This is a genomic window from Leptolyngbya sp. CCY15150 (genome assembly GCF_016888135.1).
In the GTDB taxonomy this organism is placed as follows: domain Bacteria; phylum Cyanobacteriota; class Cyanobacteriia; order RECH01; family RECH01; genus RECH01.
The window spans coordinates 169,862-227,532 of the sequence record NZ_JACSWB010000217.1 but is presented as its reverse complement, the minus strand read 5'-3'; the positions used below and the strand labels follow the sequence as shown (position 1 = coordinate 227,532).

Genomic DNA, 57,671 nt, shown 5'->3' with positions numbered 1-57,671 from the left:
ATGAATTTGTTGAATGGTTAGGTCAGGGCGAGGGACGGGCGACTGGGGATCTGCTTCATAGATGCGGTACAGCTCCTCCGACCAGGTCACCACTTGGGTCGTGAGATCAAATTCCCAGCTACCTAGGCGGGCAATGCGCTGGGACTCGTTGAATGCCGATGTTGTTTCGTCCACGTGCCCTTTCAAAGCCTTGACATAGGTTGAGCGTAGTTAGTTTTCAGATTACAGCGCCTGCACCATCTGATAAGGGGGTGGCTGGAGTGATACAAGTTTTTGCACTTGGGTGGGTTGGGGGGTAGGTGACCAGCGGTAGAATAAGGTTTGATCAGTTTCGTCTAACGCTAGCACAGGCCGCACCACCCTGCGAGACACCCAAGCGTCTAAGGCGATCACACCTCTCTCTACAAACATAGCGCCCAACGTTCACTCATCCTCATCCCCTTCTAGATTTTTTCATAGGTTTTCTGGTTTTAAGCCTGTTTTCTTTGCAATCCGGCTGAGCATTTTTGCTCCAATTTCATCACTATCTCGAAAGGCAAACACATAGTCCTCATATCCCTCTCGTTCCAAGATTTTATGGGAGCCTGTTTGACGTTTTACTTGCCAACCAATCTTTTCTAATGCAGCTAGAACTTTTCTGGCTTTGGTCGATGCCCACTGACTCATCCAACCTCTCTCTATGCAGCGGTAAACGTTAGGCTGGTTAAGCCCAACATCATCTCACCATGCTCTAGCTTGTCAGCAATCACCCGCAAAGCAAGCGCCTGGACATGGGCGATCGCCTGTTGCTGATTTTCGCTATAGACTAAAACACCAGGGATTTCTAACACTTCTGCAATCCAGCGTCCATCGTTTTCTTGTTCTGTTTCAATGGTGAACTGATTGGTGAACTGATTTGAGAACTGAGCTTGTATCATATTGCCTCCTGCTACGGTTTTCTCCTTAAATATATTGGTTCTGAGCTATATTTGAAGCCCAAAATAGATGCGCTCTACTCATGCCTAATCGTTTGGCAAGCCTAGATCGGGTAGGCTGTTGACGATCTTGACGGTTTCGAGGCTGACGGTGATCACCTTTTTGATGAGGCGGACGATGTATTGCTCATCATCGAGGTTGTTGGGGTCGTTGGTGATGCCGCTGCGTTTGTCGGTTTTGATGCGGTATTGGTCAATCACCCAATCGAGGGCTGAGCGGTTGCCCAGGCGATATTCAAACGCTTCTGGGGGGATGCCTGTGAGGGTGAGGAAGTCGTTGTATTTGAGTTGGGTTTTGTCTTTGCTGAGGCGCATTTTCTCGACGCGCCAGTCGATCGGCAGATCTTTGTTTTCCTCATGTTTGAGGCGATATTCGGGCTGATCTTCGTAGTGAACGTGGATTTCGGCTAGGCGCTTGCCAGCGATGGCAAAGGGGCGAAAGTCTGGAGCAAAGGGAATGCGGGGTAGCTCTCGTTTGAGGTTGGCAGCGTAGCGGGTGCGATAGTGGGGATGATGGAGAACGGCGTAGGTGTAGTGGAAGATGTCCCACTTGGTAATGCTGTGATCTTGATAGTGGGTTTGAAATTGCTCCAATGCCCAATCGGTGATGTTGTCTCTACGGTTACTGCCGTCTTCATCATAAGTATAAAAGGGGAAACATTGAGTTTGGCGACCACCGTAATGTAATCCAGGAATACAGTTTGTTAACTGGGATGAAAATGGAATTTGAGCTTCATTGACCACACAAATAACTTGATTTTCATTTTCAGTAGAAACTGTTGGAAATATTTTTGGTAGCTGTCCTCTTCTATGATTTAGAACTGAGTCAAAGTAAAGATACTGTTGGCTAAAAGGTCTGTATAACGATGTTCGTATTCTTTGGTTGTCAAACTCAGTAGACACTCCAGCTTTCAATAGTTCTTTTAATCGGCTGCTCCATTTAATTTTCTGATCGTCATAAAGAACAAATGCATCAATATTCTTTCCTCTATCGCTCCTAGACAACCATTGATAGACCTGAGCATTATACGTTTCTATGAACAGTTTTATATTTTTTGTTAACTCATCAATCTGAAAGTTGTATACCCAATTATCTCTATTTGTATTTACGCCTAAACTATAGTTCACAAAAATTGTGTCGGGTTCGCCAACCCCTGTTTTTGTTTCTTTATTACCTACTGGGATAAAGGAATCATAGTCTTCTTTTAGATCTTTTGTAAGCCAAGTGTGTTTACCGTCTGGCTTTATAAGTTCCCAATCAATTCTTGAAGCCACTCGCTGTTGTTCAATCCAGGAAAACTTTCCCTTTCGAGTTGCACGAAAATCAACCTCTGAATAATATATTTCGCATTCTTCTAAATTTCTTTTCTTGACAAAAAGATTGACTGACACACCAACCATTGCAGCAAGACCGAAAACAGTATGTTCTTCACCTAAAGGTATTCCATCTCGCATTGAATCCTTCCGTATATCACCGTGAAGATTCAATATGTAAATTTTTGAAAAATCATCTTCCAGATTTTTTCTGACTCCATCAAAGGAAATCTGATCTAAAAATCCATTATTGGTCACAAAAGCAATGATTCCTTCAGAATCTAGCCTGTCCGCAGCCCATCTTAATGCCCTTACATAAGGATCATTAAGTTTGTGTGTACTAGATGCCTTTGAGTCATGAGAATATGTATCTGAAATGCGTTGGTCAAGAACTTTATACTTTCGATTTTTATTGTTGTCATTCTCATTTAATTGATTAGAGTTATAGGGTGGATTGCCAATGATAATAAAAATTTCGGTTTCCTTCTGTTTCTCAACTCTTTCTGTATTTTTTTGGGTAAAAAGTGAAAGTTGCTGTTGCTTAGCCTCAGCCAATTCAAAAGTGTCTACCAAACAAATCCCTTCAAAAGCTTGATAGTTGCCAGTTTGTTCAAAATATTCATGCTCAATATTCATAGAAGCAATGTAGTAAGGCAATAGCATCACCTCATTACAATGCAACTCATGTTCATACTTGTGAGGCAATGCAGATTTCTGAATTTCGGCAATTTCTCGCATCACCCGAATGATGAAATTTCCCGTTCCCACAAATGGATCGAGAATGTGAACCCCTTCATCCACCAGAGACTTGCCAAACTCCCGTTGCAAGATGTCTTCTACACTTTTCACCATGAAACTAACGATTGGTTGGGGTGTGTAGACAATGCCATGGGTATCAGCAACCTTCACCGAAAAACCCTGAAAGAATTTTTCATAGACGGTATTAAGAAAATCCTGTTTCTGAGCAAAATCATCAATGGTCGCTGCTGTTTCTTCGATCGCCCCATAGAAGCGATCCAAGCTACTTAAAAAGTGAGTACGGCTAAATGATTTGGAGGTGAGAGCATTGATCACCTTTTCAATTTCTACCGCAATGATATTGCGTTGGGCAAAGTCTGGATTATTGAAAACACTGCGAAAAATCCGCTCGGTTAGTAAATGCTGAATCAGCATTTCTTCAACCGCCGATTCAGAAAGATTAGGGTTAATCGACTGCCGACAAAGTTCTAAAAAAGTTACAAAAGCATCAATGAATTTTTTGTTAGTTTTTCTTTGCTTTTGGATGAGTTCTAGCAGCGCTGTAGCGTGGTCTTTGACGCGATCGCCAAATTCCGTAGCCGCCTTTTCCCACTGGTCGATCGCAGGTGGGCGATACTCCAAAAACACCCGCACCACATCCACCAACTCTTGATCATTGGTGAGATCCGCCTCCATCACCAGCCTTCCATCCTGGTAGAGAATAGCGCGATCGGGCTGTTGAAAGATGATGTTGTCTTTGGGGTAGCCAACCTGAAATTTTTTCTGAACTTCCTTTTTCAGATCGTCCTTACTGTCCTTTGCTTCCCAGTAGGCTCTCGCCAAATTGAAGCTATCCACCAATGCACCATCTACCCGTAAGGGCTGTTTCTTGGGGCGCTTAATGGCGTATTGGGGTATCAACGTCCATCCAAACTGTCGGCCACAAGACACCAGTAGATCCTGAAATGCCGTTTGCACTGCTGTTTCATGCGTAACCCCTAGTCTGCGATAGTCCTCTAGAGCCTGATAGTAGGCTTTCACGGGTTTGTGAGTAGGCTTGAGGCTGAGCGTAGACATGGCGCTATCTATCAACAGTTTTAGGACGTTATCTCCAAGTATGGCGAATGTGACACCAAAAAACCCGTCTTTTACGGATCATTTAGCCTTCTAACCCAGAGGAATGTAACCCCAGTAACGGTTTATCATTTCTCTGAGAAGGGGAAAAAAGGGCGATCGCCTGCCACCATGGTCTGCTAAATGCCCCGGTACGCCTCTAGCACCATGGGGGGGCTTCGTTCTCTCGGGGGGCATAGCGTAGGCGTGGAGATGGGGCGTAATCACAGCGGCAAACCAGCGATCACCCTAGGTGCTTACAGGATGTGATGGGTTCATCTAGCTCAGCCCCGCGACATAAAAAAGAGGGCGCACTAGCACCCCCCTCTCGTTCATTCAAGGGCTGAGCCCACTGCAACTTAGCGTTTCTTGATGTCTTTAGCCATATTGCGGAACATGTCCATGCTGCTATCCAACTTACGCTGCCCAGTCGCCTCGTTGGTGTTGAAGGACGGAGTAGGCGTATTAGGCGTAGATGACATGGACTGAGTTGAGCCAGAGGCCGTGGAATCCCGCTTCACCGGTTGAGGGGTTGTAGATTTGGTGAAGTCCATGGTTTCCATGGCGGATACGGCTTTGGTGTACTCGCCAACCACTTTCCCCTTGGGGAAGGTTTTCTTAACCGACTTGGCGGTTCTCATATAGTCGATGTTGCCGTAGGTTTTGGCTTCATCGGGATCTAGAAAATAGGCCGTAGATTCTTTGGGAGTGTTCTTATCAGGCTGGGTGGAGGAGGAATCGTCTTGCTTCTTCTTCGACCCAAAAATGCCGCGAATAAATCCTGTCATGGTTGCCTATGCCGTCTCATAATGCGCTTGTACCTTAAATTCTATTAAAAAAATGTAAATAAATCTGAAATCAACGTGACAAAGCTGCTGATTTTCCGCCATGGGTTGCAAATTCGTGCAGGCATCTCTGCGATCGCCCAATCACTCAAGGCTGATCTATCCGCTGCAGCAGTTGCCGCACCACCGCTGCATCCTGAGCCAGGGGGGCCGCATCGAGATAGGTTTGGAGATCGCGGCTGGCATCGGCCCATTGGCCCAGTTGGTAATAGAGCAGGCCGCGATCGCGGGTTTCCTGCAGGGCATCTGGGCAGAGCATGATGATCCGCTCAATATCCGCTAAGGCTTTCAGCCATTCGTTGTGGTGGAGATGGATATATTTCAGGTTGGTTAGCAGGCGGGCCAGAAAACGATGGGCATCAATGGCATCCGTGTAGGCAGCTTGCCACGGCACAGGGCGGCCATAGATGTGATCGAGGCGAGCTTGGCAGTCTTGCTGAAATAAAATCTCTCCGCCATGGAAGGGATCCACAAAAACCTCCATCTCGTTCACCATAGGGCGGATGAGGAAATGCCCCGGTAGACCAATGCCCACCATGGGAAACTCTAGCCGCTGGGCCAATTCTAGGTACACCAAGGACAGGGTGATGGGAATGCCGGTGCGGCGATCGAGCACCTGGTTGAGGTAGCTATTTTTAGGATCGTAGTAATCTTTTGTATTGCCGGTATAGCCCAAATCATCGTAGAGATATTGGTTGATGGTTTGAATCAGGCGTAGGGGATAGGGCTCCAGGGGCAGGCGATCGCTAATGGCCAGGGCCATGGCATCGAGTTGCTCTAGGTAGACCTCGACGGCAAGATGGGGATACTCTTCTTGGGCAATGTACAACGCTGCCTTGGCGATATTCATCTGCGCTGGCGGTTGCTGCACTTCATCCCAAAAGAGCTGTCGGGCTTTTAGGTTCGAAATCATACACCCCCCAGTTGATTGAGCAGCCAGGCTAAGCGAACCTGGGCAATATCTAGACTATCGAGAATCTTCGAGTTGGGGGGCAGGTCATTGAGTCCACTGTCTTGATCCGGCACACCTCCCAAACGGGTCACGGTGCTGCGCAGGCGATCGGAAAGCAGGATCGAGAGGGCCCGGTAGAAATGGGAGGCAAACGCCACATCTTGAGATAGCTTGGCGGTGAGCATCAGGCGCGGGATTGCCCAAACCGATGCATCTTCTAGGGCCTGGACGGTAGCGGAGGGAGGACGATCTTCAACAAATGACATTTCGCCCACCAACTCTCCCACCGAGAGATGGGCCACTTCTCGGTTGCCCAAGGCTTGGACGCAAACGGCAAAGGTGCCGGTCAAGATCAAATATAAAGCGTCAATAGACTCACCTTCTTGGATCAGCATTTGTCCGGCCGTGAGGTGGCGGTGTTGTCCGCTGGTGAGCAGCCATTCAAAGTCGCGATCGCTGAGTTCTGCCAGAATATAGAGTGATTTTTTCATAACCGTGGTTTGAATAATGGACTATAGGTGAATGGCCAAACCCATCGCATCCCCAGAGCGATCGCCATGGATTAGGGCAGCGTTGCTGGGGGATGGTTGATGGTAGCTGATTTCGTTCAAAAATGTCCTCGTCCGATCATCCTAAAAGGGCGATCTACAAGGGCGATCGCTCTGGTTTGCTCCCATTGGAGGACGGCGGTAGATGGTAGTCTTGCCCCGAGCCGTACTGCCAAGCGTCGAGTAGGCGGCTGAGGTAGTAGCGCTGGGGGTTGGGCAAGGTTTTAATCTGAGATTGCCACAGGGCTCCGATCTGGAAGAGCGCAGCGTAGAGCCCCAGATTGAGGTAGTGTCTTGTCCAAGCCAGCAGGGCCAGGATGCCCACTTGGGGGACGACGTTGATCACGGTGCCTGGATGGAATAGGCCGGTGCGCACCAGGGTTTGCAGCAGGGCCGGAAACTGCACTACGTCTTGCAAAAAGGGCTTAAGGACAGGATCGCCCAACTGGGACATTTCTTGGAAGACGGCGGCCAGGAGTTCATTGATCTGCTGGGGGGCGATCGCTTGCTGAACGCCGACGCTCATGGCTTTTTGGAACAGCCAGGTGACGCTGAGATTGGGCTGGTAGGGCTGCAGGCGCGCTAGGGCCGCTTGGCTGAGCAGGTCGGCATCGAGGGCGCTATGGATGCCCTGGGTGAGGCGATCGAGATGGCGAATCATGTTGCCAAAGCCGCCAAAACTTAGGGGTGACTGACTGCCGCTGCTGTCGCCAATGGGCAGAATTCGATCCCAGGGCGATCGTAGGGGACTGTGGCGATAGCAAGGAAAAAAGCCAAAGAGGGCGCGTTTCCAGGTGAGGCTATCTAGCTCAACGCCTTGATAATCCGGCAAGAGGCGTAAATAGTCGTCAAATAGGCTTTCTAAGCTAGGGCGATCGGGGTGCAGATCCACATAAGTGAAGAGATAGGTGGTGCGGCCATCCTTGGCAGGAAACGCTTCCCAAAAATACTGGCACTGGTGCTGAATCGGCGTGAAGGAGACAAAGAGGTCGCCGGTGGCATTTTCCGGGTAGCCACTGGCACAGGTGCCGACGACTAAACAAGCGGCGTCGGGTGGCGCACCTTGGCGGGCCTGTAGGGCAATGGGCGAAAAATGCCCCATGGCATCCAGCACTAAGCGGGTGGTGAAGGTCTGAACGTGATCGCCTTGGCGGGTCGCGATCGCCACCCCGTTGCTGTGAACCGTGAGAGACTCCACCGCCGTCTGCTCCAGCACCTGCCCGCCCGCCTCTAGAAATCGCTGTTTCAGGCAGTCCAGCAGGATCACCGGATCCACACCGCTGTTAAGGACACCATCGACCCAAACGCCTGGGCCATCGCCAAACTGAATGCGTGCCGGGCCATAGTCCGTGGCGATCGCAGCCTCTAATTCCGCCGCCGACAGCAGCCCCACCTGCACCAAGGCCGCCAGTTCGTGGCGCGAAATATTCCACTCCTGCTCCCGGCCCTTGAGCACACCGCGCTCCAGCACCGCCACCCGCCAACCCCGCTGGGCCAAGGCGCAGCCGATCATAATCCCCAGCGTGCCGCCACAAACAGCCACGTCCCAGTCGGGCGACGCAAGGCTGGTATCATCTTGATGGACGACCGTCGGGCTGGGAATGTGGCCCTGTTTGTAGTCCTGCCAGCGGGCATCTAGGCGACGCAGACCGCTGAGGCTATCACCGGGGAGTTGGGAGAGAATCTGTTCAGTGTGGGTCATAGGGGCAGGATGGCATGGAGTCGCTATCTTGATCCTAGCGCTCTCCTTCGGAAATCCTGCAGATCCCTACGAATCCCTAGAGAGTGTCCTCTCCGGCATAGGGCATCCGAGTCGGGGGCACAATCATGTGGCTAGCCATGAAAAACTCCACCAAGAGGGAGCCAAAGCGGATCACATCGCCATCATGGAGATCGTAGCGATCGCCTGCTCCTAGGCGCTGTCCGTTGATCCAGGTACCGTTGCTGCTGCCCACATCGGCAAGGTAAAACTGACCGGAATGGTGACCAATCACCGCATGGTGCCGCGAAATGGACAGGTGTAAAATCGGCAGGGCACAGCTAGAATGACGACCGACTAACCAACTAGAGGCGATCGCCGTTGCCCAGGCCTCGCCCACCCGCTCGGCAGACGCGACCAGATTGGTGACTAAAAAATTGGTGCGTCCTGTGGCGATCGCCTGAATATAGTTGGAGGTTACCTGGCAGCGTTCCCGCACCTTGAGGACGGGCTGCATAACCGTTTTCACTTTATCCAAGTTATAGCCGCAGTCGGCAATTAACGAACAAGAGACCGACGGTGGACATTCCACAACGCTAAAGGGCCAGTCGGTAGATGAACTAGGCCAGGAAGGCTGCACGTCTAAGTTTGACATCGTTCGTACTGAGTTCTCTCTGAAAGTCGTTAGATTAACTCTGCTCTGAGAAAGAACGGATGAACGCCGCTGGCGATCGCCCTAGGTCTCTCAGAATCGCACCCTCGCTTAACTGCCTGCGCTGTGGAGTTAGGCTTCCTATCCTGCTCCACCCTGCACCCTTCCGAACGAAATGCCCTGCGGGAAGGCTTACGCTTCCACACCCTAGTGTTACGGTATGTCTGGTACGGTACGTCGGCGATCTTCTGGCTGTTGGGCGATCGCCCATTGGCCATGACCAATCACGAAGTACGAATGAACGTGCGTGCATTTACGAATGAACGGAGCGCGATCGCATCGATATCGCACCTGTAGATTCCGCAATTAAAAGCTACTGAGTCTCATTCTTTAAAGCGTATGGCCCTTAAATTCATGAAAACTTCATAAAATCAATAATTTTTAGTGAAAAATTAATCCTCTCGGAAGACGCCGGGGCGATCGTGAGCTAAGCCGCTGCTTGGAAGGGCGAACTAGGCTGGGGTTGGGATAAAAACTTCGGTGGGACGTCAAGTTTTCGGAGACAATGATAGACGGTGAAAAATCGGTCGGCCCAAGACCGAGCCGCCAAACACTGGCTTCCACTCCACTCCTATCGTTTTGACTGATGCCGATGAAATCTTATCTCGCTGCTGCTGTGCAGATGAACAGTCTGCCTGATATTGAAAAAAACCTGGTTCAGGCAGAAGACCTGATCGATCTGGCGGTACGTCAGGGAGCGCAATTGATTGGACTTCCTGAAAACTTCTCCTTTATGGGCGATGAAGCCGACAAGCTGGCCCAAGCTGAGGCGATCGCCACCCAAAGCGAAAAGTTTTTGCGCACCATGGCCCAGCGCTATCAGGTGACCCTGCTCGGGGGTGGGTTTCCAGTGCCGACAAGCGACGGGAAAGTCTACAACACGGCGCTGCTGATGGGCCCCGAGGGCCAGGAACTGGCTCGCTACCAAAAAGTACATCTCTTTGATGTGAATCTGCCGGATGGCAATACCTACCATGAGTCGAGCACGGTGACGGCCGGCACCCAGCTACCGGGGGTCTACGCGTCGCCAGACCTCGGTAACCTAGGGCTGTCGGTGTGCTATGACGTGCGCTTTCCAGAGCTCTATCGCCATCTCTCAAAGCTGGGGGCAGAGGTCTTGTTTATTCCAGCAGCCTTCACCGCCTACACCGGCAAAGATCACTGGCAGATTTTGCTGCAGGCCCGGGCGATCGAAAATACCTGCTACGTGATTGCGCCGGCCCAAACCGGCAAGCACTATGCCATGCGCCAAACCCATGGCCACGCCAGCATTATTGATCCCTGGGGTATGGTCTTGGCCAATGCGGGCCATAAACCCGGCGTGGCGATCGCTGCCATTGAACCCAGTCGCCTTGGCCAGGTGCGGCGGCAAATGCCTTCTCTAGAACACCGAGTCTTTGCCTAGCCCATTCGCCGAGTCCATTTGCCGAGTCCATTTACCTAGTCCATTAATAGTGTTTGCTTAGCTAGTCCATCAGGATAATCAATGGGGACATTGGGGCGATCGCGGCTATAGTCTTGGCCACACCTACGTTTGAATAATGGGCTAGGTCTGGGACGCGATCGCCCGGCATTGGAAACTCATGACGTCGGGTGATCCTCTCTTGTAAAGAACCTTGTAGAGTAAACAGAATGAGTTGTGGAACCCATGGTTAACCTTATGACTTGGCTACCCTTGCCCATCGCGGCGTTTTTGAATCCCAGTATGCTTGTTCCTCCCCTATTAGCCACCAGCGAAGCGGCTGAGGCGGGAGGATTCATTTTGGCGGGTGTGCTGGTCAGCCTCATTTCGGTGTATTTAGCGGCCAAGATCGGCGGCGAAATTTGTGCCCGCATCAACCTGCCGCCCGTGTTAGGCGAGTTAGTCGGGGGGGTTGTCGTTGGGGTTTCTGCTCTGAATCTCTTGGTGTCACCGGAAACGGCTGGGACTGCCGATCACTCGCTGATCATCCGGTTTTTGGAAACGACGGCTGGACTCTCGCCAGAGCTAGCACCAACGGTCTTTGAAGCAGAGAGCGAAGTGATCTCCGTTCTGTCAGAACTGGGCGTGATCATCTTGCTGTTTGAAATTGGTCTTGAATCAGATCTAAAAGAACTGATCCGCGTGGGGCCCCAGGCAGCGATCGTTGCTGTTGTTGGGGTGGCTGTGCCGTTTGCTGCCGGTACCGCCGGCTTGATTGCTTTCTTCGGTGTGCCAACTGTGCCGGCTATTTTTGCTGGGGCTGCCCTAACGGCGACCAGTATCGGTATCACGGCCAAGGTTTTGGCCGAGCTCCAGCAGTTGAAAACGAAGGAAGGCCAAATCATCATTGGGGCAGCCGTGCTCGACGATGTCCTGGGCATTATTGTGCTGGCCGTGGTAGCAAGTTTGGCTAAAACCGGAGAAATCCAGATCTCGAACGTGATTTTCCTGATTGTGGGAGCGGCATCATTTCTCATTGGCTCCATCCTGCTTGGACGCTTGCTCAGCCCTATTTTTGTTTCCTTGGTCAACCAACTTCAGACCCGAGGACAGCTCATTCTCACCTCTCTCGTGTTTGCCTTTACCTTGTCCTACATTGCCTCAGCGATTCAACTAGAGGCGATCCTTGGGGCCTTTGCCGCCGGCTTAATTTTGGCGGAGACTGAGAAACGCCACGAGCTAGAAGAACAGGTGCTGCCCATTGCAGACATGCTCGTTCCAGTCTTTTTTGTGACGGTGGGAGCCAGTACCGACCTCAGCGTTTTAAATCCCACGGTGCCCAGCAATCGCGAAGGGTTGATTATTGCGGCTTTCCTGATTGTGGTGGCGATTATCGGAAAGGTAGTCACAGGATTTACCGTCTTTGGGCAGCCGGGTATCAATCGTTTAGCGATCGGGGTCGGGATGGTGCCACGGGGCGAAGTGGGTCTGGTATTTGCCGGTGTGGGCTCTGCCAGTGGCGTGCTGTCAGAATCCCTGGAGGCTGCCATCATTGTGATGGTGATCTTAACGACCTTTGTGGCACCGCCGCTGTTGCGAGTTGTATTTCAGCAAGGTTCAGGCTCATCCCAAGATCTGCAACCCTCTGCCGCAGCCGTGGCTGGAGCGGATGGAGCTACGCTGAATGCCCAACCTGAGCAGGCCTTAGAGGATTCCGAGAACAAATCTTAGCGTTAGATGGGGAACCCTCGTTGGTGTTTCCTGGTCTAGTCCTAACTTGTGATCAGGTTTGATTTCCTTGTGTTCCTTCCCTGGTTGATAGGGATTGGCACGTTCCGTTGTTGTCTGACGGCGGCGCTAAACTTGCATTCACCGGATTACCCAGAGCATGACTGTTGTTGGCCTGAGGTGATGATAGGGCGATCGCCTCTATCACCATCAAGTAGCGTCATTTTTCAAGCATTTCGCCTACACTAAGCTACTCAGTCTTGTTCTGAGACGATCGATACAGGAGAACTGCGACGGTTGTCCCCCCGGTGGGACATAGCGTCTAACTGTTTAGGAGGCTCATGTGAACGTTCATTGGCTACTCTCTGGCATGATCGGAGCGATGGGAGCGATCTTGATTGCCCTGCCGGCCGATGCTGGGCAAATCCAATCTTGGTCCTACGATAGCCGTGCCAATCGCCTTGTTTTTTCCACCTCGTCTGGCGTCCAACCCCGTGCTCAACTCATTTTCAACCCCACCCGGTTAGTGATTGATCTGCCCGGTACCACGTTGGGATCGGCGGCCAGTAGCCGGATGATTGGCACCGAGGTAGCGGAGGTGCGGCTCGGACAGTTTAATAGCCAAACGGCCCGGATTGTCATTGAGCTGAGCCCTGGCTATGTGATCGATCCCCAGCAGGTGGTTGTTCAGGGAGAAACGCCAACCCAGTGGATCGTGCAGTTACCAACGCCGGAACGCGGAGCAACGCCGACAGCGATCGCTCCCTCACCCACCTCATCCCCCCCATCTACGGCAACGAGTCTGCCGGCTGGGGCCGCCACTCGCCTAGAGAATGTGCGCGTCACGCCCGATGGCTTTTTCATTCGCACCACCGGCGATACCGCTGCTGTAGACGTGGATCCATCGGAGCAGGAGATCACGGTAGACCTCACGAACACCGTTTTATCCTCCCAAGTGATGGCTAGCTTGCCCGTGAACCGCTATGGCGTCAGCCAGCTTTCCTTTAGCCAGCTTGATACCTCACCACCCACGGCTCGGATCACGATGAGCTTGAGCCAGGAGGACATGGAGTGGCGGGCTAGCTCCAGCAGCGGTGGCGTGGTGCTGTTGCCTGTGGATGGAGCCCTGGCCCGAGAGTTGGATCAGCTCCCCTCTGACCTCAGTGAGGTGCCGGCGCAGGCATCTCCTAGCTCAGGCTCCTTGTCTACGATTCAGGCGATCGCCCTCCAGGATGGTGAAACCCAACTGTTGATCCGCGCCGATGGCCCCATCCAACCGACCAGCCAATGGGATGCCGCTAGTGGCAGCTATCAGATTACCGTCGCCGGGGCGCAGTTGGCAGAACGACTTTCTGGCCCCCAACTGAGCGCCACGAGCCCCCTAGTGCGGGTGCGGGTGCGACAGGCCACGGCGGATACGGTGGTCATCCAAGTGGAGCCGGCACCAGGCACCCAACTCGGCGATCTGAATCAACTCAGCTCCCAGCTAGCGGCTCTGTCCATCAACCGTTCTGATCAAGCCATTGCGGTGCCGCCGCCCAATACGTCGGGCAGTTCAGGGACAGCCTTTGGGGTGCAGAATCCAGAGGGGCGCGTGGTGGTGGTCATCGATCCGGGGCACGGCGGCCGGGATCCGGGCGCGGTGGGTCGTGGTGGCATCCAGGAAAAAGACATCGTGCTGTCGATTTCCAACCAAGTTGCTAGTCTGCTAGAACAACAGGGCATTATGGTGGTGATGACCCGCCAGGATGATCGTGAGGTGGATTTGCAGCCCCGAGTCTCCATGGCAGAGCAGGCCAATGCTGATTTGTTTGTGAGTATCCATGCCAACGCCATCAGCCTCAGCCGTCCTGAGGTGAATGGTGCGGAGACCTACTACTATTCCGATTCAGGGTTGCGGCTAGCTCGGGTGATTCACGACAGTATGCTGGGAACAGGTGTGAACGATCGCGGCATTCGCCAAGCGCGGTTCTATGTTCTTGTGAATACATCAATGCCTGCCGTTCTCCTAGAAACTGGGTTCGTGACCGGTGAAGAGGATGCACGACTGTTGGCCGACCCAGCCTTTCGCACCCGCATGGCTGAAGCGATCGCCAACGGCATCGCCCAGTATGTCCGCCAAAATTTCTAAAAATTTCTAATAGAGCGATCGCTCTACTAGGATGCTTGTTCGCTCGGGGATGGGTTCTCCACCCCAATAGCTCCCACGCTTGTTGACCGTCCTGTTTTCATCCCTTGATAGTTCACAGTTCCTATGCCTAATCTTTCAGCCTTGGATTTGCCGCTGCCCGGTGTTCAGCCTGCCCGCATTGGAGTGTTTGATAGCGGTGTGGGCGGTCTCACCGTTTTGCGTGAACTCTATCGCCAGTTACCCCAGGAATCGATCCTCTACTTTGGCGACACGGCCCGCCTGCCCTACGGCGAGCGATCGCCCGCTGATATTCTGCAGTTTGTGCGCGAAATTGTGGCCTGGATGATGCAGCAGCAGGTCAAAGCTATCCTCATGGCCTGCAACACCAGCTCTGCCCTGGCTTTGGAAAGCATTCAGTCAGAATTTCCGGTGCCAATTTTAGGGTTGATCTTGCCCGGTGCGCGGGCGGCCGTCCAGCAGGGGCGGCGGATTGGCGTGATTTCTACCCCAGCAACGGCCAAGAGCCACGCCTACCAGCAGGCTATTCAGGAAATTGACCCTAGCGCTCAGGTTTGGGAAGTGGGCTGTCCGGAGTTTGTGCCGCTGATTGAGCAAAATCAAATTCACAGCCCGCAGATGCGACGGGTGGCGGAAGCCTACCTACAGCCCCTGATCGACCGGCAAATTGACACCTTGATCTACGGCTGCACCCACTACCCCCACCTGGCCCCGGTGCTGAAGTCTATTTTGCCGAAAACGGTGCAGTGCATCGATCCAGCGGCTCATGTGGTGATGGCGGCGGTTCAAGAACTGGAACTTCTCGGGCTGCGATCGCCCCAGCTTGCCATGCCCACCCGCTTCTGCGTCAGCGGTTCACCCCAGCAGTTTGCCCAAATCTCTAGCCAGTGGCTGGGCTTTACACCCCAAGTGGAGGCGATTTCCCTCCATGAACTGTCGGCCTGCGTGGGAGCCCAGGCCGATTTGGCCTAGGACGTTGTTTGCCAGGATTCTAGTGGCCAGGATCTAAGCCCGAAGCGATCGCCAGAAAGTAGCGATCGCTTCTGCAAGACCCCATGCACTCAGGAATTCTCACGAGTTGTTACATAAGTTTACTAATCTTCGTGATCCTCAAATGGATCGCTAAGCTCCCGAGACGGTGGCCCAAATGAGGTGTAGATTGCCCAGCCTGTCACGGCCACCATTGCCGCGCAGATCGTAATTCCAAGCACCATGGCAGGTTCTAGTTGCATAACTTAAAATCAAATCCACAAATATACGTGCGTCCTTCCCATATAATATTACAGATAATTAAACCGCTTAGAATTTCACGACGGGTTACTCATGGCACAACGGACTTGGTTAGGAGACTTGATCAGACCCCTTAACGCTGAATACGGTAAGGTTGCTCCCGGTTGGGGAACGACTCCGCTCATGGCCGTGTTTATTTTGCTATTCTTCGTCTTTTTGCTCATCATTCTGCAAATCTACAACTCCTCCATCATTTTGGATGGGCTAGATGTGGACTGGAGCACCTTAGGCAAATAGTTGATTGGTTCACACATACCTTCAAATTGGGATTCATTTGTGGTTTGCAAATGGGTTCTCTACCCCGGTCTCACCGGGGATTTTTATGGGCATGCACCTAGGTATGTCCCCCAGGCATGAATCGGGTATGAACCATGTATGGACGCAGAGGCTCTAGGGGCGATCGCTCATCCTAGTTCCCATTGTTGTGCAAAAAAATGTCCCAGACTAGGAGCATTTTGCGCTAGGGTGAATAACAAGCTAGCTTGCGCCACGCCCCCCTTGGCTGATCCAACCTGCGGTAGGCAGTCGGCGGTGTGGACTGCTCAGGGATCTTGATTCCTAGGTACCACGCCCTCAAGGTTGGCTCATGTTCTGCTGGGTGGAAGCTGAGTGACTATCACGCTTAAAAGGCTCATACTGTTTGGTGCTGCCGTAGGAGAACTAGACCATGAATGTATTCGGGATTGGACTACCGGAAATGGCCGTGATCACAATCTTGGCCCTTGTAATTTTTGGCCCGAAGAAGCTTCCAGAAATTGGGCGTAGTCTCGGTAAAGCCATTCGCGGGTTCCAAGAGGCGTCTAAAGAATTTGAAACTGAGTTCAAGCGGGAAGCCGAACAACTTGAAAAGGTCAGTAAGCAGCCCATGGAGGCTACCCTAGAACCTCCCACGCCCAAGGCTCTAGGTTCAACATCGGAGCCTGAAGCTGACATCGAAACGGCCAAGACCGAAGAGCCAGCTACCTCCGAGTCATCGGTAGGTTAAGGGCAACTGCACCTAGCCCATGTCAGATGGTTAGCTAGATCCTCAAAAGCCTTTACCCACGCCCCTTGGGTGAGGGAACCAGAAGGGTGGATCAGCTCCCCTTGCAAGCGCGGCTAGGGATGGTAGACGGGCTGCAGGATGGGCGAAGGGCTTGTCGAGCGATCGCAGCTTGGCATTGATATCGGTTGTGTCAGGTCAACGACTGGGGCTGACCAAGCATCCCTGGGGCGATCGCTCCGGGGCTTTTCCATGGGGCAAGCGGCTCCATCCAAGCTCGGCAGCTCAGTCTAGACCTCCTACCCCATCTTCAATGACCCGCTTGCTCTCGCCCTCAAGTCTTTTCCCCAAAAGCAAGGGATGTATCCCGTTGAAGTCCCCCAGTCTGGAGTCTTTGACCTAGGACAATAGACAGCAGATTTCAGCGCAGTTCAGTGCTCGACAATGCAAAGCACCACCATGGCTAATCCTTCCTCTCGCGAGCCATCGCGATCGCCCGACACCGAGCCGCCTGCCCTCGTGATTCCCCAACTGATCGTGGGACTAGGCAACCCAGGACGGCAGTATGATCAAACCCGGCATAACGTGGGCTTTATGGCCGTCGATCGTCTGGCCCAATCCTGGCAGATACCGCTGGCGGATCATAAGAAGTTCAACGGCTATTTTGGCGACGGGCGCGGCCCCCATGGCGATCGCATTCTGCTGCTCAAGCCGACGACCTATATGAACCGCTCTGGGCAATCCATTCGTGCAGTGGTGGACTGGTTTAAGCTGCCGCCAGAATCGGTGCTGATCATTTACGACGAAATGGATTTGTCCGTCGGACGCTTGCGGATGCGCCTATCGGGATCGGCGGGCGGCCACAATGGCATGAAGTCAGCGATCGCTCACCTGGGCACCCAAGCATTTCCACGGCTGCGCATTGGCATCGGCAATCCCAGAACGGAAACCCCAGGGTCTAATCAAGGCACGGTATCCCATGTGTTGGGCAAGTTTTCCCCCGCCGAAGGCAAGGTGATTGCCGACATTCTCACTTTGGTGCTGGATGCCGTGGAGATGGGACTGAAACAAGGCATGGCCAAGTCCATGAGCCTTTATAACGGGCGATCGCTCGACCTTCCTCCAGCTAGGAGCTAGGCGCACGTCTAGGACTAGACCGCATTGCTCACCCAGTCAGTGATTGAAATCCATGAAGGGTGCCTTTATGATGGCCCTCGTTTATCAGGTTGGCCATGGCAATGGGCGCTGATGGGTCGACCACCCGTTCCCCTTGTCCGGTCAGTTGTAGTGGTGGAGCAGGCACCTTGGCATCGAAACGACGATTACCCCAAACCACAGCCCATGTCCGCATCACCCATCAATCTTGGCAGACCGGTCGCATTGAGGGTGAGGTGCGGGCCAATGATTACGAATGGCAGTTCCAATGGAAGTTTCGCGTCGGAGAACTGTCCATTGAGCCTTCCTTGGGGCGAGCTCTGATTCAAGATCCCCTAGGACGCTTTTTGGAACGCTCCGACTATCAGCTTGAACCGGGGGGAGACTATTCCTTCACCATTCGTGCAGACATTTAAGGAGCATTGAGGGCACCTGGAAACGAGCTAACGACGATGGTTGAATGACGCGAAAAGCCTTGCCACAAGGGCGATTGGAATGACTCCGATCGCTCTTTGTTGTCAGGGACATGAGGGAGAAGCAGTTCTCAGAAAGTAATATTCAACACTTCTTGGGTATGTTAGATTATGGGAAACTTCACGAAATCATTACATTTAAGTTTGAAAATCCCAAGAAACTTCGCTTTAAATCGTCATAAATGGTGCATTATCCAACATGTCTTCTCAATCTCTCAGCAGTTTTCGTAAGGGTCATGAATGTTTGGATGCGCAGGATACCTCTGCTTTAAACTCCATCTTCTTTACATCCATTCCCCCGGAGCGCATGGGTTTGAACGGTGACTATGACCATGATGGCTTAGCTAAGCGGGTGAGCCTAGTTTTGAGTGATCAGTTCAGTTCTAGTGACCTTCAGGATCTGCACGTTGCTCAACGCGGAGCCGTTGTGGTGTTAACGGGCAAACTCGAAACGCGATCGCTCCTGGAAAGCATCACCCAAGTTGCCCAAGCCGTCCATGGTGCGGCCGAGGTAGAAACCTTAGGCGTGCGGATCCTAGATCCTGTAGCCGACTACAGCTACCTCCCCAACTTTTCGCCCTTCAGCTCTTCGTCCTACGCCTACTAATCCCATCGGGCAGAAAGGTTGCGTTGGGGTGCTTAAGCCCAAGACCCCTATCTTATTCTGATATCCAAAGATAATCTGCCATCGGTGGGAGGGGCTCACCGGACGGCAAAGTTAACTCTGCAGGTTCATCTCCTACGGGCGTGTCACTCAATAAAAGCGATCGCTGCTGAAAAACGTTGGGCCGGTCATCCAGCCGCCGCTGCACACGGCTGGGGATGCCATAGTGGTAGACAATATGTCCCCGTCCAGCTAAAACAACCATGACCGTATCGGGGCGATCGCTCACAAAGGCGGCGATCGCCTCTGCCATGGTTTCATCCCAGAGCACCTGAGCCAGAAAAAAGTTTTCAAACCCTTGGCTATGACCATGGGAATGCTGGGCGTAGAGATCCCACAAAAGCTGGCGATAGCCTACGGAACTGGTGTCTAGATCTTGGATATCTGGCACCCAGCGATCGTCCTCGGGCTGGAAACCCAGCAGACCCTTTTGGGCCACCCGCCGGGTAATTTCTGTGGGGGTATTCAGCGCCACCACCGGCAGTTGATGGGCTTGGGCAAAGCGCAGGATTGGCGCGTAGTACTCCCAATCGTAGCCCCAGCGCTGATCATACTCCGTCTGTTCCCGAAGTTCAGCTTCGCTGATGTCACCGGCAAGGTACTGATCAAGGCTGGCTTGGAAGGGCCGCTGGATCATTTCTAGACCGATCGCCAGATTGGGATTGCGATCGTAGAGCTGTTGGATAATGGCCAACTGGCTAGCGTGGTCGGCAGCTTGGTTATGGGTTTCCCCCAAATACACCACGTTCATCTGGGCCAGCTCATCCAAAACCCGATCTACCGCTACTACTTGCATCCCCTCTCGCAGATTAGACACCGTCTGGGCCTGGCTACTCAGGGGCGCAGACAGGACTAGGGCAATGGAAAGGCTGGATAGGAGAGCGATCGCACGGGTGGAGATAGGCATAGGAGAGTGCTGTGGATGGGCGCATCTTCTATCATGCCTGAATGCCATAAAAAAGAGGTGAGCCGTGGCCCACCTCTAAACGCCAATATGAACAATTCAGCCGTAGATAGCCCGAAAACCGGCCCTACGGTACCGCTTACAGAGTGCGGAAGTTAGCGGCGGTGAGGGTATCCGCATCCACGCGCTGCAAGACCGCGATGTCTCGCCGTCCGACCTGAACCAGGGTATTGCGTCCCTGCTGGGTGAGGGTCAGATCGCTAAAGGATAGATCACCTAGGAGACCGATGCGATCGCTCTGCTGCCGATTGAAGTCGCGAATGGTGTCTACACCAGGACGTCTGCCAATGATAAAGAAGTCACGATCCGCGCCGCCAAGCAACACATCATTGCCTGCACCGCCATCCAGCACGTCATTACCCGCGCCGCCCCGGAGAACATCGTTGCCGGAGTTGCCATTCAGGCGATCGTTGCCAACACCACCATTCATGCGATCGCTATTGCGACCACCGATCAGCCGGTCATTGCCCGCATCGCCATTCAGCACATTATTGCCAATGCCGCCATTGAGCACATCATTGCCGCCCAAACCGCGCAGGACATCGTTGCCCCCAAAACCTACCAGCACATCATTCCGTGGGCCGCCCGACAGCACATCACGACCGTTGGAGCCCCGTAGGAGGAAGGGGCGAGTCAGGACGATATCGTTGCGCACCTCTAGGTTTTGGATGCGGCGATCGCGCTGAGCTGGTGTATCCCGTTCATTGAAGGAATTGGTGGGAAACTGATCTAGCAAATATTCCGCTAGGGCATCCTGCTCGGTGCCATTATCCGCATCCGTGGCATTGCCTGTCCGCACGCCCTCTTCTGCCAAGTCCACCCGCTCGGTGGCAAAGAAATCTAGCGGATAGCTATCGCCACCGTCGGCTAAAAAGCTCAGGGTGACCATACGAATTTCCCGGTTGGGATTGCCCACGAGGCGGCCGTTGCGCACCAGCACATCCACCACGCGGCCGTTATCATCCAGCAGCGCTAGGTTACGAATGCGATCGCCCTCGGTGACCACCGTGCCGTTATCGCCAAACTCAATGGCGGTGCGGGTTGCATCAAAACTGAAGGACATGCCGCCCACTTGAGGAAACTGACCTGGGGTTGCGCCGTCTCCGCTGGCCGCCACCCCATGCTCCATCAGGTAGCGCAGTTCCTGGGCCGTGACGGTGACTAAGGATAGTTCGTTGTTAAACCGTAGGGCATTGCTGACATCGAGCTGTGAGATGTCGCCCGCTTCCTTACCCGCCAGCGGGTTGGCGCTGGGTGGGAGCTTCAGGGCATCGTCGGGATCGGTGGAACCAGCCGGAAAGGTAACAAAACCGATGTTGTCGCGAATACCGCCGCCATTTTTCAACGACACCTGTACGGTGCGATCGCTTTGTCGAGCAGCGAAGAGGTTGGCATCAGCGGTTAAGTTACCTAAGTTGGTTTCTTGAGTACGCACATCCCCACGGCTGCCGTTTAGGAAAACGGAGGTGTTGCCAAAAATCGAACCATCTAGACTAGAGATAATCGTCGATAGGTCATCCACAATCTGCTGAATTTCAGGATCCACCAGATTTTCTGCATTTAGAGCTGCAACGCCAGCAGCATCGGTGGCATAGGCTCCACTGACCGCCGAGTCAATGCTGTCTGGCAGGATGACGCCATTGTCATCAAAGGTCACCACCAGTTGCCCCACATAGCGGTAGTTGCCATCGGTGTTAACCACCACCACGGGTTCTGCCTTGGGTGCGCCGTTGCTATCGGTGTCCACAATGATCGGATAGTTGCCAGCCGCAACGTCTCCAGCTCGGAGGGTATCGGTATCATCAGCCAGAATGGTGTTGGAGCCACCCGCCATGATGATGTCTACCCCTTCGAGCAGACCAGCCAGCTCTAGCTCAATAGCAATTTGCTGCATGTGAGCCAGCAAAATAATGTGCTGAATGCCAGCATTGGTGAGGTTATCAACCTCTGCTTGGATCGCTGCCGCTAAGCTCTCAATGTTTTCAGTACCCAGAATATCCACATTGCCAGGTGACGAAATCTGGGCAAGCGTTGGCGTTGTGGCACCGACAATCCCGAAATCAATACCGCCTTCTTGAATGACCACGCTGCGAGCGATGGAGTTGGGCTGGGGCGCTGCACCATCGGGAACAACTAGTCCAGAGAGATTGGCGTCATTGGTGAAATCTAGGTTGCTGCTGAGATAAGGGAACAGCGCACCAGGGTAGTTGATGATTTCGCCATCAATGTCAACGGTGGCTGGTGATAGCAGATTTTGAATCGCACCGGTGCCCAAATCAAACTCGTGGTTGCCAAAAGCGATCGCTTGAAAGCCTAGTTCATTTTGAATCAGGATATCAGCCCGGCCGACTGCTCCCAGTAGCGTTTCGCTAGCGCTGAAAAATGGGCCGGGAATATAGGCATCCCCCGACGATAGCGTGAGGGTTCCATCTGCACCAAAGCCATCATTCCGTAGGGCATTGAGGACGGCAGAAAAGCGAGGGGCATCTTCAAGAGCAGGAATTCCTGCTTCTTGATCGGCCGTATGCAGCAGTTGGAGTGTAAAGGTCATGACCCAAAATCCGTGTAGTTTGACTGAACGATTGAGTGCGCAAAGGTCTCAATGTCCACACTTCCCACATGGGACTTAAGGTTAGGTCATTGTTAGGTTATGATCGTGCTACTGTTGCGTTAACGTAGTTGATTGAAAAGTAAGAAGCTTTAAAGTCTTGTTTGGTAAAGCTTTTGTCGATCAATCTAAGATCTAGAGATAATAATACCTTAAGCTTGGGTTAAATCTATCTAGATAGCTTAGGAGAAACTTAGGGTTTTGTTAATCGTTTGTTCATCTATTTTGCCCTGCGGTGTGCAGGGGGCGACGAATATGTCTTGAAACGCAGAGAGCGATCGCGCTGTCTATGTTGTATGTCCATGTTGTCATAGTCTGTCTGGTCTGGAGGCATGGGAGGGGGCAGTACAGCTCTGAGCCGAGGTGGGCAAGTGTTGATTGCTGCGGCTGCACTTGAAGACCAGCCCTACGCGATCGCTCCCTGTGATGGCTATAGTGCTGCGATCGCAATAGTGAACGGGTTTACGGTTGCCACCCGGGATAGAAGTCCATTTGAGGTAGCAGAAACAAGGGTGATGAGCCCCTGGCAATAGATGATAAGACTATGACTGAATGGGGAGTGGATTGGGAACGGAACTGGCTTTTTCCCTGCTTTAAAGCGACCTTGGGCAATGATGTTTTGGACGTCCATGTGGAGAACATCATAGTGGAGAACATCATAGAGTTCTGAGAGATATAATAGCTAACCAAGAGAAAATCAATGGCAGTTCCTAGGGGTCTTTGTCGCACAATTGATAAAGACCAAAGAAGAGGATGGGCTTGTCTATGTTTGCACAACTGCCAGAGCGGCAAATGCACGGAGTTCGTTGGGTATTAACGATGGGTTGGCTCTTGATCATTGCCTCCCTATTGTATGACCCTTGGACCTCGGCGCTAACCACCCCTGATCATCCTTGGAGTCCTTTGCGGCTTCAGGATACCTGCATCCAGGTGCAGGGAGAATGCTTATCTGAGCAGCCTTATCCCTTAGGAACAACCCTCTTCTGGGGAGCTATTGTACCATCCGCCATCTTCATTTTGCTGGTATTTGGCCATGAGCTATGGCGGCGGATTTGTCCCCTGTCGTTTTTGTCTCAAATCCCTCGGGCATTGGGATGGCAGCGGCAGTTTAAGCGAGAGAATAAAAAGACTGGCAAAGTACGTTACGAGTTGGCAAAGGTTGACTCAAATTCATGGCTGGGTCGCAATTATCCCTATGTGCAATTTGGTTGGTTATTTATAGGATTGTGCGGGCGAATTTTGTTTTTCAATGCCGATCGCTTGGTATTAGCGAGCTGGCTATTGTTCACCGTGGCAGCATCGATCGCGGTGGGCTACTGGTATGGTGGTAAATCCTGGTGTCAGTACTTTTGTCCAATGGCTCCGGTGCAAAGCATCTACAGTGAACCAGGAGGTTTATTAAGCAGCCCAGCCCATACGAGCGAGCAACTGATCACGCAATCCATGTGCCGTACGGTGCTGCCAGAGGGCAAGGAGCAAAGTGCCTGCGTCGCCTGTCAAAATCCCTGCATTGATATTGATGCGGAGCGCACCTACTGGAACAGCTTGAACAAGCGCGAAACCCCATTTTTATACTATGGCTATGTGGGCTTAGTCATAGGTTATTTTGTCTATTACTATCTCTATGCAGGCAACTGGGACTATTACTTTTCTGGCGTATGGGTGCGGCAACCCGATCAACTCGCGTCGCTGTTTAGCCCGGGGCTCTACCTGTTTGGACAGGTCATCAACATTCCCAAATTGGTTGCCGTTCCGCTCGTGCTGGGTGCCTGCACGGCGATCGCCTATGGGGGAGGCCGCTGGATTGAAAAACGGGCTAAAGCCTACAGTCGACGACATCAGACGAACGTGACGATCGAAACCATTCGGCATCGCATGTTTACCCTATGCACCTTTGGTATTTTTAACGTCTTCTTTATTTTTGCCGGGCGTCCCCTGGTACAGCTTTTCCCGTTGTCGGTGCAATACCTTTACGATCTGGGCTTGGTGACGCTGAGTACCCTCTGGCTTTATAAAACCTGGCGACGTAGCCCTGACCTCTATTCTCGTGAAAATCTAGCGCGGCGATTCCGTAAGCAGTTAGAGAAACTACAGCTCGATGTATCCCAGTTTTTAGAAGGACGGGCACTCAGCGATCTGAATACGCATGAGGTGTATGTGTTAGCCAAGGTGCTGCCTGGCTTTACCCGCGAGAAGCGACACCAGGCCTATAAGGGCGTGGTGCGAGAATCGCTAGAAGAAGGCTATGTCAACTACTCCAGCAGCTTAGATATGTTGCATCAAATGCGTCAAGAGCTAGGCATTACGGATGATGAACACCGCATTGTGTTAGAGGAATTGGGCATTGAAGATCCAGAATTACTTAATCCGTCCCGTCAACGCAGTTTAGAAAATCAGATTCGCTTAAGCGGCTACCGCAAATCCCTGGAGCGGTTAATGCTACTGCAAAGCAAGCAGCCTGATCGCACAGCCCTGGAGCCATCATTACCAGATTCAGCCGCGGTTCAGTCCTTACGCCGCCAATATTCCATCACCCCCCAGGAGGAAGAATGGATCTTGAGTGGATTCTCGGTTAATGCCAGTCGTGCCAAAAAGGCAGAGTTTCTAACCGCGCAGCTACCAGGACTCATCGAAAGCTACCGCGCACTCAATCAACCGATGTTGCATGAGCACAAGGCCGTATTAACCCTGCTACGGGAAAATATTAGTCACAAAAAAGAACTGATTGTGCGATCGCTTCTGGAAACCCTAGATCTTCTCCAGTCTGAGCCGGCCGCCTTCAGTCTGGCACAGTCTCTACAACATGCTGCACCTGTGGTCTTGGGAGATCTATTGGATCAAGAAAACTGGGGCGATCGCCTGCCGCCAGACATCCTGCATTGTTTGATCCAACCGGGAGAATCACCGGTATCCTGTTCACTGGAATTCTCCCCTGAGGCAATTCTGGGGCACCTAGACGTCTTGCTCCAAGAGCAAAATCCTATGATCCAGGCGGCAGCGCTCTATATGATTGCTCAACTAGACCCAGACCGCAGTCTAGCGATCGCTCGGAATCATCGCCACACGTTTAGTTCCCATCTTGTACAGGAAACCATTGATCAACTATTGACTTGGCAATCGTCGTCTACAGAAAAATTGACTCTGACCCAGTTCCCAACGCTGGAGAAATTGGTTTACTTATTTAATAGCGACTTTTTCCACCGAATGCAGAGTGACACACTCATTGCCCTTGCCGATCGAGCGGAGGTGAGACCCTACAATCAAGGGGATGTGATTACAGAAGCTGGAGATACTTGTCGAGAGTTGCTGCTGCTGATCGAAGGCGACGCCGACATCCACTATCAGACGGAATCTGGGGTTCACGTCGAACAGCTCCATCCGGGGCAAACGCTAGACGAGCTGGAAGTTTTAGCCCACAGCAGTTCAGAAAATACGATCGTTGCAGATAGCGAACGTACCCGAATCCTAGCGATTTCTGTCGATACCTTTGACGATTTACTCGACCACGATCTTGACTTTGCCCGGCGCGTTTTGGAGTTAGAAAGTCGGCAGCTTCAGCGATTCGTGCGCTCGATACAGCCCCAGTTTCCCTAAACTAATCGGTCATGCCTAACAAATTTCGTTCTAGCTTAGGATGAGGAGTATGCCAGCCTATATGAGTTGTCCCAATTCACTGCTCCCCAGGGAGCAGAGCGATCGCCCTGATCTGAGTCGAGAGGCGATCGTGAGTCAGGAACCTCTAACTAGAATTGATGTACTAGACCACGTGCATGGGTCTTATGCTGGCACCAGTCTGTATAACGACCCTAGTTAGGGTGCTATCAGGCATCCAATCGTCATCATCACCCATAACAGTCTCAAGCGATCGGGGAGAGGGCAAGTAGAAAGCCATCTGGGGGCGTGATGTCGAATCTTCGGTTGAGACGTAATTGAGATCTGACTGGTGCGCTACAATTCTCGATAAGGTTCTTTGTGGCAGGTTGGGTAGTGCGAAAACAGGAAGCCCTTACATTACTAGCAAAGCACCAAAGCACACTGAAGGGTTTTGGCGTGAAGTCTCTGATGCTGTTTGGTTCAGTGGCAAGGGATGAAGCGCGACCAGACAGCGATGTCGATCTACTAGTAGAGTTTGATCGTCCGGTTGGGTTATTTACTTTTGTGCGCTTGAAACGATACCTAGAGGAGATTTTAGAGAGCTCCGTTGATCTGGGTACGACCGACTCCCTCAAACCTTATCTACAAGAACCCGTTTTTCGGGAGGCGATTCGTGCCTTCTAGAGATTGGCAAAATAGAGTAAGAGACGTACTAGCCGCGATCGCTGAAATCCGAGAGTTCACCAACGGGCTTACGTTCGATGAGTTTCAAGACGATCGAAAGACAATCAGTGCAGTTTTGTATAGTCTTGCAATTATTGGTGAAGCAGTTCGTGTTATTCCACCTGAGCTGGAGGCGTCACATCCTGAAATTCCTTGGGACGATGTGCGTGGAATGCGAAATATTGTGATTCACGAGTATTTTCAAGTGAATTTGTCTATCATTTGGCAAACAATTCAAGACGATCTGGTTTCATTGGAATTCTCTCTTCGCCAATTGCTAAACTCTTGAGCAGCTACCTAACAACGACTCATCAATCTATACTTGCTGAATCACCGGGCAGAGAGACTGGGCAGGGTCTACAGGATGAAACACCTGCTGGGCGATCGCTTCTACCTCATCCGGCCCCAATTCCTGAAGCGATCGCAGCAGGACAGCACTTTGGTGCATCAACTGTGCCACATCAATCTCAGCGTAGTCAGATGGGTAAGCTGCTAGGCGATGCACCCCCTCCCCCAGCAGCGTGACAGTGCCCCGCCAGTTATGGTTACTCAGGTGGTAGAGCGCCACCGCCAGTTGCAACACCCCTTGGTAGAAGCCCTTTTGGTACTGGGGCGCTTCCATCCAAATGGCCTCTAGGGTGTCGTGGCAGGCATAGAAATCGCCTTGGTTAAATTGGTCAACGCCTTGCCAAAAATCGGCGGGAATCGGATCAGTCATTGGCACCACTGGGGTTCGGGAGGACGGGTTTGGGCCAGCATCTGCCCACGGGAGATCACATACTGCACCGTAGCACGACGGCAAATGGCATCGTAGCGATCGCTGGCTGCTAGCACAATCACATTCGCCGGTTTGCCCACCTCTAGACCATAGTCATCCGCCACATTCAGCGTTTTGGCTCCATGCCAGGTCACCATGTTGTAGCAGGCATCGATTTCGGCTTGGCCGGTCATGTGGCAAACATGGATCGCCATGCTGGCTACATCTAGCATATTGCCGGTACCCAAGCTGTACCAAGGATCTTGGATGCAGTCATGACCCAGGCTGACATTGAGCCCTAACTGCCATAGCTCCTTCACCCGCGTCACGCCGCGCCGTTTGGGGTGGTTGTCGGTACGGCCTTGGAGGGTGATGTTAATTAACGGGTTGGAGACAAAGTTGATTTGGGCGCGCTGCAAAAAGCCTAGGAGCTTCATGGCATAGGCATTGTTGTAGGAGCTAAAGGCGGTGGTGTGGCTAGCGGTGACCTTCGGGCCATTGCCGCGACGAATGGCACAGGCGGCCATGACTTCTAAAAAGCGGGCCTGGTCGTCGTCGATTTCATCACAGTGGACATCAATTAAGCGATCGTAGCGTTCCGCCAGGTCAAAGATGCGATGCACCGACTGCACCCCATCTTCCCGCGTGAGTTCATAGTGGGGAATGCCGCCCACCGCATCAGCCCCCAGCTTCATGGCTTCCTCCATGAGGTCATTATTTTTCGGCTGGCTGTAGATGCCATCCTGGGGAAATGCCACCACCTGCAGCGTCATCCAATCCTTCACCTGCTCCCGAGCAGCCAATAATCCTTGTAGGGCCGTGAGGGTGGGTTCACTGACATCCGCGTGACTGCGCACAAACAGCACCCCCTGCAGTGCCTGCTGCTTGAGGGTGCCTACAGCCCGATCGCACACCTCATCAACAGTCAGCGTCTTTTTGCGATCGCTCCAAATATCAATGCCTTCAAACAAGGTGCCGCTTTGATTCCAGCGGGGGTTGCCAATGGTGCGGGCAGAGTCAAGATGAACATGGGATTCCACCAAGGGCGGACTGATCACCTGGCCGGTCACATCCAGCTCTGTCATCGCAGTGCCGTCGATCTGGGAGGCAATCGCGGCAATCTGTCCATCACGAATGCCTAGATCGACGACCTCTGAGGGGCGATCGGGGTGGAGTAGACATCCCTGGCGGAGCAGGATGTCGTAGGTTGGGGTAGAGGTCGGGGTAGAGGCTGACGCAGACTGATTCAAGGTGTACCTCCCAGAGCGCGCTGGTACGTGAAGTTGAATCAGAATCTACCATCTTTTCGATTGCTAGGTGGGCAACTCTGATACCCGTCGGTCTAGCCTAGTGGATGGCGGCGCTGTCCAAGTTAGTCGGTTACTTTCAACCGTCCATGGCGCAGGGCATCAAACACTCGGTTAATCAGCGCTTGGTCTTGGGGGGCGATCGCTCCGGCTGACCGTACCATGCTCATAAACTGCTGTTGATCGAGACGCGTGATACAGCGAGTTTCAAAAATGCGCTGAATAATTTGTTCGAGGGACGTAAAGTGCATCTGAGGTTGAGTATGCATGATCTGAGTGTCCTGATTGCTTTGGGGGCTTCATACTCGTAAGTATCGTAGATATTGGATGAAGGCGCTGTGATGTCTCAGTGAACTTACCGGTGATCCTCTAGTCAAAATGGCGTGATCAAATCATGATTTTGTAGTGATCTAGACTGGATGACTTAAGTGATCTTGGTACAGTGTCGAGAGTGATCTTAATCACGTGCAGTTTGATAAAATCAGCCAAGCAAGCAAAAGTTGTTGTCCTAAGACTAGGGCTAGCTCAAGGAGGTAGTCTATTGCCTTGGGAGATGGCTAGGGTAAAAGCTTGTGCCGGCAACGTTTCAGGGTGTGGCGCAGTCAATCTGTCATAGAATTCCCCGAGAATTGGGATCGTTGTCCGGGGTCGGTGCAATCGTGTGAACAGTTCGTATTCATTTTGAAGGATAGGCTCAGTGGCCTGGCGTTAGGCAAGGATTCTGACGCAGGCAACCCACCTTCCAACGTCGTCCATCCGACATCTTTCATTCGCCTGAAACCATTCATTGCTCTTGCCCTAGAGAGGTATAAGGATTCCTGAGGTGTTGATCTACCGTTCCATCTCAGGGCTTTCAACCGTGAGCTCCCTTCTCTGGTGCTGGATTTCTCCGATGCTGGATTGAGTAGAATCGCCTCCCCCGGTGGTTTGCCGTCCTTACGATTTGCCGATTATTCATGGAGCGGTCAGATGAGACTGGCTTCCTCTGGTTGGCTAGTCAAACGCCATTGATTCTGTTCACCCCTGTTTTGAGCATCTGTGCTGCTGACGACCGTGCTTTTATTTCTCCACCAGCTTAAGAATATTTTGGTGTCTGGATCTTCTCCCTCCGCGCAGCAAAGTCAATCCCTGCGTCGCATTCTCGATCGCATTCGCGGCTCTCTAGAGCTGAATGTGGTGCTGCAAACGGCTGTCGATGAAATCTCCGACTTGTTGGGGGTCGAGTCCTGCATATTTTTCTGGTATTTCAAAGATATCCAGCGCATTCAAGTGGTTTGCCAAACCCAGCCGTCTGAGCATCCTTCTCTCGTGGGCGACTATCCCCTCGCTCGCTTTGGCAGTGCGGCGACCTTGGTGCGCAAAGGGGAATTTGCGGCGGGGTTCACAACGTCCTCATCCCACGGACAAGGGCTGTTGAGTCGTCCGTTTATTCAAATGCGATCGCCCCATCTACCGCGCTGGGATGTGTTGGGGCAGCCGGTGAATTTGCTGGTGCCGGTGAAGGGGCAGGCCAATGCCCTGGGGTTTATTGCGGCCCTGGGGCCCTGCAGTACGCCCTTGAGCAATGCCGATTTGGATCTGATTCAAACCATTGCCCAGCAGCTTGAGGTGGCTATTTACCAAGCGCAGCTCTACGAAACCATCCAAAAACAGGCGCGGCGAGAGCAGGTGGTGAACTACATCACCAATCAAACGCGTCAAAGTTTGGATCTACGCTTGGTGCTGTCCCAGACTATTACCCAGGTTATGGATGCCATCGGTAGCGATCGCTGCCTGGTGCATTTGGTCAACCCGCCAGATGAAACCTCTCAGTTGTTCCAAAGCCTGCCGGATACCGAGCGCATTGGCAACGTTTGTCGCCAACACTACCTCTTTGAAGTCTGCCGTCCGCCCTTTTTGCCGTCGATTCAGGACTTTGACACCAACGGGCCGATCACCCGCTGGGTGACCGAACATCGGCAGCGGGTGGTGATCACCGATGTAGCCCAGGATCCGCGCATTGGGGACTGCAATCCCGAGTATCAGGATGCCCAAATTCGCTCTGCCCTGATGGTGCCGGTGCAAACCAAGGAGCGTCTCCACGCCATTTTGTACATCAACCAGTGCAGCCATGTGCGCTATTGGTCAAAAGACGACCAAGAACTGGCCCAGGCGGTGGCGGATCAACTCGCCATTTCCATCCAGCAGGCTTATCTCTACACCCAGGTGCAGCAGCAGGCTGAAACCAGTCGCGCCCAAGCTCAGCAGCTTAGCCAAACGTTGCTGGATCTGCAGCATACCCAGGCCCAGCTCATCCAAAGTGAGAAAATGTCTAGCCTAGGGCGGATGGTGGCAGGGGTAGCCCATGAGATTAACAACCCGGTGAGCTTCATCTACGGCAACATTCCCCACGTGGAGAAGTATGTGGAGGGATTGATGCAACTGGTGCAGCTCTACCGCGATCGCACCCCTGAAGATGAGGAACTGCGATCGCTGATCGACGACCTCGATCTAGACTTTCTGCTGCGAGATCTACCCGACACCCTGCGGTCGATGCAAACTGGGGCGGAGCGCATTCGCCAGATTGTCCTGTCCCTACGGCGGTTTGTCCGGCTGGATGAAGCGGAATGGAAGCTGGCTGACCTGCACGATAGTCTAGACACCGCTCTGGATATCCTCAAAAGCCAGATTCCCCTTGATGTGACGGTGCGGCGGCATTATGGCGACCTGCCCTGGATAGAATGCTATCCCCAATTGCTGAATCAAGTGTTTGTGAATATTGTCGGCAATGCCCTCGATGCCCTAGCCGATCTGCCGTCCCAGAGCCCCAAGTTTATTGATATCTCCACAGCGCTCTACTCCGATCGCGAAACCGGCCAGACTTGGATGCGGATTGCGATCGCTGACAACGGCCCGGGCATCGCGCCAGAACACCAAACCCGCATCTTTGATCCCTTTTTCACCACCAAAGATGTGGGGCGAGGTACAGGTCTGGGGCTCACCGTCAGCTATCAAACCATCGTGCATCAACATCGAGGGCATATTGGTCTGCAGTCTACCCCCCAGCATGGCACCCAGATCACCCTGGATTTGCCGATCTATGGCATGGGATCAAGCGAAACCTAATGGGTCAAGCGGTGAACCATGTCTAGAAACTGCTGGCTGACGGGGGTGAGTTGGTCTGGATGCCAGAGGAGGGCGATCGCTGCCTGGGGGGTTGCTTCTTGCAGGGGTCGATAGACCACGCCGGTGCGCCCCAAATGCTGGATGGATATCGGTACGATCGCCACGCCCATCCGGGCGGCCACCAGGCTGACAATGGTCTGCATTTGGATGGCTTCTTGAACCACCTTGGGGCTAAAGTCCGCCGATTGGCAGAGGCTAATCACCTGGTCATACAGACCGGGAGCTAGGCGGCGGGGAAAGAGAATAAACGATTCCCCCGCCAGGGATTTTAGGGGAATGGCCGCTTGGGCAGCCAGGGGATGGTGAACTGGCAGAGCCACCACCAGCGGTTCCTGCAAAATCACCTGGGTTTTAAGCTGAGCATCGTCGATGGGCGGGCGAATGAAGCCGACGTCGAGACGATTTTCCGCCAGCCAGCGCACCTGTTGATCGGTCGTCAGTTCCCGCAGCGTGAGGTTGACCTGGGGGAAGCGATCGCGAAATTCATGCAGGATCATCGGCAGCACGTTGTAGGTGGCAGAACTCACAAAGCCGATCGCCAACTGACCCACTTCCCCACGGCTGGCCTGACGCCCCGCTTCCACCGCCCGCTCAAGCTGCTGCAACAAATCCTGACTGTGCTCCAAAAATACCTGCCCCGCCTCGGTGAGCGTCACCCGGCGCTTGGTGCGATGAAACACCTGAAAGCCAAGCTGCTCCTCAAGTTGGCGGATTTGCTGACTCAGGGGCGGCTGGGCCATGTGCAGTCGCTCGGCGGCCCGCCCAAAGTGGAGTTCTTCCGCCACGGCGACGAAATAGCGCAGATGTCGAAATTCAATCATGGTTTGGCTGGAGATAATCTGGCTGGGAGAAGACTCATATGTTTTAAGTATGAATAGTGCCCTAACTATATATTGGACATCTCTAGGATTCGCTTCTAGGGTAGAAAGTACGCCGATATAGACACTTCAGAGGACGATCGCCATGAGCGCAGGCACTCTCTTCGATAACGTTTGGGACTTACATACCGTGGGCACTTTGCCCTCCGGTCAAACACAGCTTTTTATTGGACTGCACCTGATCCACGAGGTCACCAGTCCCCAAGCTTTCGCCATGCTGCGCGATCGCGGCCTCAAGGTTCTCTTCCCCGATCGCACCGTTGCCACCGTGGATCACATTGTCCCTACGGAAAACCAAGCCCGTCCCTTTGTAGACACCTTGGCGGAAGAGATGATGCAGGCCATCGAACGCAATGCCACCGACAACGGCATCACGTTTTATAACGTCAAGTCCGGCAACCAGGGCATCGTCCATGTGATTGCCCCAGAGCAGGGGTTGACCCAGCCCGGTATGACCATTGCCTGCGGAGATAGCCACACCTCCACCCACGGAGCCTTCGGGGCGATCGCCTTTGGTATTGGCACCAGTCAAGTGCGAGATGTGTTGGCGTCCCAAACCTTGGCCCTGTCGAAGCTGAAGGTGCGGCGGGTGGAGGTCAATGGCACCCTGAATCCGGGGGTCTATGCCAAGGATGTGATTCTCCACATCATCCGTAAGCTCGGTGTTAAGGGCGGTGTGGGCTATGCCTACGAATACGCCGGTACTACGTTTGAACAGATGTCCATGGAAGAGCGCATGACCGTGTGCAACATGGCCATTGAGGGTGGCGCTCGCTGCGGCTACATCAATCCCGATCAGACCACCTACGACTACCTCAAGGGACGGGACTTTGCCCCCAAGGGCGAAGCCTGGGATCAAGCCGTGGCCTGGTGGAACGGTCTGCGCAGTGATGCCGATGCCCAGTACGACGATGTGGTGGTCTTCGATGCAGCGGAGATTGAACCGACGGTCACCTGGGGGATCACGCCGGGGCAAGGGATTGGCGTCAGCGAACCGATCCCCACGCCAGACACCATGCCGGAAGACGAACGGGCGATCGCGCAGGAAGCCTATCAATATATGAAGCTCCAACCTGGCACTCCTATCCAAGGTACGGCCATTGACGTTTGCTTTATCGGTAGCTGCACCAACGGCCGCATCGAAGACCTGCGGGAAGCCGCTAAGGTGGCCAAGGGCAAGCGGGTAGCTGCTTCCGTCAAGGCCTTTGTCGTCCCCGGCTCGGAGCGGGTGAAGCAACAGGCGGAGGCGGAAGGTCTCCATGATGTGTTTGTGAATGCGGGGTTTGAATGGCGTGAACCCGGCTGTTCCATGTGTCTAGCCATGAACCCCGACAAGCTCCAGGGCGCACAAATTAGCGCCTCGTCCTCCAACCGCAACTTCAAAGGACGGCAGGGATCATCCTCAGGACGCACGCTCTTGATGAGTCCGGCGATGGTGGCAGCGGCAGCGATCGCTGGCCATGTTACCGATGTGCGCAGCGTCCTGTAGCGACTGCCCGGCCTTGATCCCCGCTTGTCGTTCCCACATTTATCCCACTGGAGACTTTCGTCCATGACTATTGTCCAAACCCACACCGGTCGCGCCCTGCCCCTCACCGGCAACGATATTGATACCGATCGGATCATTCCCGCCCGCTTCCTGCGCTGCGTCACCTTCGATGGTCTCGGAGCCCATGCCTTTGAAGACGATCGCCAGCAGTTGAACGGTCAACATGCCTTCGATCATCCCGCCTACCAAGGAGCCACGGTGCTGGTGGTCAACCGCAACTTCGGCTGCGGTTCGTCGCGGGAGCACGCTCCCCAAGCCCTAGCCAAGTGGGGCATTCAAGCGCTGATTGGCGAAAGCTTTGCAGAAATTTTCTTTGGCAACTGCGTGGCCATGGGTATCCCCTGCGTCACGGCTGCTTCTGAGGATGTCACCCGTTTGCAGGCGGCGATCGCTGCTGATCCCCAGCTTACCGTGACCGTCGATTTAGCCAACCTGACCGCCAGCTACGGGGATCAATCCATGGCGATCGCCATCGGTGAAGGCGTGCGTCAGATGTTCCTGTCTGGCACCTGGGATGCCTGCGGTCAACTCGTCGCCCAGGCAGAACAGGTGAAGGCTGTCGCAGCTCGCTTGCCCTATGTGGCTTGGAGCAAGTAGTCCTCAGGCAGCCGGTGGGAGTTCTTGAAGGGAGTCTCGCAGCCGCTGCTTAATTTTGTCCCATTGCTGACCGTCTTGGTGAACCCAGGACGGTTTTCTTGTGGGGATTCTAGCTCCTCAAGGGGTTGCACATGGGCTGTGTACGGGACAATCCCCACCCTGCGGTAGATGGCGATCGCGCTGCAATGGTCTACATCTATAGCCAAGGGAGTGATGGAAACCGAGGGATGCATCCAGTCATGCCGAGGTAGACGAGGACGATTTTTCGTTCTTAGCACACCCAAACCTGAAGAAATTTACAAGCTATTGCCGGTATCCCCCCATAGTGCCTCTAGATTGGAGGCAGGGTTGTTAGCGTACCACCGTCGGATCCTCATCACTCGATAGTTTTTAGACGTGAAGCTATTGATGGGCGGCTATTCTAGCAACCACGTTCGTTTTCCATTGACGAACTCAGCCATGTTGGTCTCCCGGTTGGCCTACAGGACAGCGTCTAGAATTCTCAAGTTCGCATCCTGAATTGTGTCGTGGAGGGGTATGGAGCGATCGCTCTTTCCTTCCCTAGCACTGTCATTGAGAACATCACACTAGAGTTCATACCTATGGTTGTTGCAGACGTCATTCAATCCAAACCTCTATCAGCGGAAGAGCTGAGCAAAATCAACGCCTATTGGCGAGCCGCCAACTATCTCTCTGTGGGGCAAATTTACCTCTACGGCAATCCGTTGCTGAAAGAGCCCCTCAAGTTGGAGCATATCAAGCCGCGACTGTTAGGCCATTGGGGCACCACCCCTGGGCTAAATTTCATCTATGTCCATCTCAATCGGTTGATTAAGGCGCAAGACCTCAACGTGGTCTATATCGCTGGGCCAGGGCACGGTGGGCCTGGGTTAGTCGCCAACACCTACTTAGAAGGCACCTACAGCGAGTTCTACCCTAATATTTCCCAGGATGAAGACGGAATCTTCCGGCTGTTTAAGCAGTTTTCCTTCCCCGGCGGAATTCCTAGCCACGTTGCGCCAGAAACCCCTGGCTCGATCCACGAAGGCGGCGAGTTGGGCTATGCCCTATCCCACGCCTATGGAGCCGCGTTTGATAACCCAGACTTGATTGTGGCCTGCGTGGTGGGCGACGGTGAGGCGGAAACCGGCCCGTTGGCGGCCAGTTGGCATTCCAACAAATTCCTCAACCCCGTCCACGATGGGGCGGTACTGCCGATTTTGCACCTGAATGGCTACAAGATCGCCAACCCCACGGTCTTGTCTCGCCTCAGTCCGGGGGAGTTGGAAAGCCTGTTTGTGGGCTATGGCTATCGTCCCTACTTTGTGGAAGGTTCGGATCCAGAGCAAATGCACCAGCTCATGGCTCGCACCATGGAGCTGGCTATGTCTGAAATCAAGACCATTCAACAGGATGCCCGCACCAACGGCTTCCGGCAGCGGCCCCAGTGGCCCATGATTGTCCTCAAATCGCCTAAGGGCTGGACGGGGCCAAAGGACGTGGATGGGAAGAAAACCGAGGACTATTGGCGATCGCACCAAGTTCCCTTCTCTGACCTGTCTACCAATGCCGACCACATCCGGCTGCTGGAAGACTGGATGAAGAGCTACAAGCCGGAAGAGCTGTTTGATGAAGCCGGTACGCTGATCCCTGAACTGGCGGCCCTCGCTCCTGAGGGCGATCGCCGCATGGGTGCCAATCCCCACGCCAATGGCGGTATTCTGCTGCGGGATCTGCGAATGCCAGACTTCCAAGACTATGCCGTTCCCGTTCCCAAACCCGCGACCACCTACGCCCAAGCCACCTTGGAAATGGGCAAGTTCCTCCGGGATGTGATGAAGCAAAACATGGATAGCCAAAACTTTCGGGTCTTTGGCCCCGATGAAACGGCGTCCAACCGCCTGCATCCCATCTTTGAGGTGAGCGAGCGCACCTGGGTTGCTGAAACGCTGCCCGAGGATGATCACCTGGCTGCCAATGGTCGGGTTATGGAGATCCTCAGTGAGCACACCTGCCAGGGCTGGCTCGAAGGCTACCTGCTCACCGGTCGCCATGGCTTCTTCTCCTGCTATGAAGCCTTCATCCATTTGATTGACTCCATGTTTAACCAACATGCTAAATGGCTGAAGACTACTCGCCACATTCCTTGGCGGCGGCCCATTGCCTCTCTCAACTACCTGCTCACCTCCCACGTGTGGCGGCAGGATCACAACGGCTTTAGCCACCAAGACCCCGGTTTTATTGACCATGTGATCAATAAAAAAGCAGATGTGATTCGGGTGTATCTTCCCCCCGATGCCAACACCCTGCTGTCGGTGACCGATCACTGCCTGCGCAGTCGGCACTATGTCAACGTGGTGGTGGCGGGGAAACAACCGTCGCTGCAATATCTAGACATGGATGCAGCCGTGAAGCACTGCACCAAGGGCATCGGCATTTGGGACTGGGCCAGCAATGATCAGGGCTGTGAACCCGATGTGGTGCTTGCTTGCGCAGGCGATGTGCCTACCCTGGAAACGCTGGCTGCTACTGACCTGCTGCGGCAGCATTTCCCTGACCTCAAGGTGCGGGTGATTAACGTGGTGGACTTGATGACCCTCCAACCGGAGAGTGAACACCCTCACGGGCTGAATGATAAGGAGTTTGACACCCTCTTTACCACCGATAAGCCGATCATCTTTGCCTACCACGGCTATCCTTGGCTAATTCATCGACTCACCTACCGCCGCACGAATCATAAAAATATGCACGTGCGCGGCTACAAAGAAGAAGGAACCACCACCACGCCATTTGATATGGTGGTGCTCAATGACCTCGATCGCTTCCATTTGGCGATGGACGTGATTGAACGGGTTCCCTCTCTTCAGAGTACGGGTGCCTATGTGATGCAAACGCTACGGGACAAGCTGATCGATCACAAACACTACATTGCCCGCCACGGGCAAGATATGCCCGATATCCGGGATTGGATGTGGCCCTATTAGGGACGTCCACCACGACAGGGGCGTTGGGCGATCGCCCCCTGACCCTCCTCTGGGTCTTACCTCAGATCCTGCTACCCACGCAATCTATATCCAGCGATCGCCCCCGTCCATGTTGACCCGACTGCACAACCGCGAGAACAACTCATGACAACCTACGACGCAATCAACAGCCAAAACCAGTCCTTCGAATGTCCCACGGTTCAGGTCGAAGATGACCGTACTGGGCTGAGTATTGAAACGCTCAAGCGAGCCTTTGCCGATCACTTATTTTATCTTCAAGGTAAAAATGCTGCCACGGCGACCGATAACGACTTTTATACTGCCCTTGCCTATACAGTACGCGATCGCCTCCTCTACCGCTGGCTGAAAACCCAAGAACGCTACACGGACGAAAAGGTGAAAATGGTCGCCTATCTGTCCGCTGAATTTCTCATGGGTCGGCATTTGGGCAACAGTTTGATCAACTTGGAAATCTATGACCAGGTGAAGCAAGCCGTTGCCGAAACAGGACTCGACATGGATAAGCTTCTGGAACAGGAAGAAGATCCAGGTCTTGGCAATGGCGGTTTAGGTCGTTTGGCGGCTTGTTTTCTAGACTCCCTGGCGACGTTGGAAATGCCGGCTATTGGCTATGGCATTCGCTATGAATTTGGCATTTTTCACCAAATCATTCGCAATGGATTTCAGCTCGAAATTCCTGACAACTGGTTAAAACTGGGCAACCCTTGGGAAATTGCTCGTCCAGAAGCCAAGGTAGAAATTAAACTCGGCGGCTACACCGAGCCCTACACCGACGATCGCGGCCACTATCGCGTTTGCTGGATTCCAGGACGCACCGTGATCGCCATCCCCTACGACACCCCTGTCCCTGGCTACAACACCAACACCGTCAACACCCTCCGGCTTTGGAAGGCAGAGGCCAGCGACGAATTTGACTTCGACGCTTTTAACTCTGGGCAATATGACAACGCGGTGGCGGAGAAGATGAGCTCTGAGACCATCTCCAAGGTGTTGTATCCCAACGACAATACGCCTCAAGGACGCGAACTGCGGCTAGAACAGCAGTATTTCTTCGTGTCGGCATCGCTGCAAGATATGATTCGCCGTCATTTGATGGTGCATCCTACCTTGGATGACTTCCATGAATACTTCGCCATCCAGCTCAACGATACCCATCCCACCATTGGTATTGCTGAACTCATGCGTTTGCTGCTGGATGAGTATGAACTGGAATGGAACCATGCATGGCACATTACCCAAAACACCTTTGCCTTTACCAACCACACCCTGATGCCGGAAGCGCTAGAGCGTTGGCCTGTCAGCCTGTTGGAACGGGTGTTGCCGCGTCTGTTGGAAATCATTTACGAAATCAACTTCCGCTTCATGGAAGATGTGAAAACCTGGTATCCCAAAGATGAGGGACGTATTTCCCGCCTGTCGATTATCCAAGAGCAGCCTGAGAAGTCGGTGCGCATGGCATCCTTGGCCTGTGTCGGCAGTCATGCTATCAACGGGGTCGCTGCCCTCCACACCGAGTTGCTGAAGCAAAGTGTGCTGAAGGACTTCTATGAACTCTGGCCCGAGAAGTTCACCAACAAAACCAATGGTGTGACGCCGCGCCGCTGGATTTTGCTGAGTAATCCTGCCCTATCGGAGCTGTTGACCGAAAAGCTCGGTGGTAAAGGATGGCTCACCCACCTAGACCAAATGCGCAAGCTGGAAGAGTTTGTGGATGATCCAGAATTTTGCGATCGCTGGCGGCAGATCAAGCAGCAGAATAAGAAAGATTTGGCGGCCTATATCTGGAAGCACAACGGCATTGATGTCGATGTCAACTCCATGTTTGATGTGCAGGTGAAGCGGATTCATGAATACAAACGCCAGTTGTTGGCCGTGTTGAATATCATCACCCTCTACAACCGCCTACGGCGCGATCCAGGGCTGGATATCGTGCCCCGCACCTTTATCTTTGGCGGCAAGGCAGCTCCGGGCTACTACATGGCTAAGCTGATCATCAAATTGGTGAATGCGGTGGCTGATGTGGTGAATCGGGCTCCCCACGTGCGCGGTCGCATCAAGGTGGTCTTCTTGGCCAACTTCAATGCCTCCCTGGGGCAGCGCATTTATCCGGCGGCAGATCTGTCGGAGCAAATTTCCATGGCGGGTAAGGAGGCTTCCGGCACCGGCAACATGAAATTCTCGATGAATGGCGCACTCACCATCGGTACCTTAGACGGTGCCAACATCGAAATTCGCGAGGAAGTGGGTGAAGAGAACTTCTTCCTGTTTGGCTTAACGGCAGAAGAAGTGTTGAGTATGAAACAACGGGGCTATGACCCGATGGAATACTACAACGGCAACCAAGAACTGCGGGATGTGATCGATGCGATCGCCTGTGGTGACTTCTCGCCCGGCGACCCGGATCTCTTCCGCCCCATTGTGGACTCCCTGCTCCACCATGATGAATACATGCTGCTGGCAGATTATCAATCCTATGTGGAAAGCCAGAAGCACGTCAGCCAGATCTATCGGGATCAGGCAACATGGACGCGCATGTCGATCGTGAATGCTGCGCGCATGGGTAAATTCTCCTCCGATCGCACCATCCGTCAATACTGCGACGAGATTTGGAACGTGAAGCCCGTCACCATTGAGGTTGAAGACTACAACCAAGCCAGCGCTGGCTTCAAGGTTGAACAATAGCCATGCTTGGGGTTCGTGCTGCGCAGGATGAACCCCACCGTCCTACCTTTCTGCCCTCTACTGTACTTTCCTTCAAACTATGACTAAGAGCCTACTTGAACAACTTCGTGAGATGACTGTGGTCGTCGCCGACACCGGTGATATTCAAGCCATTAAAAAGGTGAAGCCCCAAGACGCCACGACCAACCCTTCGCTGATCACAGCGGCGGCTCAAATGCCGGAATATCAAGAAATCGTAGATATAACCTTGGCCCAAGCCCAGCAAGATGCGGGTGCTGATGCCAGCCAGAAAGACATCGTCACCCTAGCGTTCGATCGCCTTGCGGTGGCCTTCGGTCTGAAAATTCTCGAAATTATTCCGGGGCGAGTGTCCACAGAAGTCGATGCTCGGCTCTCCTACGATACCGAAGCGACCATTGCCAAAGCCCATGATTTGATTGCCCAATATAAGGCGGCAGGGGTCTCCAGCGATCGCATTTTGATCAAGATTGCCGCCACCTGGGAAGGCATCAAAGCGGCTGAACAGCTTGAGAAAGAAGGCATTCACTGCAACCTCACCCTGATGTTTGGGCTACACCAAGCGATCGCCTGCGCTGAGGCCGGGGTTACCCTAATTTCTCCCTTTGTCGGACGTATTCTCGACTGGTACAAAAAAGATACAGGGCGAGATTCCTACCCTGCTCCGGAGGATCCGGGCGTGCTTTCGGTGACGCAAATCTATAACTACTACAAAAAGTTTGGTCACAAGACCGAAATTATGGGCGCTAGTTTCCGCAATCTAGGAGAAATTACTGAACTAGCCGGCTGCGACCTACTCACCATTTCCCCAAGCCTGCTGGAACAGTTGGATAGCACCATCGCGGAGCTACCCCGGAAGCTCGATCCCAAACAGGCGGCTCAATCTGATCTTGAAGCCATTCAGATCGACAAAGCTACCTTCGAGTCCATGCATAGCACTGACCGCATGGCTTCTGACAAGCTAGATGAAGGTATTCAAGGCTTTTCTAAGGCCCTCGTTGCCCTAGAAGAACTCCTGGCTGAGCGCCTCTCTCGGATTGATGGGAGCGACATCGTCAGCCATGCAGCAGAAGACGTGTTTCGTGCCTACGACCTCGATGGAGACGGCTTCATCACTCGGGAAGAATGGATGGGCAGCGATGCCGTGTTTGATGCCCTCGATCTCAACCATGATGGCAAAATCACCCCAGAAGAAATGGGAGCTGGGCTAGGTGCCGCCTTCCGATTGGCCAAGGTGTAACAGGTTCCCAGGTTAGCCGCAGTTCAAGCAGAGCGCGATCGCTTCTTTATAGGGGCGATCGCGCTTTGGGTGATGGCATCTCTCCCAATCCGGTTAAACAAACGTGAATCTCCAACGGGATGCGGTGGTATCGTGATATCGTTCCTGCGCCCAGACTTTAGTCGTCATAGGAGTAGTCGTCACAGGAGCGATCAAGCCAGGTCTCAACGGGGGAGCGCTGACCCTATAGGTACTGTTCTCAGCAAACACTGTTATCAGCAAGCTCGGACAAGATGTTCAACCTGAGAATTGCTGGGTTTTTATAAAAATGCTAGACATGGCCCCACCCCCTCACGTATAGTAAAGAATTGTGAGTTTCGCTAAACTATGAACACTCAAGAGATCATCCGCTCTGTTGAAGCGGTACATATCAAATCGGATCTGCCTGTGCTTTATGTCGGCGACACGATTCGTGTCGGTGTTCGTATTAGTGAAGGTGGAAAAGAGCGGGTTCAGCCCTACGAAGGAACGATCATCGCTATGCGGAATGGTGGCATTAACGAAACCATTACCGTGCGCCGTGTCTTCCAAGGTGTCGGCGTAGAGCGAGTCTTTATGCTTCACTCTCCCCGAGTGGACACCATCAAAGTGATTCGCCGAGGCAAGGCCCGTCGTGCTAAGCTATACTACTTGCGCGATCGCGTTGGTAAGGCTACTCGCCTCAAGCAACGGTTCGATCGGGCACTGTAGTGCTTGTCGCTATAGGTTTTTCGAGCTGCGTGAAGGAAACGCAAGGAAACTGTTAAACTCTATAGTGGTACGCTGAGTTAGCCTCAGCTCGTGCGCTCTTAGTTCAGTTGGTAGAACGCAGGTCTCCAAAACCTGATGTCGGGGGTTCGAGTCCTCCAGGGCGCGCTCCATTTTTTATGGCCTATGGTTCTTTGATGACGTGCAGTAAGAGTTCGCTCCCAGGGCACGATGTCAGCACAGCCCTTACCCTAGCTGTCATCCGAGCATCGGTTGGTGGGATCCATGGTTGGGGTAGTGGCTAGAGAATCGGCGATGATCGCAAGCTAGGCATCAACAAGGGCACGTATAGCGTAGGTGACGGGATGGCTGAAAAAGGCAAGGCAACTCCAGCGGCAGCAGAAGAAGCAACTTCACAGTTCAATGCATCTGAATTTTTGAAGGGCACGAAAGAGGAGCTTGATAAAGTCGTTTGGCCAAGTCGCCAACAGCTCATCAGTGAATCCATTGCTGTCATTCTAATGGTCAGCCTCTCAGCCACAATCATCTACTTTATAGATAAGTTGTTTAGTTGGGCGGCAAAGCAGGTATTCTAAATGACATTCACGCCAGACGAATCCGAATTGCAAGATGATCAGTTCGGTTCAGACGAATCAAACTTGAATGAATCAGACCCTGAGCAGGGAGAGGCGAAAGACATTCGTCGCTCTGCTCGTTGGTATGCTGTGCAAGTTGCATCTGGCTGTGAAAAGCGTGTCAAGCTTAACCTTGAGCAGCGATTGGGCATGCTTGATGTGGCGAACCGCATCTTCCAGATTGAGATTCCTCAAACCCCTATCCTTAAGCCTACGAAAGCTGGTAAGCCTAAGGAAATTGCTGAGAAAGTTTTTCCTGGCTATGTGTTAGTGCGCATGGTTATGGACAATGAAACTTGGCAGGTCGTCAAGAATACTCCCAATGTGATCAACTTCGTCGGGGCAGAACAGCGAACCCGTACAGGGCGATCGCGTGGGCACGTGAAGCCCATGCCCTTGGGGCACGCCGAAGTTGAGCGGATTTTCAAGCAGGCTCAAGAACAGCGTCCTGTGGTAAAGGTCGATATGGTGGCTGGAGACAAAATTATGGTTTTGTCTGGGCCATTTAAGGACTTTGAAGGCGAGGTGATTGATGTTAGCCCTGAGCGCAGTAAGCTGAAGGCGCTGCTTTCAATCTTTGGGCGAGATACCCCCGTCGAGTTGGAATTCAACCAAATTCAGAAACAGAGTTGATAGATCAATGGCAAAGAAAGTTGTTGCACTAATCAAGCTAGCCATTTCGGCTGGCAAAGCGAACCCTGCTCCTCCCATTGGGCCAGCCTTGGGTCAGCATGGGGTGAACATCATGATGTTCTGCAAAGAATATAATGCCCGTACCGCTGATCAAGTGGGTCTGGTGGTACCCGTAGAAATCTCCGTCTATGAAGATCGGAGCTTTACGTTCATCCTCAAAACGCCTCCTGCCTCTGTGTTGATTAAGAAGGCGATCGGCATTGAGAAAGGGTCGGGCGAGCCTAACAGCAAAAAAGTTGGCACCATCACTCGGGCTCAGCTACAGGAAATTGCTCAGGTGAAAATGCCTGACCTCAACGCCAACGATATTGAAGCCGCGATGAAAATTGTTGAGGGAACTGCCCGTAACATGGGTGTGACCTTAGCAGATTAGTCCTAGCAGACGAACAGATACGCTCAGATTTTTTGTTAAACCCTAGTTGGGGGAGAGGAGCATCCTCGTCAGTACCCCAAGGAGACATACACCATGACGAAAAAGTTATCCCGCCGCTTGAAAGAGCTGTATGCCAAGGTTGAAGACCGCCCCTATGAGCCGGTTGAAGCCCTGAAGCTGCTGCAGGAAACCGCTACAGCTAAATTTCCTGAGTCGGCTGAGGCCCACATCCGCCTTGGCATCGATCCAAAATATACAGACCAACAGTTGAGAACCACTGTTGCCCTACCGAAGGGAACAGGACAGACCGTGCGCGTGGCTGTCATTGCCCGTGGGGAAAAGGTGGCTGAAGCAGCCAATGCTGGTGCTGACCTCAGCGGCTCTGAAGAGCTGATTGCCGACATTCAGAAAGGCATGTTGGACTTCGAAGTTTTGGTGGCAACGCCAGACATGATGCCGCAGGTGGCTAAATTAGGTCGGATGCTTGGGCCTAAGGGATTGATGCCGTCGCCTAAGGGTGGAACGGTGACCTTTGATGTAGCGAAGGCGATCGAAGAGTTCAAAGCAGGGAAGCTAGAATTTCGGGCTGACCGGACAGGCATTGTCCATGTGCTGTTTGGTAAGGCAGGATTTTCTACCGAGGATCTCTTAACGAACCTCAAAGCTCTGCAAGAATGTATCGATCGCAATCGCCCGTCGGGTGCTAAGGGTCGCTACTGGCGCAGTATCCATGTGTCATCCACCATGGGGCCGTCCATTGAAGTAGATATTAGTGCGCTGCGCGATCTGAAAGCTGCGGATGTCGCCTAGCTCTATTTTGGTGTACACTAGCAAAGGCTGATTAACTTCACCATCTACGGGAGACGGTAGATACGAAACATTTCTGCTCTAAAACTTCATAGCAAACCAGAGACAGCAGGTGCCTACGCTTAAATATCCTGCCGAGGTATGCATAGCAAAGGAACCCGTCGCGGTCTGTCCTTTGGTTTGCGAAGCTCTGGTTGAAACACCAGGGCTTTTGTTTTGGAGCCTGCGCCAGACTGATGCTATGTCGTCGTTGCTGACTCGATGCTGCTGATTCGATATAGCCCCAGTCTGTCCTTCAAGTTTGGCGATACACCCACGTTAAGGAGGTGAACAGTGTAATGGGTAGAACGCTAGCCGATAAAAAGGCTCTTGTTGCTGAACTAAAGCAAGAACTGAGCGAAGCTCAACTAGCTTTAGTCATCGACTTTAAAGGTTTGTCCGTTTCAGAAATTACTGAACTACGGAACCAGCTACGCCAGACCGGCGCAAGCTGTCGGGTCGCTAAGAATACCTTGATGAACATTGCCATTGCGGAAGATCCCAATTGGCAACCCATGGAGACATTCCTGCAAGAATCCTCCGCGTTTTTGTTGCTCAAGGATGACTTAGGTGGAGCTATCAAGGCCTACCAAGCCTTTCAAAAAGCGACGAAAAAGACCGTCCTCCGGGGCGGAGTGATGGAAGGTCGGGCTCTTAGCGAAGATGACGTTAAGGCCATTACCGAACTACCCAGTAAGGAAGAACTCATTGCTCGTATTGCTCGGGCCATCAATTCTATCCCTACCAAGGTTGCCGTTGGTGTCAACGCCGTACCCACAAAGTTGGCGGTTGGGATCAAAGAAGTTCCATCATCGTTGGTACGGGCCATCAAGGCTGTATCCGAAAAAGAGGGCGGAGCCGACGCCAGCTAATCCCTGGGGCGATCGCTCTAGACTGCCACTCGGGGGCCACGGTGCCCCATCTGTTATTCACCATTCAACTAAATTTGGAGGACTACCATGTCTGCAAAGACTGACGAAATTCTAGAACAGCTTAAGTCTCTTTCTCTCCTTGAAGCCTCTGAACTGGTTTCCCAAATTGAAGAAGCCTTTGGCGTTGATGCATCTGCTCCTGCTGGTGGTATGCCCATGATGATGGCGGCTCCTGCTGGTGCTGCTGTTGCTGCTGAGGAAGTGGAAGAGCAAACCGAATTCGACTTGGTGCTGGAAGACGTTCCTGCTGACAAGAAGATTGCTATCCTCAAGGTCGTGCGCGCCCTCACCGGTCTGGGTCTGAAGGAAGCTAAGGACTTGGTTGAAGCAGCTCCTAAGGCTGTTAAAGAAGCCATCACCAAGGAAGCCGCTGAAGATGCTAAGAAGCAACTGGAAGAAGTTGGCGCTAAGGTAGCCATCAAGTAGGCGATCGCCTATCTGAAACCGGTTCTTTGATACTAGGTTGAAACCCGAGGAGAGCGATCGCTTTCCTCGGGTTTTTTATGATCCATGGTTGATGATCCATGATCTCTATGGGGTTGAAAAGCGATCGCCCCTGAATCCATTCAGGTTGAAACTGGATCCGACGAACTGGGCACCTCCGGAGTGCAAATATCGCTTTCGGTCACTTTTTTCATGCCTGCCGTTGTGGGATCGATATTGACATCCAACACCGTCCGCCCGTTGTAGCAAGCATTGAGAAATTCAACGCGCTCCACATCAGCGTGGCTCAGATCCGCACTGCGCAGATCGGCCCCCGTGAGATTAGCTCCCGTGAGGTGAGCATGGCTGAGGTTGGCATAGCGAAAGTTAACCGCACGCAGATCGGCCCCTCGCAAATCTGTGCCCTGCAAATCTAACCCTTCTAAATTGGCACCCATGAGGCTGGCCTGAAAGAGAAAGGCTGGTTGACCCATTGCCTGATTCTCCTCCGGTCGCCAAGTGAGCACCTGCGCATCCTGCAGCAACATCACCACATAGCGCTTGCGCTCCGCATTCAGCTCCCGTAGGGTGGCATGGGTGAGGGCCCGCAGGGTGGCTACTTGTTCCAGCGTGCGATGGTCATGGGTTTGCATGAGCACCATGCCTGCCGAGCTGAGATAGGTAGACAGGGCTGTTTGCCGATAGTAGTCAGCGGTCAGTTGGGTTTTGCTGAGGGAGTCTTGAATCTGAAAGGGACGATTAAGCTGTTCGTTAAACCCATTGAGCAGGTTAACAATCGCAATGGAAAGGGTGGCAAAGGCCGTGATGGATGCGCCAACCACAGCGCCGATCGCTTCTCGGGGAACCTTGATCGAGCGCATCGCCTGGATGATCGCCCGCAGAAACGCCCTGACGCCAGACTCCGATGGGGAGGGTGTCGTTTTAGGAAGCGGTTGCGCCTCCGGTTCATGGGAGCGATCCTGATCGGGGGGAGATGATGTCATCCAGGCTAATGATCCACGTCTATAATCACAAGTTGGTGTTGTGGCCGATGGTCTAGGACATGATGGTTCTAGGCATCGGGAGCGATCGCCTCTTCCCTAGCCAAAAGGCGATCGCCCTACTTTGATGAATGGGCTAGGGCTGGGATGGGGGATAGCTTAGGCGCTTCTTCCTGGAGATACTGCAGGAAGGTGGCAGCGACCACCGACAGTTGTTTTCCACCCAAATGGACTACATACCATTGGCGGGAAATGGGGAAGCCTTCAACATCCAGCACGGTGAGATCGCTGTGAGATCCTTCTGGGGTGAGGGTGTGGTGGGATAAAACGGATAGCCCCAAACCGCCAGCGATCGCTTGCTTAATCGCCTCATTGCTGCCTAGTTCTAACCGGACTTTCACCGAGACATTTTCCCGATCAAACAAACTCTCCACCGCGCGCCGCGTTCCCGATCCGGATTCCCGCATGATGAACGGCTCATCATTTAAGCGCTGAATGGGGATATTGCGTTGCCCCGCCAAGGGATGATTGATGGGAGCTAAAACAACCAGAGGATTATCTAGGAAGGATTCCGCTTCAAAATCCAGATTGGTTGGTAACTGACTCATGACATAAAGGTCGTCCTGGTTATTCGACAACCGATCAATCACCCGCTCGTGGTTCGTGACCGTCAACGACACATCAATGCCAGGGTACGTACGACAGAAAGGGCCCAGCAGGCGCGGCACAAAATACTTGGCTGTGGTAATCACCGCTAGACGAAGCTGCCCTTGCTTCATCCCCTTTAAATCTGCAACCGTCATCTCTAGCTGATCGAGATTGGTGAAAATGTCTTTACAGGTTGAGAATAGCGCTTTGCCAGCTTCCGTCAGATAGAGACGCTTGCCGACCTGCTCAAATAGAGGTAAGCCAATCGCCTTGGTTAGTTGCTTGACTTGCATAGACACCGTGGGCTGGGTGAGGAATAGCTCCTCTGCGGCCCGGGTGAAGCTGCCATGGCGGGCCGTTGCTTCAAAGACTTTAAATTGATGCAAGGTAGCGTGGATCACGTGAGACTCTCCCGGAGATTCACTCCGTATCTAAACAGGAACCATGTATCGCGGGTATTCGCATAGAGTTAAGTCTATCATAAATATTCCAGGCAGTGATTCTAATCTATGCTTGCTCGCGATATGATGGGTGTATCGAAGCCTGTATGTATTCCCTTCCAGTTAGCGTTGCACATTGAATCGTGTTGGCAGCTCTTGGGCAAGATGCATCTGCCTGTTCCCAGTCTTGCCCTTGAAGTTAATTGCCTGATGGGTTTTACCCTGAAGGTGTTGCCATCCGCCCTCAGTGTGGAACGCTTTTTCTTGTCTGCAATACGCGTACTGCAGAACTGTCCTTATTCTAAACGGGTTGTGAAATCCCGATCGCTTCTAAGCAACCCATGGGAAAGCCGCAGAGATGGTAAATGCTGTGGAGTGGTGCAACTTACCATTACTGCGGTTTCGGTCGATCAAGAGGTAGGGCAAAGATAGAACGCTGGAACCAAGACTGAACTATTGGCACAGTGGCGATCGCTCCTGACTTTGGGGCGTACTTAACCGATGGCTGCACAACAGGTCAGCCTCGGGATCAGGGGCGATCGCCATTGGGATCGATCGGTCGCGATCGATCTTAAGCGTCGGAATCTGGGAAGGGGTCAAAGTTGGATCGACGGCGCATGGAGAAGGATCCCATCACGCTATCTTCCAGTTCCATGCGCTGCTCCATACGGCGTAGAAAGTAGCCCGTCATCATGGCAGAAGCAAGGAGACCGGCCAGGTTTTCCCGATCGGTTGTAATTTGCATGTTAAAGGACTCAGACGGCAGCACACCGACTAACCCCTGTACATTTTGCGAAATAATCTGCCTAATGTCTGGGCTCACAGATTTAGCCACGCGCGCCAGAACTTCCGGCGGCTGGTTTTGCAAGTAGCTCAGCAGTTGGTTCGCTTGGTCCTCTTCGGCGTTGCCACTGAAGAAATCGCTGTTGTCAGGGTTAAAAACCATAGAGACCATTGGGTTAACTGAATTTAGTCTATTGTGGCATCTAATTGCGGATCCTGTGTTTGAGACCCGCTGGGGATGGGATGCCCTCAGGCTGGGATAGGGCGTCTAGATCGTCGGGGAGTACTGGGGTGAAACCCAGTCAGGCAGGGCGTTTACGCATCGAGCTCTTGGTGGTCGGCTTCCTGATGATCGGCCTCGGGGTGGTCGGCAGCATCGGCGTCTGGCTCGGGATCCTGGGACTCTGGCGGTGCAGGGCGATCGCTCGATGGAGGACTGGCAAAGGGATAGGGCAGAGATTCTACCTGAAAATATTGATAGAATTTTGGCGTGATCTGTAGCCAGTAGGAACGTTCATCAACTTTACGACGCTTCCGAACCAATCCTAAATCGACGAGTTCGGGTACATGTTGATACACTCCAGAACCGCGCAATTCCACCAACTCAGGCTGACTCAGGGGCCCTTTGAGGGCGATCGCTGCCAGGGTGCGCAGGGCTCCGACACCCAAATCTAGGGGAATTAACGTCTCCACCAAGTCATGAAATCTTGGCCGTAGCTGCAGCGCATATCCCTCTGGCGTCTCCACAACTTCTAGGGCACTGTCGCGATGGGCGTAGTCGTCCATCAATTCTAGGATGCCCTCTTCCACCTCGCGGCGATCGCAGCCAGCATAGTCAGCGATTTTGCTCAGCGGCAGTGGATGCCCCTTGAGGTAAAGAATCGCTTCGATTTTGCTAGCCAGGCGGATCATGGTTACCCCAAACGTGGAAAAACAACATGTGCTGAACGGCTAAACCTGAGGTTGGGATGGGCGGAAAGCCGCTTGCTCCCATGGTCTGAGATCTAGATGCGGTTATCCAACCGGCTGACCCATCTCGTTGACCCGCCTTTACCCAAAGGAAGGGTACACCTCAACAACGGCGATGCCCTCGTTAACCGATGGGGTTAGTCTAAGTTGTGGCCGGTGAGTTCCACAAAAATGTCTTCTAGGTTAGACGGACGAATCATCATGCCGGTTTTATCAGCCTGCGCCGCCAGATGCACCTGGGCCTCATCCATGGTGGGAAAGAAGGTATAGTCCCAGCGATCGCCATCTTGCTTCATCAGCAATCCTAGCCCATGCTTGTGGCGCAGTTCGTCTAGGGTGCCCATCTCAATCAGCTTGCCATTGTCCATAATGCCAATGCGATCGCACAGGTATTCCACCTCTTCCATGTAGTGGGTGGTGAGGAGGATGGTCATGCCCTGTTGATTTAAGCCTTTGATGATTTCCCAGAGCCGGCGACGGGTTTGAGGATCGAGCCCAACGGTGGGTTCATCTAAGAATAAGATCTGGGGCTGGTGGAGCAGGGCGCGGGCAATTTGCAGCCGGCGCTTCATGCCCCCCGATAGGGTTTTGACGAGAGACTGGCTGCGATCGCTCAATTCAACATAGTCGAGCCAGCGGCTAATGTCCTGCTGACGGCGGGAGGTGGGGATATGGTGCATCCGCGCGTGGAATTCCATATTTTCCCAAACCGTCAGATCCACATCGACGCTGATTTGTTGCAGCACCACCCCGATCTGTTGCTTCACCCAAAAGGGTTGGCGCACCACATCATAGCCAGCTACGACAATCTCTCCCTGGGTGGGCTGGGTCAAGGTGGTCAACATGCGAATGGTGGTGGATTTGCCTGCGCCGTTGGGGCCCAGCAGACCAAAGATTTCGCCGGGTTGAATGGTCAACGACAAATCATTGACCACACAGACGTTGTTGTAGACTTTGTGGACGTTTTGTAGGGCAACTGCAGCCATGGTCGTGCAAACGTAAACGGTGAGATGAAGAAGGGGTGGGACGTGGGGTCAGAGTTGCCTCCAGCCTAGGGACACCTTGGGTTAAAACAAGCTGTGCTTGGCTAGTATCGCAAGATAGAAGAACGAAGACAGAAGAACGAAAAGGAAGTCCAGGACACACAGGGGTTCCGCCTTAGTTACTAGGCGGGTTACTTCTGCTTCAGAGGACTCGTGCCTAGGCTAGAAAGACTAGGACTGAGGTGAAGGTGATGCAGCATCGGGTCATGCAGCCTTGATCAACTCCCTGGAGAGCGATCGCTGATGATCGTCAACCTTCAATTTAGCAGTCTTAGGTCTGCTCTATCAAAACTCCCATCGTTAAGACCTGTCCGATGGTCGAGCTGTGCTTCACCATCGGACATCCCACCGCCTGCTCCTCGCCCAGGGGCCAGTCATAGCAAGAACCCGATGCCTAACAGCAAACCGCTCCAAAAATGCAGCTTAATGGCGATGAATTTACAGTTGCTAACCCGGTCAGGATGGTTGTGATAGCAGCTGACGTGGCGACAAAGGTGCCAGCCGGGGGGGATGCTCAACAGGATCAACAACGTCCACAAGGGAAACAGTTGCAACGACACAAAGACTATGGTCAGTCCGTAGAGACTGCCCACCACCCAGGGCAGGAGTTGGGCACTGCGCTCGGTACCCAAACGGACAATGGGCGATCGCTTCCCGGCGGCGATATCATCCTCCACTTGATGGAAGTGGGAGCAGAACAGGATTAGGCTAGTGCTTAAGCCTAGGACAATGGACGCAACCAGGCTCATCCACGACCAGGTTTGGGTTTGGCTATAGTAGGCGGCGGATACGGCGAGGGGGCCAAAGCAGCAAAAGCAGAGCGGTTCTCCCAAGCCTTGGTAGCCCAATCGTAGGGGCGGCCCTTGATAGGAATAGCCCAAAGCGCAGCAGAGTAAGACAATGCCTAGGACTGTTGCATCTTGCTGCAAAAGAGCGATCGCTAAAATGCCCAACACGCCAGCCAGCAGACAGCTATTGCCGATCCAGAAAATTAAGGATTTATTGCGGGTTAAATTGACTAACGAATGATGTTTATTTTGATCAATGCCAGTTTCTGAGTCGAAGACATCATTGCTGAGGTTTTCCCAGGCCAGGATGAGGATAGCAGAACAGGTAAAGGTTAGGAATACCGGCAGATGTAGACGCTGGGTTTCGGCAAAGGCGATCGCACTTCCCAGCCAAATGGGCATAATCGCCACGCTATACATGGGGGGCTTGATGGCAGCCATCCAGAGTTGTTTGCGATGCGGCGATCGCACCGTTCTCACCGTTTGAATCGTCATGTCTTAAACGTCAATGGATAGTATCGGGAGCTGAGGGGAGAGCCATCCATCCATCTACCCTCCTACCCAGGGACAAAACCAGGGTGGTTGATTGCCGAGACGGATGCCGTGAACTCCGGCAAGCACCTGAAGTTGGCGCTGTCTAGACCTCAGTATCTCATAGGGTTACAGACGATCGGGTGATTTTGGGCGATCGCTGAGTGAGCCGTTACGAATTGCAATATTCCACCGAGGATTTGCGGAAAATCCTCAGGCGCGAGTCCAGCCTGTCCCCCGATTATTCGTAGAATAGATGAGAGATATCCCAAGGCGTCAATGCCTTTACCTACCTAGGTTCTACCCCAACCCCCAGGTTTCTCATAGCCCGACCTAGGGCGGCCTTGGGGAGTGCTCAGCCATAGTTGTGTCTTGTAATACTCTGCAACACAGTGCAACAGAGTTCCCCTAAACTGCCCCCCACCGTTTATCGTTTGGAAGGGATCGGAGCGCTGGAGCCCGCTGAGTGTGATGCTCTCCATGGGCTTGGGCAGATCGTTGCGAACCGTGGGAGCGGATCGAGGTTGACGGATCTGCGGCCGTATCTCAATGTCGATGTTACCCAGTCAGACTGCCTGAGTGGATGGAAACCTGCCGCTTTGCCTACTATGACCGTAACCCCCCATTCTCGTCCTCGACTGCACACAGAACAAGACCTGTATCAGTGTTTGTTGGCTTGCCAACAGCAGTCCAGTCTGGAGGAGCCTGCGATCGCTAGCCTATCGTGGGAGATCCCGTCGTTGGATCCGCTCATGGTGCTGCAAGCGTTGGCCGTGGCCCAGCAGCCCCATTTTTATTTTGAACACCGGCGGCAGCAGATGGCGATCGCGGCGGTGGGTAGTGCGGTGGCTCAATGCTCTAGCCATCCTCAACGCTTTCAGGATGCTCGATATTTTATGGATGATTGTCTGCGCCGCTGTCAGACGGTTCATTCTCCCAGTCTGCTGCACTTTTTCTGTAGCTTTACATTTTTTCCCCAGGTGAGTCCGGGGGCTCCCTTTCCGGGGGCGACGGTCTTTATTCCTGCTTGGCAGGTGATCAACCAGGGCGATCGCACCAGCGTCACGGCCAATCTTGCGATTACGCCCCAAACGGCGCTACGGGCGGTAACTCGGGCTACTTGGACGACGCTAGAACAGGTGCGATCGCTGGCCTCGCCGGTGGTGTCTCTCTGTCATCGGTTGGATGCCATGCCGGGGCAGGTGCTCTCGGAAGAGACGGATGCCTCCACGTCCCCAGTTCCCTTCCAAGCCTCGGTGCAGGCGGTGTTGGGGGCGATCGCCCAGGGACGTTTGCAAAAAGTGGTGTTGGCCCATGCCTTGGATGTGGTGTCGCCCCAGCCGTTTTCCGTGGTGCGATCGGTGGATAACCTGCGCCGCCGCTATCCCGACTGCTATGTCTTTTCCACGGGCAATGACCAAGGCCATAGCTTTATTGGGGCCAGTCCCGAGCGGTTGCTGAGTGTCCGCGATCGCGCCCTAGTGGTGGATGCCTTGGCGGGATCCTCGCCTCGGGGTGGGTCACCCCAGGACGATGCCGATCTGGCCGATCGCCTGCGCCATAGCCCTAAGGAACGCCATGAGCATCAGGTGGTGGTGGACTTCATCGCCGCTCAACTGCAGGCCGCTGGGCTTACTCCCCGCTATGCCCCTGAGCCTGACCTCTTGCGACTGTCCAACATTCAGCATTTACATACGCCTATCCATGCTCGGATGCCCAATAGCCTGCATCCCCTGGCCTTATTGGCTAATCTGCATCCCACCCCAGCGGTGGCCGGGGTGTCGCGGGATGTCGCCTGCCAGGAAATTTTGCGCCACGAATCCTTTGAGCGATCGCTCTATGCTGCGCCGATTGGCTGGATTGATCACCAGGGCAACAGTGAATTTGTGGTGGGCATTCGTTCAGCCTGGCTCCATGGCAATCGGGCGCGGCTCTATGCTGGCGCGGGCATTGTGGCTGGCTCCAACCCCGACCGGGAGTTGGCGGAAGTGCATTTGAAGCTGCAGGCATTGCTGCAGGCATTGGTTTGAGAGCGACTATGTTGGATTTTCGGACAACAAACAGCCTTTGGTCGTCTGTGATGGCGGAGGTGCTAGCTCGATTAGGCGTGGAAACAGCGGTGCTCTGTCCAGGATCACGCTCAACACCGTTGACCGTAGCCTTTGCCCAGCATCCGGCCATCCAAGCTATTCCTATGTTGGATGAGCGATCGGCGGCTTTTTTTGCCCTCGGGCGATCGCGTCAGACCCGGCAGCCTACGGTGTTGGTCTGCACGTCGGGCACGGCGGGCGCTAACTTTTATCCTGCGGTGATCGAAGCGCAGGCAGGGCGGGTGCCGCTGCTAATTATCACCAGCGATCGCCCCCCGGAACTGCGGGACTGTAATGCGGGGCAAACTATTGATCAGCAAAAACTCTACGGCTCCTACCCCAACTGGTATAGCGAACTGGCGATACCGTCCACAGAACCTGCCCTGTTGGCCTATCTGCGGCAAACCTTGATCTATGCCTGGGAGCGATCGCGCTATCCCGTGGCTGGGCCGGTGCACCTGAACCAACCTTTTCGAGATCCCCTCGCGCCTATTCCCCAAGCCGATGTTCTCGCCCTGGCCAAGCAGTGGGATGAGCCGCAGTTTTTCGCCGCTATCACCCGTGGCACCTCGTCGCCCACGCCCACCCTCGCCCCAGAGGCGATCGCCGACCATGTGGCCACCTGGGGTTCCTGCGATCGCGGCGTGATTATTGCCGGGGTCGATCAACCCGACCAGCCCCGTGCCTATTGTCGAGCGATCGCCTACCTGGCCAAAACCCTGGGCTTTCCAGTCTTGGCAGAAGGTCTATCCCCAGCCCGCAACCATGCGGACTGCAACCCCTACCTCGTGGCGACCTACGACGGCATTTTGCGCCATCCCACCCGCGCCGCCGCCCTTGCGCCCGAGGTCGTGATTCGGATTGGGGAGATGCCGACCAGTAAGGTGTTGCGTCAGTGGTTGGACAAAACCCAGCCGCTGCAATGGGTGATTGACGGGGGCGATCGCAACCTCGATCCCACCCATGGCCGCACCCATACCCTGCGCTGCACCCTCCATCAAGCCGTGCAGTCTCTCCACCTAGCCACCGTCGGCCCACCGGATTATCTCCATGAATGGCTATCTGCCGCTGCCTCGATCCGATCGCTGATTGATCAGCACTGCACCGCTACTGAGCGCTTAGTGGAAAGTAAACTATCGTGGCTTCTGGGGCGATCGCTGCCGCCCCAAACCCCCGTGGTGATTGCCAACAGTATGCCCGTGCGCGATGTGGAATGGTTTTGGCCCCTGAATGCCCAGCAGCATCAGATGATCTTTAGCCGAGGCACCAACGGCATTGACGGTACCCTCTCCACTGCCCTAGGAGCTTGCTATGGCCGCCAGGGAGTGTTGATCACCGGTGATTTGGCCTGCCTGCACGACACCAACGGCTTCCTGGTGCGGCACCATTGGCAAGGGCATTTAACGGTGATCGTGATTAACAACAACGGCGGCGGTATTTTTGGTCTCCTGCCCATTGCCCAAGCCGAGCCCGCCTTGTTCGATACGTTTTTCACCACACCCCAATCGGTGAACTTTGCCCACCTTTGCGCTGCCTATGGCATCGAACATCAGCCCATCAAGTCTTGGGAACAGTTAGTCCAATCGCTCAATCCATTACCTCAGAGCGGTATTCGCGTGCTGGAACTGCTAACCGATCGCTCCATCGATCTGCATTGGCGACAGACCCTTTGGCAGCGCATGAGGCAATAATCCGCCCCAGCCTACTGGATCATTCCATTCTTGTTCGCCACAATTGGGTCAAGTTATACAACAGGCAGCCGACTCCTCCGGACTTCCAACCATCGCTCCTGTGGTACTGACCCAAGAGGGGCGATCGCCCCCAACCCTCCCTAAGGTGATCCTCGATGAGTACCCCCAAAGCCATCAACTCCCAAGACATTCTCGAATGGGTGCATGAAAAACAGCTTGCGTCGCTGCTGCAAGACGCCAAAACCCAGATTGATCAAGAACAGCTTGCGGTCGAAATTGAAACCGAAACCGATCGCCTCATGGACGAAACCTGCCATAAGCTGCAGACCCTCACCCTTGATGATGAAATCCAGCGAGAAATTGGCCATCTGCTCTATCAACTGCCGGATTTACGCAAGCTGAGAAATGTCTATCTGGTGCATATGGCCCGTAGCGCCATCGAACTCTTGCTGTCTAGCGCTCAACCCCCGTCCGATGTTTCCACCCCCAGCCTGCCCCCTGCCCTTAAGCATCGTAATCTAACCATCGCCCGCCGCATTCGCCGCCGCATTCGCTACGAGATTTTCGTTAACAACTCCCAGTCCACCATGTTGATTCTGGGGCTGGCAGGTTTCATCAGCATTTTTGCGATCGCTCCCTTTTTGATTTACCTGATCATTCAGGGCACCGCGCCGTCCTTGCAGGTAACCTCATCCTCGGGGCAAATCAGCATTCAGCCCAGTCGCAACATGTGGCTGCAGCTCCCAGACGGCAAGGAACAGATGTTGGACGCTAATGCGGGCTATACCCTGATGCCCCAAGCCAGCAGTAAGGCTGGGCAGACCCCAACCCCAGAGCCCACACCTCGCGCAGCTACGCCCACGCCTGAACCTGAGGTTGCGCCCACACCGGTACCCGACGCAGCATCCGCCGAGGATCTGGCCCCACCTCCCCCCACTGTATTTTCCCCGCTGGAGACTGCGCCTGCCCAGTTATCCCAGCAGGTGCCAGAGGAAGAGGTGGAGGAAGAGATAGGGGAAGAGGTAGGGGAAGAGGTAGAGGAAGAGGTAGAGGAAGAGGTAGAGGAGAGCGATCGCTCGTCTGCACCTACGCCCAGTGAACCCACAAGAGAACCTGAAGAGCCGATCAGCGAGTCTCGGGATATTAGTGTCGTGGCGATAGACGAGGGGACGCTGCGCAACACCGGTACGTTTTTTGAGAATGTGGGCATTCGCCTGTCGCTGCTGCTGATTGT

At 53.5% G+C, this 57,671-nt stretch carries 54 protein-coding genes, 1 tRNA gene, 1 pseudogene and 1 other annotated feature (2 of these 57 running past the window's edge); of the genes and pseudogenes, 32 read left to right on the top strand and 24 right to left on the bottom strand.

Translation table 11 applies throughout. The annotated features are described in order from the left end of the window. The 10 genes from JUJ53_RS17240 to JUJ53_RS17195 all read right to left on the bottom strand — a co-directional run. Positions 1 to 174, bottom strand: partial view of a PAS domain S-box protein gene (locus JUJ53_RS17240; RefSeq protein ID WP_204153258.1) — the start only. Its footprint begins 3,171 nt before the window's first position; 174 of the gene's 3,345 nt are visible here — the first part of the coding sequence; the start codon lies at positions 172 to 174; its stop codon lies beyond the left edge, outside the window. A gap of 48 nt (positions 175 to 222) precedes the next feature. After that, positions 223 to 411: a hypothetical protein gene (locus tag JUJ53_RS17235; RefSeq protein ID WP_204153257.1), complete on the bottom strand. Its 189-nt coding sequence runs from the start codon at positions 409 to 411 to the stop codon at positions 223 to 225. A 42-nt stretch (positions 412 to 453) separates the two neighbouring features. Then, positions 454 to 666: a type II toxin-antitoxin system HicA family toxin gene (locus tag JUJ53_RS17230; protein WP_204153256.1), complete on the bottom strand. Its 213-nt coding sequence runs from the start codon at positions 664 to 666 to the stop codon at positions 454 to 456. A gap of 11 nt (positions 667 to 677) precedes the next feature. Beyond that, entirely contained in the window at positions 678 to 917 is a 240-nt protein-coding gene (locus tag JUJ53_RS17225; protein WP_204153255.1) for a type II toxin-antitoxin system HicB family antitoxin, read from the bottom strand. Between the two features lie 84 nt (positions 918 to 1,001). Continuing rightward, entirely contained in the window at positions 1,002 to 4,103 is a 3,102-nt protein-coding gene (locus JUJ53_RS17220) for a type ISP restriction/modification enzyme (RefSeq protein ID WP_204153254.1), read from the bottom strand. A gap of 395 nt (positions 4,104 to 4,498) precedes the next feature. After that, complete coding sequence (locus JUJ53_RS17215) at positions 4,499 to 4,927, bottom strand: hypothetical protein (protein WP_204153253.1); 429 nt, start codon at positions 4,925 to 4,927, stop codon at positions 4,499 to 4,501. Between the two features lie 145 nt (positions 4,928 to 5,072). Next, positions 5,073 to 5,894: a transglutaminase-like domain-containing protein gene (locus tag JUJ53_RS17210; RefSeq protein WP_343327976.1), complete on the bottom strand. Its 822-nt coding sequence runs from the start codon at positions 5,892 to 5,894 to the stop codon at positions 5,073 to 5,075. Further along, positions 5,894 to 6,427, bottom strand: a complete 534-nt coding sequence (locus JUJ53_RS17205) for a cyclic nucleotide-binding domain-containing protein (protein WP_204153251.1) — start codon at positions 6,425 to 6,427, stop codon at positions 5,894 to 5,896. Before JUJ53_RS17205 ends, JUJ53_RS17210 begins: the two co-directional genes overlap by 1 nt. Before the next feature lie 154 nt (positions 6,428 to 6,581). Continuing rightward, on the bottom strand, positions 6,582 to 8,186 hold the full coding sequence (locus tag JUJ53_RS17200) for an FAD-binding oxidoreductase (RefSeq protein ID WP_204153250.1): 1,605 nt from the start codon (positions 8,184 to 8,186) through the stop codon (positions 6,582 to 6,584). Between the two features lie 76 nt (positions 8,187 to 8,262). Beyond that, the gene (locus JUJ53_RS17195) at positions 8,263 to 8,838 is read right to left on the bottom strand and encodes an FHA domain-containing protein (protein WP_204153249.1); all 576 of its coding nucleotides are present in this window, start codon (positions 8,836 to 8,838) and stop codon (positions 8,263 to 8,265) included. Positions 8,839 to 8,961: 123 nt separating this feature from the next. On the opposite strand from JUJ53_RS17195, the gene JUJ53_RS17190 reads away from it, so the two are divergent. From JUJ53_RS17190 to murI, 5 genes are all read left to right on the top strand, one after another. After that, positions 8,962 to 9,192 carry a hypothetical protein gene (locus JUJ53_RS17190; protein ID WP_204153248.1) on the top strand — a complete coding sequence of 77 codons (231 nt, stop codon included), beginning with the start codon at positions 8,962 to 8,964 and terminating at the stop codon, positions 9,190 to 9,192. A gap of 295 nt (positions 9,193 to 9,487) precedes the next feature. Next, complete coding sequence (locus tag JUJ53_RS17185; protein WP_204153247.1) at positions 9,488 to 10,300, top strand: carbon-nitrogen hydrolase family protein; 813 nt, start codon at positions 9,488 to 9,490, stop codon at positions 10,298 to 10,300. A 300-nt stretch (positions 10,301 to 10,600) separates the two neighbouring features. Beyond that, complete coding sequence (locus JUJ53_RS17180) at positions 10,601 to 12,028, top strand: cation:proton antiporter (RefSeq protein ID WP_239125159.1); 1,428 nt, start codon at positions 10,601 to 10,603, stop codon at positions 12,026 to 12,028. A 340-nt stretch (positions 12,029 to 12,368) separates the two neighbouring features. Beyond that, complete coding sequence (locus JUJ53_RS17175; protein ID WP_204153245.1) at positions 12,369 to 14,156, top strand: N-acetylmuramoyl-L-alanine amidase; 1,788 nt, start codon at positions 12,369 to 12,371, stop codon at positions 14,154 to 14,156. A gap of 123 nt (positions 14,157 to 14,279) precedes the next feature. After that, on the top strand, positions 14,280 to 15,146 hold the full coding sequence (gene murI / locus JUJ53_RS17170) for a glutamate racemase (protein WP_204153244.1): 867 nt from the start codon (positions 14,280 to 14,282) through the stop codon (positions 15,144 to 15,146). Between the two features lie 122 nt (positions 15,147 to 15,268). Here the strand turns inward: murI and psbN are convergent, their stop codons facing one another. After that, positions 15,269 to 15,406, bottom strand: coding sequence for a photosystem II reaction center protein PsbN (psbN, locus tag JUJ53_RS17165; RefSeq protein ID WP_204153243.1), 138 nt, complete (start codon positions 15,404 to 15,406; stop codon positions 15,269 to 15,271). 91 nt (positions 15,407 to 15,497) lie between these two features. Here psbN and psbH point away from each other — a divergent pair, with 91 nt between their 5' ends. From psbH to JUJ53_RS17135, 6 genes are all read left to right on the top strand, one after another. Further along, positions 15,498 to 15,701, top strand: a complete 204-nt coding sequence (gene psbH / locus JUJ53_RS17160) for a photosystem II reaction center protein PsbH (protein WP_204153242.1) — start codon at positions 15,498 to 15,500, stop codon at positions 15,699 to 15,701. Between the two features lie 430 nt (positions 15,702 to 16,131). After that, positions 16,132 to 16,449 carry a TatA/E family twin arginine-targeting protein translocase gene (locus JUJ53_RS17155; protein ID WP_204153241.1) on the top strand — a complete coding sequence of 106 codons (318 nt, stop codon included), beginning with the start codon at positions 16,132 to 16,134 and terminating at the stop codon, positions 16,447 to 16,449. 138 nt (positions 16,450 to 16,587) lie between these two features. Further along, on the top strand, positions 16,588 to 16,740 hold the full coding sequence (locus tag JUJ53_RS17150) for a hypothetical protein (RefSeq protein ID WP_204153240.1): 153 nt from the start codon (positions 16,588 to 16,590) through the stop codon (positions 16,738 to 16,740). Positions 16,741 to 16,905: 165 nt separating this feature from the next. Then, positions 16,906 to 17,583, top strand: a complete 678-nt coding sequence (gene pth / locus JUJ53_RS17145; RefSeq protein WP_204153239.1) for an aminoacyl-tRNA hydrolase — start codon at positions 16,906 to 16,908, stop codon at positions 17,581 to 17,583. A gap of 167 nt (positions 17,584 to 17,750) precedes the next feature. Then, complete coding sequence (locus tag JUJ53_RS17140) at positions 17,751 to 18,017, top strand: DUF3146 family protein (protein ID WP_239125142.1); 267 nt, start codon at positions 17,751 to 17,753, stop codon at positions 18,015 to 18,017. A gap of 256 nt (positions 18,018 to 18,273) precedes the next feature. Beyond that, entirely contained in the window at positions 18,274 to 18,681 is a 408-nt protein-coding gene (locus JUJ53_RS17135) for a hypothetical protein (protein WP_204153238.1), read from the top strand. 52 nt (positions 18,682 to 18,733) lie between these two features. Here the strand turns inward: JUJ53_RS17135 and JUJ53_RS17130 are convergent, their stop codons facing one another. Together JUJ53_RS17130 and JUJ53_RS17125 are read right to left on the bottom strand one after the other, a co-directional pair. After that, a complete protein-coding gene (locus JUJ53_RS17130; RefSeq protein ID WP_204153237.1) occupies positions 18,734 to 19,645 on the bottom strand; it encodes a ChaN family lipoprotein in 912 nt (303 codons plus the stop codon). 136 nt (positions 19,646 to 19,781) lie between these two features. Further along, positions 19,782 to 22,253 (bottom strand): 5'-nucleotidase C-terminal domain-containing protein, encoded by a 2,472-nt coding sequence (locus JUJ53_RS17125; protein WP_204153236.1) that lies wholly within the window; start codon positions 22,251 to 22,253, stop codon positions 19,782 to 19,784. A 467-nt stretch (positions 22,254 to 22,720) separates the two neighbouring features. On the opposite strand from JUJ53_RS17125, the pseudogene JUJ53_RS25530 reads away from it, so the two are divergent. The 4 genes and pseudogenes from JUJ53_RS25530 to JUJ53_RS17105 form a co-directional block, all read left to right on the top strand. Continuing rightward, positions 22,721 to 22,843, top strand: a pseudogene (locus JUJ53_RS25530) (VapC toxin family PIN domain ribonuclease); the annotation flags it as partial. A 232-nt stretch (positions 22,844 to 23,075) separates the two neighbouring features. Next, on the top strand, positions 23,076 to 25,904 hold the full coding sequence (locus JUJ53_RS17115) for a cyclic nucleotide-binding domain-containing protein (RefSeq protein ID WP_204153234.1): 2,829 nt from the start codon (positions 23,076 to 23,078) through the stop codon (positions 25,902 to 25,904). Positions 25,905 to 26,297: 393 nt separating this feature from the next. Further along, positions 26,298 to 26,588, top strand: a complete 291-nt coding sequence (locus JUJ53_RS17110) for a nucleotidyltransferase family protein (protein WP_204153290.1) — start codon at positions 26,298 to 26,300, stop codon at positions 26,586 to 26,588. Next, a complete protein-coding gene (locus tag JUJ53_RS17105) occupies positions 26,578 to 26,916 on the top strand; it encodes a DUF86 domain-containing protein (protein ID WP_204153233.1) in 339 nt (112 codons plus the stop codon). The genes JUJ53_RS17110 and JUJ53_RS17105 overlap by 11 nt, the downstream gene beginning before the upstream one ends. A 27-nt stretch (positions 26,917 to 26,943) precedes the next feature. On the opposite strand, the gene JUJ53_RS17100 is transcribed toward JUJ53_RS17105, so the two are convergent. From JUJ53_RS17100 to JUJ53_RS17090, 3 genes are all read right to left on the bottom strand, one after another. After that, on the bottom strand, positions 26,944 to 27,345 hold the full coding sequence (locus JUJ53_RS17100) for a DUF309 domain-containing protein (protein WP_204153232.1): 402 nt from the start codon (positions 27,343 to 27,345) through the stop codon (positions 26,944 to 26,946). Beyond that, positions 27,342 to 28,634: a cytosine deaminase gene (gene codA / locus JUJ53_RS17095; protein WP_204153231.1), complete on the bottom strand. Its 1,293-nt coding sequence runs from the start codon at positions 28,632 to 28,634 to the stop codon at positions 27,342 to 27,344. The genes JUJ53_RS17100 and codA overlap by 4 nt, the downstream gene beginning before the upstream one ends. Before the next feature lie 122 nt (positions 28,635 to 28,756). Further along, positions 28,757 to 28,960: a hypothetical protein gene (locus JUJ53_RS17090; protein WP_239125140.1), complete on the bottom strand. Its 204-nt coding sequence runs from the start codon at positions 28,958 to 28,960 to the stop codon at positions 28,757 to 28,759. Between the two features lie 769 nt (positions 28,961 to 29,729). Between JUJ53_RS17090 and JUJ53_RS17085 the strand changes: the two genes are divergently transcribed. Beyond that, positions 29,730 to 31,796 carry a GAF domain-containing protein gene (locus JUJ53_RS17085; protein WP_204153230.1) on the top strand — a complete coding sequence of 689 codons (2,067 nt, stop codon included), beginning with the start codon at positions 29,730 to 29,732 and terminating at the stop codon, positions 31,794 to 31,796. Here the strand turns inward: JUJ53_RS17085 and JUJ53_RS17080 are convergent. Then, complete coding sequence (locus JUJ53_RS17080; protein WP_204153288.1) at positions 31,793 to 32,674, bottom strand: LysR family transcriptional regulator; 882 nt, start codon at positions 32,672 to 32,674, stop codon at positions 31,793 to 31,795. The two genes, JUJ53_RS17085 and JUJ53_RS17080, sit on opposite strands and share 4 nt — an antisense overlap. Positions 32,675 to 32,819: 145 nt before the next feature. On the opposite strand from JUJ53_RS17080, the gene leuC reads away from it, so the two are divergent. After that, positions 32,820 to 34,223, top strand: a complete 1,404-nt coding sequence (gene leuC, locus JUJ53_RS17075) for a 3-isopropylmalate dehydratase large subunit (RefSeq protein ID WP_204153229.1) — start codon at positions 32,820 to 32,822, stop codon at positions 34,221 to 34,223. A gap of 63 nt (positions 34,224 to 34,286) precedes the next feature. Further along, positions 34,287 to 34,880: a 3-isopropylmalate dehydratase small subunit gene (gene leuD, locus JUJ53_RS17070; RefSeq protein WP_204153228.1), complete on the top strand. Its 594-nt coding sequence runs from the start codon at positions 34,287 to 34,289 to the stop codon at positions 34,878 to 34,880. Here leuD and JUJ53_RS17065 read toward each other — a convergent pair. Beyond that, positions 34,859 to 35,158, bottom strand: coding sequence for a hypothetical protein (locus JUJ53_RS17065; RefSeq protein ID WP_204153227.1), 300 nt, complete (start codon positions 35,156 to 35,158; stop codon positions 34,859 to 34,861). The two genes, leuD and JUJ53_RS17065, sit on opposite strands and share 22 nt — an antisense overlap. 324 nt (positions 35,159 to 35,482) lie before the next feature. Here JUJ53_RS17065 and JUJ53_RS17060 point away from each other — a divergent pair, with 324 nt between their 5' ends. From JUJ53_RS17060 to rplL, 11 genes are all read left to right on the top strand, one after another. Next, on the top strand, positions 35,483 to 37,864 hold the full coding sequence (locus tag JUJ53_RS17060) for a phosphoketolase family protein (RefSeq protein ID WP_204153226.1): 2,382 nt from the start codon (positions 35,483 to 35,485) through the stop codon (positions 37,862 to 37,864). A 144-nt stretch (positions 37,865 to 38,008) separates the two neighbouring features. Beyond that, entirely contained in the window at positions 38,009 to 40,567 is a 2,559-nt protein-coding gene (locus tag JUJ53_RS17055) for a glycogen/starch/alpha-glucan phosphorylase (RefSeq protein WP_204153225.1), read from the top strand. Positions 40,568 to 40,646: 79 nt separating this feature from the next. Next, entirely contained in the window at positions 40,647 to 41,825 is a 1,179-nt protein-coding gene (locus JUJ53_RS17050) for a transaldolase (RefSeq protein WP_204153224.1), read from the top strand. Positions 41,826 to 42,191: 366 nt separating this feature from the next. Continuing rightward, on the top strand, positions 42,192 to 42,554 hold the full coding sequence (gene rplS, locus JUJ53_RS17045) for a 50S ribosomal protein L19 (protein WP_204153223.1): 363 nt from the start codon (positions 42,192 to 42,194) through the stop codon (positions 42,552 to 42,554). A gap of 92 nt (positions 42,555 to 42,646) precedes the next feature. Then, positions 42,647 to 42,719 (top strand) — tRNA-Trp (locus tag JUJ53_RS17040). 197 nt (positions 42,720 to 42,916) lie between these two features. After that, entirely contained in the window at positions 42,917 to 43,147 is a 231-nt protein-coding gene (gene secE, locus JUJ53_RS17035; RefSeq protein WP_204153222.1) for a preprotein translocase subunit SecE, read from the top strand. Continuing rightward, entirely contained in the window at positions 43,148 to 43,819 is a 672-nt protein-coding gene (gene nusG, locus JUJ53_RS17030; RefSeq protein WP_204153221.1) for a transcription termination/antitermination protein NusG, read from the top strand. A 7-nt stretch (positions 43,820 to 43,826) separates the two neighbouring features. Further along, positions 43,827 to 44,252 carry a 50S ribosomal protein L11 gene (gene rplK / locus JUJ53_RS17025; RefSeq protein ID WP_204153220.1) on the top strand — a complete coding sequence of 142 codons (426 nt, stop codon included), beginning with the start codon at positions 43,827 to 43,829 and terminating at the stop codon, positions 44,250 to 44,252. 93 nt (positions 44,253 to 44,345) lie between these two features. Beyond that, a complete protein-coding gene (rplA, locus tag JUJ53_RS17020) occupies positions 44,346 to 45,062 on the top strand; it encodes a 50S ribosomal protein L1 (protein WP_204153219.1) in 717 nt (238 codons plus the stop codon). Between the two features lie 78 nt (positions 45,063 to 45,140). After that, positions 45,141 to 45,283: a sequence feature (ribosomal protein L10 leader region), on the top strand. A 114-nt stretch (positions 45,284 to 45,397) separates the two neighbouring features. Next, complete coding sequence (rplJ, locus tag JUJ53_RS17015) at positions 45,398 to 45,970, top strand: 50S ribosomal protein L10 (protein WP_204153218.1); 573 nt, start codon at positions 45,398 to 45,400, stop codon at positions 45,968 to 45,970. Positions 45,971 to 46,057: 87 nt separating this feature from the next. After that, positions 46,058 to 46,456, top strand: coding sequence for a 50S ribosomal protein L7/L12 (gene rplL / locus JUJ53_RS17010; protein WP_204153217.1), 399 nt, complete (start codon positions 46,058 to 46,060; stop codon positions 46,454 to 46,456). Positions 46,457 to 46,596: 140 nt separating this feature from the next. Here the strand turns inward: rplL and JUJ53_RS24745 are convergent, their stop codons facing one another. The 6 genes from JUJ53_RS24745 to menA form a co-directional block, all read right to left on the bottom strand. After that, the gene (locus tag JUJ53_RS24745) at positions 46,597 to 47,457 is read right to left on the bottom strand and encodes a pentapeptide repeat-containing protein (RefSeq protein WP_239125138.1); all 861 of its coding nucleotides are present in this window, start codon (positions 47,455 to 47,457) and stop codon (positions 46,597 to 46,599) included. Between the two features lie 116 nt (positions 47,458 to 47,573). Further along, positions 47,574 to 48,503 (bottom strand): LysR family transcriptional regulator, encoded by a 930-nt coding sequence (locus JUJ53_RS17000; RefSeq protein WP_204153216.1) that lies wholly within the window; start codon positions 48,501 to 48,503, stop codon positions 47,574 to 47,576. Positions 48,504 to 49,113: 610 nt separating this feature from the next. Then, positions 49,114 to 49,488, bottom strand: coding sequence for a DUF760 domain-containing protein (locus JUJ53_RS16995; RefSeq protein WP_204153215.1), 375 nt, complete (start codon positions 49,486 to 49,488; stop codon positions 49,114 to 49,116). A gap of 152 nt (positions 49,489 to 49,640) precedes the next feature. Then, entirely contained in the window at positions 49,641 to 50,237 is a 597-nt protein-coding gene (gene scpB, locus JUJ53_RS16990) for an SMC-Scp complex subunit ScpB (protein WP_204153214.1), read from the bottom strand. 194 nt (positions 50,238 to 50,431) lie between these two features. Next, complete coding sequence (locus JUJ53_RS16985) at positions 50,432 to 51,280, bottom strand: ABC transporter ATP-binding protein (RefSeq protein ID WP_204153213.1); 849 nt, start codon at positions 51,278 to 51,280, stop codon at positions 50,432 to 50,434. A gap of 431 nt (positions 51,281 to 51,711) precedes the next feature. Then, positions 51,712 to 52,620 carry a 2-carboxy-1,4-naphthoquinone phytyltransferase gene (menA, locus tag JUJ53_RS16980; RefSeq protein WP_204153212.1) on the bottom strand — a complete coding sequence of 303 codons (909 nt, stop codon included), beginning with the start codon at positions 52,618 to 52,620 and terminating at the stop codon, positions 51,712 to 51,714. Positions 52,621 to 53,264: 644 nt separating this feature from the next. Here menA and JUJ53_RS16975 point away from each other — a divergent pair. The 3 genes from JUJ53_RS16975 to JUJ53_RS16965 all read left to right on the top strand — a co-directional run. Beyond that, the gene (locus JUJ53_RS16975; RefSeq protein WP_239125137.1) at positions 53,265 to 54,686 is read left to right on the top strand and encodes an isochorismate synthase; all 1,422 of its coding nucleotides are present in this window, start codon (positions 53,265 to 53,267) and stop codon (positions 54,684 to 54,686) included. An 8-nt stretch (positions 54,687 to 54,694) separates the two neighbouring features. Next, the gene (gene menD / locus JUJ53_RS16970; protein ID WP_204153211.1) at positions 54,695 to 56,437 is read left to right on the top strand and encodes a 2-succinyl-5-enolpyruvyl-6-hydroxy-3-cyclohexene-1-carboxylic-acid synthase; all 1,743 of its coding nucleotides are present in this window, start codon (positions 54,695 to 54,697) and stop codon (positions 56,435 to 56,437) included. A 155-nt stretch (positions 56,438 to 56,592) separates the two neighbouring features. Next, positions 56,593 to 57,671, top strand: partial view of a hypothetical protein gene (locus JUJ53_RS16965; protein WP_204153210.1) — the 5' portion only. It continues 331 nt past the right edge of the window; the window shows 1,079 of its 1,410 coding nt (coding positions 1-1,079); its start codon is at positions 56,593 to 56,595; its stop codon lies beyond the right edge, outside the window.

Coding starts and splice junctions, on each gene's coding strand:
- JUJ53_RS17235 (WP_204153257.1), bottom strand. CDS start 411: ATGTTTGTAGAGAGAGGTGTGATCGCCTTAGACGCTTGGGTGTCTCGC.
- JUJ53_RS17230 (WP_204153256.1), bottom strand. CDS start 666: ATGAGTCAGTGGGCATCGACCAAAGCCAGAAAAGTTCTAGCTGCATTA.
- JUJ53_RS17225 (WP_204153255.1), bottom strand. CDS start 917: ATGATACAAGCTCAGTTCTCAAATCAGTTCACCAATCAGTTCACCATT.
- JUJ53_RS17220 (WP_204153254.1), bottom strand. CDS start 4,103: ATGTCTACGCTCAGCCTCAAGCCTACTCACAAACCCGTGAAAGCCTAC.
- JUJ53_RS17215 (WP_204153253.1), bottom strand. CDS start 4,927: ATGACAGGATTTATTCGCGGCATTTTTGGGTCGAAGAAGAAGCAAGAC.
- JUJ53_RS17205 (WP_204153251.1), bottom strand. CDS start 6,427: ATGAAAAAATCACTCTATATTCTGGCAGAACTCAGCGATCGCGACTTT.
- JUJ53_RS17200 (WP_204153250.1), bottom strand. CDS start 8,186: ATGACCCACACTGAACAGATTCTCTCCCAACTCCCCGGTGATAGCCTC.
- JUJ53_RS17195 (WP_204153249.1), bottom strand. CDS start 8,838: ATGTCAAACTTAGACGTGCAGCCTTCCTGGCCTAGTTCATCTACCGAC.
- JUJ53_RS17185 (WP_204153247.1), top strand. CDS start 9,488: ATGAAATCTTATCTCGCTGCTGCTGTGCAGATGAACAGTCTGCCTGAT.
- JUJ53_RS17180 (WP_239125159.1), top strand. CDS start 10,601: ATGCTTGTTCCTCCCCTATTAGCCACCAGCGAAGCGGCTGAGGCGGGA.
- murI (WP_204153244.1), top strand. CDS start 14,280: ATGCCTAATCTTTCAGCCTTGGATTTGCCGCTGCCCGGTGTTCAGCCT.
- psbN (WP_204153243.1), bottom strand. CDS start 15,406: ATGCAACTAGAACCTGCCATGGTGCTTGGAATTACGATCTGCGCGGCA.
- psbH (WP_204153242.1), top strand. CDS start 15,498: ATGGCACAACGGACTTGGTTAGGAGACTTGATCAGACCCCTTAACGCT.
- JUJ53_RS17155 (WP_204153241.1), top strand. CDS start 16,132: ATGAATGTATTCGGGATTGGACTACCGGAAATGGCCGTGATCACAATC.
- JUJ53_RS17150 (WP_204153240.1), top strand. CDS start 16,588: ATGGGCGAAGGGCTTGTCGAGCGATCGCAGCTTGGCATTGATATCGGT.
- pth (WP_204153239.1), top strand. CDS start 16,906: ATGGCTAATCCTTCCTCTCGCGAGCCATCGCGATCGCCCGACACCGAG.
- JUJ53_RS17135 (WP_204153238.1), top strand. CDS start 18,274: ATGTCTTCTCAATCTCTCAGCAGTTTTCGTAAGGGTCATGAATGTTTG.
- JUJ53_RS17130 (WP_204153237.1), bottom strand. CDS start 19,645: ATGCCTATCTCCACCCGTGCGATCGCTCTCCTATCCAGCCTTTCCATT.
- JUJ53_RS17125 (WP_204153236.1), bottom strand. CDS start 22,253: ATGACCTTTACACTCCAACTGCTGCATACGGCCGATCAAGAAGCAGGA.
- JUJ53_RS17115 (WP_204153234.1), top strand. CDS start 23,076: ATGTTTGCACAACTGCCAGAGCGGCAAATGCACGGAGTTCGTTGGGTA.
- JUJ53_RS17100 (WP_204153232.1), bottom strand. CDS start 27,345: ATGACTGATCCGATTCCCGCCGATTTTTGGCAAGGCGTTGACCAATTT.
- JUJ53_RS17090 (WP_239125140.1), bottom strand. CDS start 28,960: ATGCATACTCAACCTCAGATGCACTTTACGTCCCTCGAACAAATTATT.
- leuC (WP_204153229.1), top strand. CDS start 32,820: ATGAGCGCAGGCACTCTCTTCGATAACGTTTGGGACTTACATACCGTG.
- leuD (WP_204153228.1), top strand. CDS start 34,287: ATGACTATTGTCCAAACCCACACCGGTCGCGCCCTGCCCCTCACCGGC.
- JUJ53_RS17060 (WP_204153226.1), top strand. CDS start 35,483: ATGGTTGTTGCAGACGTCATTCAATCCAAACCTCTATCAGCGGAAGAG.
- JUJ53_RS17055 (WP_204153225.1), top strand. CDS start 38,009: ATGACAACCTACGACGCAATCAACAGCCAAAACCAGTCCTTCGAATGT.
- JUJ53_RS17050 (WP_204153224.1), top strand. CDS start 40,647: ATGACTAAGAGCCTACTTGAACAACTTCGTGAGATGACTGTGGTCGTC.
- rplS (WP_204153223.1), top strand. CDS start 42,192: ATGAACACTCAAGAGATCATCCGCTCTGTTGAAGCGGTACATATCAAA.
- secE (WP_204153222.1), top strand. CDS start 42,917: ATGGCTGAAAAAGGCAAGGCAACTCCAGCGGCAGCAGAAGAAGCAACT.
- nusG (WP_204153221.1), top strand. CDS start 43,148: ATGACATTCACGCCAGACGAATCCGAATTGCAAGATGATCAGTTCGGT.
- rplK (WP_204153220.1), top strand. CDS start 43,827: ATGGCAAAGAAAGTTGTTGCACTAATCAAGCTAGCCATTTCGGCTGGC.
- rplA (WP_204153219.1), top strand. CDS start 44,346: ATGACGAAAAAGTTATCCCGCCGCTTGAAAGAGCTGTATGCCAAGGTT.
- rplJ (WP_204153218.1), top strand. CDS start 45,398: ATGGGTAGAACGCTAGCCGATAAAAAGGCTCTTGTTGCTGAACTAAAG.
- rplL (WP_204153217.1), top strand. CDS start 46,058: ATGTCTGCAAAGACTGACGAAATTCTAGAACAGCTTAAGTCTCTTTCT.
- JUJ53_RS24745 (WP_239125138.1), bottom strand. CDS start 47,457: ATGACATCATCTCCCCCCGATCAGGATCGCTCCCATGAACCGGAGGCG.
- JUJ53_RS16995 (WP_204153215.1), bottom strand. CDS start 49,488: ATGGTTTTTAACCCTGACAACAGCGATTTCTTCAGTGGCAACGCCGAA.
- scpB (WP_204153214.1), bottom strand. CDS start 50,237: ATGATCCGCCTGGCTAGCAAAATCGAAGCGATTCTTTACCTCAAGGGG.
- JUJ53_RS16985 (WP_204153213.1), bottom strand. CDS start 51,280: ATGGCTGCAGTTGCCCTACAAAACGTCCACAAAGTCTACAACAACGTC.
- menA (WP_204153212.1), bottom strand. CDS start 52,620: ATGACGATTCAAACGGTGAGAACGGTGCGATCGCCGCATCGCAAACAA.
- JUJ53_RS16975 (WP_239125137.1), top strand. CDS start 53,265: ATGACCGTAACCCCCCATTCTCGTCCTCGACTGCACACAGAACAAGAC.
- menD (WP_204153211.1), top strand. CDS start 54,695: ATGTTGGATTTTCGGACAACAAACAGCCTTTGGTCGTCTGTGATGGCG.